Origin of the sequence: Streptomyces johnsoniae, assembly GCF_031845565.1 — a bacterium.
Taxonomy (GTDB): Bacteria; Actinomycetota; Actinomycetes; order Streptomycetales; family Streptomycetaceae; genus Streptomyces; species Streptomyces johnsoniae.
Map to the genome: position 1 here is coordinate 115344 of NZ_JAVREV010000001.1, position 55682 is coordinate 171025.

Annotated in this window: 59 protein-coding genes and 1 pseudogene (2 of these 60 cut by a window edge); 13 read left to right on the forward strand and 47 right to left on the reverse strand. The window is 72.6% G+C overall.

Going from position 1 to position 55682, the window contains the following annotated elements; all coding sequences use genetic code 11:
• Together tsf and rpsB are read right to left on the reverse strand one after the other, a co-directional pair.
• On the reverse strand, window positions 1–451 hold the 5' portion of the coding sequence (gene tsf / locus RM779_RS00470) for a translation elongation factor Ts (RefSeq protein WP_311614580.1). 386 nt of this gene lie to the left of the window's left edge; 451 of the gene's 837 nt are visible here — the first part of the coding sequence; the start codon lies at window positions 449–451; the stop codon falls past the left edge of the window.
• A 44-nt stretch (window positions 452–495) separates the two neighbouring features.
• Window positions 496–1401, reverse strand: coding sequence for a 30S ribosomal protein S2 (rpsB, locus tag RM779_RS00475; RefSeq protein WP_311614582.1), 906 nt, complete (start codon window positions 1399–1401; stop codon window positions 496–498).
• A gap of 354 nt (window positions 1402–1755) precedes the next feature.
• On the opposite strand from rpsB, the gene RM779_RS00480 reads away from it, so the two are divergent.
• From RM779_RS00480 to RM779_RS00500, 5 genes are all read left to right on the forward strand, one after another.
• A complete protein-coding gene (locus tag RM779_RS00480; RefSeq protein ID WP_311614584.1) occupies window positions 1756–2142 on the forward strand; it encodes a YraN family protein in 387 nt (128 codons plus the stop codon).
• Entirely contained in the window at window positions 2142–3752 is a 1611-nt protein-coding gene (locus tag RM779_RS00485) for a YifB family Mg chelatase-like AAA ATPase (RefSeq protein ID WP_311614586.1), read from the forward strand. The genes RM779_RS00480 and RM779_RS00485 overlap by 1 nt, the downstream gene beginning before the upstream one ends.
• Entirely contained in the window at window positions 3749–4915 is a 1167-nt protein-coding gene (gene dprA / locus RM779_RS00490) for a DNA-processing protein DprA (RefSeq protein ID WP_311614588.1), read from the forward strand. Before RM779_RS00485 ends, dprA begins: the two co-directional genes overlap by 4 nt.
• Before the next feature lie 154 nt (window positions 4916–5069).
• Window positions 5070–5912: an RNA polymerase sigma factor WhiG gene (gene whiG, locus RM779_RS00495; RefSeq protein WP_077058586.1), complete on the forward strand. Its 843-nt coding sequence runs from the start codon at window positions 5070–5072 to the stop codon at window positions 5910–5912.
• A gap of 70 nt (window positions 5913–5982) precedes the next feature.
• Window positions 5983–6621 (forward strand): TetR/AcrR family transcriptional regulator, encoded by a 639-nt coding sequence (locus tag RM779_RS00500; RefSeq protein ID WP_311615440.1) that lies wholly within the window; start codon window positions 5983–5985, stop codon window positions 6619–6621.
• 84 nt (window positions 6622–6705) lie between these two features.
• Here the strand turns inward: RM779_RS00500 and RM779_RS00505 are convergent.
• From RM779_RS00505 to nsdA, 18 genes and pseudogenes are all read right to left on the reverse strand, one after another.
• Window positions 6706–7095: pseudogene (locus RM779_RS00505) on the reverse strand (peptidoglycan DD-metalloendopeptidase family protein); the annotation flags it as partial.
• A gap of 108 nt (window positions 7096–7203) precedes the next feature.
• Window positions 7204–7542, reverse strand: a complete 339-nt coding sequence (locus RM779_RS00510; protein ID WP_077058588.1) for a DUF2469 domain-containing protein — start codon at window positions 7540–7542, stop codon at window positions 7204–7206.
• Window positions 7543–7571: 29 nt separating this feature from the next.
• Complete coding sequence (gene lepB / locus RM779_RS00515) at window positions 7572–8318, reverse strand: signal peptidase I (RefSeq protein ID WP_311614591.1); 747 nt, start codon at window positions 8316–8318, stop codon at window positions 7572–7574.
• Window positions 8319–8376: 58 nt separating this feature from the next.
• Entirely contained in the window at window positions 8377–9321 is a 945-nt protein-coding gene (gene lepB / locus RM779_RS00520) for a signal peptidase I (protein WP_311614593.1), read from the reverse strand.
• A complete protein-coding gene (gene lepB, locus RM779_RS00525) occupies window positions 9227–10447 on the reverse strand; it encodes a signal peptidase I (protein ID WP_311614595.1) in 1221 nt (406 codons plus the stop codon). The genes lepB (RM779_RS00520) and lepB (RM779_RS00525) overlap by 95 nt, the downstream gene beginning before the upstream one ends.
• Window positions 10440–11141, reverse strand: coding sequence for a signal peptidase I (gene lepB, locus RM779_RS00530; protein WP_311614596.1), 702 nt, complete (start codon window positions 11139–11141; stop codon window positions 10440–10442). The genes lepB (RM779_RS00525) and lepB (RM779_RS00530) overlap by 8 nt, the downstream gene beginning before the upstream one ends.
• A gap of 30 nt (window positions 11142–11171) precedes the next feature.
• The gene (rplS, locus tag RM779_RS00535) at window positions 11172–11519 is read right to left on the reverse strand and encodes a 50S ribosomal protein L19 (protein ID WP_077058591.1); all 348 of its coding nucleotides are present in this window, start codon (window positions 11517–11519) and stop codon (window positions 11172–11174) included.
• A gap of 140 nt (window positions 11520–11659) precedes the next feature.
• Complete coding sequence (trmD, locus tag RM779_RS00540; RefSeq protein WP_311614598.1) at window positions 11660–12481, reverse strand: tRNA (guanosine(37)-N1)-methyltransferase TrmD; 822 nt, start codon at window positions 12479–12481, stop codon at window positions 11660–11662.
• Window positions 12478–12999, reverse strand: a complete 522-nt coding sequence (rimM, locus tag RM779_RS00545; protein WP_311614600.1) for a ribosome maturation factor RimM — start codon at window positions 12997–12999, stop codon at window positions 12478–12480. The genes trmD and rimM overlap by 4 nt, the downstream gene beginning before the upstream one ends.
• A gap of 80 nt (window positions 13000–13079) precedes the next feature.
• A complete protein-coding gene (locus tag RM779_RS00550) occupies window positions 13080–13319 on the reverse strand; it encodes an RNA-binding protein (protein ID WP_077058594.1) in 240 nt (79 codons plus the stop codon).
• 1 nt (window position 13320) lies between these two features.
• Complete coding sequence (gene rpsP / locus RM779_RS00555; RefSeq protein WP_311614604.1) at window positions 13321–13761, reverse strand: 30S ribosomal protein S16; 441 nt, start codon at window positions 13759–13761, stop codon at window positions 13321–13323.
• A gap of 149 nt (window positions 13762–13910) precedes the next feature.
• Window positions 13911–14516, reverse strand: a complete 606-nt coding sequence (locus RM779_RS00560) for a hypothetical protein (protein WP_311614606.1) — start codon at window positions 14514–14516, stop codon at window positions 13911–13913.
• Window positions 14517–14640: 124 nt separating this feature from the next.
• Window positions 14641–16056: a proline--tRNA ligase gene (gene proS / locus RM779_RS00565; protein WP_311614608.1), complete on the reverse strand. Its 1416-nt coding sequence runs from the start codon at window positions 16054–16056 to the stop codon at window positions 14641–14643.
• A 43-nt stretch (window positions 16057–16099) separates the two neighbouring features.
• Window positions 16100–17623 (reverse strand): signal recognition particle protein, encoded by a 1524-nt coding sequence (gene ffh, locus RM779_RS00570; protein ID WP_311614610.1) that lies wholly within the window; start codon window positions 17621–17623, stop codon window positions 16100–16102.
• Between the two features lie 75 nt (window positions 17624–17698).
• Window positions 17699–20245: a [protein-PII] uridylyltransferase gene (locus tag RM779_RS00575; protein WP_311614611.1), complete on the reverse strand. Its 2547-nt coding sequence runs from the start codon at window positions 20243–20245 to the stop codon at window positions 17699–17701.
• A gap of 24 nt (window positions 20246–20269) precedes the next feature.
• Window positions 20270–20608 (reverse strand): P-II family nitrogen regulator, encoded by a 339-nt coding sequence (locus RM779_RS00580; RefSeq protein WP_077058600.1) that lies wholly within the window; start codon window positions 20606–20608, stop codon window positions 20270–20272.
• Complete coding sequence (locus RM779_RS00585; RefSeq protein WP_311614612.1) at window positions 20605–21873, reverse strand: ammonium transporter; 1269 nt, start codon at window positions 21871–21873, stop codon at window positions 20605–20607. The genes RM779_RS00580 and RM779_RS00585 overlap by 4 nt, the downstream gene beginning before the upstream one ends.
• A 325-nt stretch (window positions 21874–22198) precedes the next feature.
• On the reverse strand, window positions 22199–23728 hold the full coding sequence (gene nsdA, locus RM779_RS00590; protein WP_311615442.1) for a transcriptional repressor NsdA: 1530 nt from the start codon (window positions 23726–23728) through the stop codon (window positions 22199–22201).
• Between the two features lie 294 nt (window positions 23729–24022).
• Here nsdA and RM779_RS00595 point away from each other — a divergent pair, with 294 nt between their 5' ends.
• Window positions 24023–24745, forward strand: a complete 723-nt coding sequence (locus tag RM779_RS00595; protein ID WP_311614613.1) for a bifunctional DNA primase/polymerase — start codon at window positions 24023–24025, stop codon at window positions 24743–24745.
• 70 nt (window positions 24746–24815) lie between these two features.
• Here the strand turns inward: RM779_RS00595 and ftsY are convergent, their stop codons facing one another.
• The 5 genes from ftsY to RM779_RS00620 form a co-directional block, all read right to left on the reverse strand.
• Window positions 24816–26048, reverse strand: a complete 1233-nt coding sequence (gene ftsY / locus RM779_RS00600; protein ID WP_311614614.1) for a signal recognition particle-docking protein FtsY — start codon at window positions 26046–26048, stop codon at window positions 24816–24818.
• A gap of 69 nt (window positions 26049–26117) precedes the next feature.
• Complete coding sequence (locus RM779_RS00605; protein ID WP_311614615.1) at window positions 26118–27542, reverse strand: sugar porter family MFS transporter; 1425 nt, start codon at window positions 27540–27542, stop codon at window positions 26118–26120.
• Between the two features lie 214 nt (window positions 27543–27756).
• The gene (smc, locus tag RM779_RS00610) at window positions 27757–31341 is read right to left on the reverse strand and encodes a chromosome segregation protein SMC (protein WP_311614616.1); all 3585 of its coding nucleotides are present in this window, start codon (window positions 31339–31341) and stop codon (window positions 27757–27759) included.
• A gap of 186 nt (window positions 31342–31527) precedes the next feature.
• Entirely contained in the window at window positions 31528–31734 is a 207-nt protein-coding gene (locus RM779_RS00615; protein WP_077058606.1) for a hypothetical protein, read from the reverse strand.
• A 334-nt stretch (window positions 31735–32068) separates the two neighbouring features.
• Complete coding sequence (locus tag RM779_RS00620) at window positions 32069–32389, reverse strand: acylphosphatase (RefSeq protein WP_311614617.1); 321 nt, start codon at window positions 32387–32389, stop codon at window positions 32069–32071.
• A 131-nt stretch (window positions 32390–32520) separates the two neighbouring features.
• Here RM779_RS00620 and RM779_RS00625 point away from each other — a divergent pair, with 131 nt between their 5' ends.
• On the forward strand, window positions 32521–33315 hold the full coding sequence (locus tag RM779_RS00625) for a CAP domain-containing protein (RefSeq protein WP_311614618.1): 795 nt from the start codon (window positions 32521–32523) through the stop codon (window positions 33313–33315).
• A gap of 3 nt (window positions 33316–33318) precedes the next feature.
• Here RM779_RS00625 and mutM read toward each other — a convergent pair whose 3' ends face one another.
• The 11 genes from mutM to RM779_RS00680 form a co-directional block, all read right to left on the reverse strand.
• Entirely contained in the window at window positions 33319–34179 is an 861-nt protein-coding gene (mutM, locus tag RM779_RS00630) for a bifunctional DNA-formamidopyrimidine glycosylase/DNA-(apurinic or apyrimidinic site) lyase (protein ID WP_311614620.1), read from the reverse strand.
• Window positions 34172–34945, reverse strand: coding sequence for a ribonuclease III (gene rnc / locus RM779_RS00635; protein ID WP_077058610.1), 774 nt, complete (start codon window positions 34943–34945; stop codon window positions 34172–34174). Before rnc ends, mutM begins: the two co-directional genes overlap by 8 nt.
• 19 nt (window positions 34946–34964) lie before the next feature.
• Window positions 34965–35138, reverse strand: a complete 174-nt coding sequence (rpmF, locus tag RM779_RS00640; RefSeq protein WP_049568059.1) for a 50S ribosomal protein L32 — start codon at window positions 35136–35138, stop codon at window positions 34965–34967.
• 2 nt (window positions 35139–35140) lie between these two features.
• A complete protein-coding gene (locus tag RM779_RS00645) occupies window positions 35141–35755 on the reverse strand; it encodes a YceD family protein (protein WP_311614625.1) in 615 nt (204 codons plus the stop codon).
• A 189-nt stretch (window positions 35756–35944) separates the two neighbouring features.
• On the reverse strand, window positions 35945–37063 hold the full coding sequence (locus tag RM779_RS00650; RefSeq protein WP_311614627.1) for an ATP synthase F0 subunit B: 1119 nt from the start codon (window positions 37061–37063) through the stop codon (window positions 35945–35947).
• Window positions 37064–37145: 82 nt separating this feature from the next.
• A complete protein-coding gene (coaD, locus tag RM779_RS00655) occupies window positions 37146–37625 on the reverse strand; it encodes a pantetheine-phosphate adenylyltransferase (protein WP_311615444.1) in 480 nt (159 codons plus the stop codon).
• A 26-nt stretch (window positions 37626–37651) separates the two neighbouring features.
• Window positions 37652–38239 carry a 16S rRNA (guanine(966)-N(2))-methyltransferase RsmD gene (rsmD, locus tag RM779_RS00660; protein WP_311614629.1) on the reverse strand — a complete coding sequence of 196 codons (588 nt, stop codon included), beginning with the start codon at window positions 38237–38239 and terminating at the stop codon, window positions 37652–37654.
• A gap of 23 nt (window positions 38240–38262) precedes the next feature.
• Window positions 38263–38733: a DUF6227 family protein gene (locus tag RM779_RS00665; protein WP_311614631.1), complete on the reverse strand. Its 471-nt coding sequence runs from the start codon at window positions 38731–38733 to the stop codon at window positions 38263–38265.
• A gap of 75 nt (window positions 38734–38808) precedes the next feature.
• Window positions 38809–39327, reverse strand: a complete 519-nt coding sequence (locus tag RM779_RS00670; protein ID WP_311614633.1) for a hypothetical protein — start codon at window positions 39325–39327, stop codon at window positions 38809–38811.
• A 107-nt stretch (window positions 39328–39434) separates the two neighbouring features.
• Entirely contained in the window at window positions 39435–41726 is a 2292-nt protein-coding gene (gene recG / locus RM779_RS00675) for an ATP-dependent DNA helicase RecG (protein WP_311614635.1), read from the reverse strand.
• 112 nt (window positions 41727–41838) lie between these two features.
• Entirely contained in the window at window positions 41839–43461 is a 1623-nt protein-coding gene (locus RM779_RS00680) for a DAK2 domain-containing protein (protein WP_311614637.1), read from the reverse strand.
• A gap of 225 nt (window positions 43462–43686) precedes the next feature.
• On the opposite strand from RM779_RS00680, the gene rpmB reads away from it, so the two are divergent.
• The gene (rpmB, locus tag RM779_RS00685; protein ID WP_028435377.1) at window positions 43687–43872 is read left to right on the forward strand and encodes a 50S ribosomal protein L28; all 186 of its coding nucleotides are present in this window, start codon (window positions 43687–43689) and stop codon (window positions 43870–43872) included.
• Window positions 43873–43902: 30 nt separating this feature from the next.
• Here the strand turns inward: rpmB and thiD are convergent, their stop codons facing one another.
• Both thiD and RM779_RS00695 read right to left on the reverse strand, forming a co-directional pair.
• Window positions 43903–44718, reverse strand: coding sequence for a bifunctional hydroxymethylpyrimidine kinase/phosphomethylpyrimidine kinase (gene thiD, locus RM779_RS00690; RefSeq protein ID WP_311614642.1), 816 nt, complete (start codon window positions 44716–44718; stop codon window positions 43903–43905).
• Window positions 44719–44774: 56 nt separating this feature from the next.
• The gene (locus RM779_RS00695) at window positions 44775–45737 is read right to left on the reverse strand and encodes a thiamine-phosphate kinase (protein WP_311614644.1); all 963 of its coding nucleotides are present in this window, start codon (window positions 45735–45737) and stop codon (window positions 44775–44777) included.
• Window positions 45738–45872: 135 nt separating this feature from the next.
• Between RM779_RS00695 and RM779_RS00700 the strand changes: the two genes are divergently transcribed.
• Both RM779_RS00700 and RM779_RS00705 read left to right on the forward strand, forming a co-directional pair.
• On the forward strand, window positions 45873–46106 hold the full coding sequence (locus RM779_RS00700; protein ID WP_077058620.1) for an Lrp/AsnC family transcriptional regulator: 234 nt from the start codon (window positions 45873–45875) through the stop codon (window positions 46104–46106).
• Between the two features lie 19 nt (window positions 46107–46125).
• Window positions 46126–46629: a DUF3515 domain-containing protein gene (locus RM779_RS00705; protein WP_311614647.1), complete on the forward strand. Its 504-nt coding sequence runs from the start codon at window positions 46126–46128 to the stop codon at window positions 46627–46629.
• A 43-nt stretch (window positions 46630–46672) separates the two neighbouring features.
• Here RM779_RS00705 and RM779_RS00710 read toward each other — a convergent pair whose 3' ends face one another.
• From RM779_RS00710 to RM779_RS00720, 3 genes are read right to left on the reverse strand one after another with little or no spacing between them, the layout of a single operon-like run.
• Complete coding sequence (locus tag RM779_RS00710) at window positions 46673–47815, reverse strand: D-alanine--D-alanine ligase family protein (protein WP_311614649.1); 1143 nt, start codon at window positions 47813–47815, stop codon at window positions 46673–46675.
• A gap of 35 nt (window positions 47816–47850) precedes the next feature.
• Window positions 47851–48852, reverse strand: a complete 1002-nt coding sequence (locus tag RM779_RS00715) for an NAD(P)H-dependent glycerol-3-phosphate dehydrogenase (RefSeq protein ID WP_311614651.1) — start codon at window positions 48850–48852, stop codon at window positions 47851–47853.
• Window positions 48849–49610, reverse strand: a complete 762-nt coding sequence (locus RM779_RS00720) for a lysophospholipid acyltransferase family protein (protein WP_311614653.1) — start codon at window positions 49608–49610, stop codon at window positions 48849–48851. Before RM779_RS00720 ends, RM779_RS00715 begins: the two co-directional genes overlap by 4 nt.
• 226 nt (window positions 49611–49836) lie before the next feature.
• Here RM779_RS00720 and cofC point away from each other — a divergent pair, with 226 nt between their 5' ends.
• Window positions 49837–50493, forward strand: a complete 657-nt coding sequence (gene cofC / locus RM779_RS00725) for a 2-phospho-L-lactate guanylyltransferase (protein ID WP_311614655.1) — start codon at window positions 49837–49839, stop codon at window positions 50491–50493.
• Here cofC and RM779_RS00730 read toward each other — a convergent pair.
• The 5 genes from RM779_RS00730 to leuC form a co-directional block, all read right to left on the reverse strand.
• Window positions 50465–50668, reverse strand: a complete 204-nt coding sequence (locus RM779_RS00730; RefSeq protein WP_077058626.1) for a hypothetical protein — start codon at window positions 50666–50668, stop codon at window positions 50465–50467. The genes cofC and RM779_RS00730 overlap by 29 nt on opposite strands.
• Before the next feature lie 86 nt (window positions 50669–50754).
• Window positions 50755–51345 carry an HU family DNA-binding protein gene (locus RM779_RS00735; RefSeq protein WP_077058627.1) on the reverse strand — a complete coding sequence of 197 codons (591 nt, stop codon included), beginning with the start codon at window positions 51343–51345 and terminating at the stop codon, window positions 50755–50757.
• Window positions 51346–51470: 125 nt separating this feature from the next.
• Window positions 51471–51725, reverse strand: coding sequence for an SCO5555 family protein (locus RM779_RS00740; protein ID WP_311614658.1), 255 nt, complete (start codon window positions 51723–51725; stop codon window positions 51471–51473).
• A 124-nt stretch (window positions 51726–51849) separates the two neighbouring features.
• Window positions 51850–52446, reverse strand: coding sequence for a 3-isopropylmalate dehydratase small subunit (leuD, locus tag RM779_RS00745; protein ID WP_311614659.1), 597 nt, complete (start codon window positions 52444–52446; stop codon window positions 51850–51852).
• Between the two features lie 3 nt (window positions 52447–52449).
• Window positions 52450–53874, reverse strand: a complete 1425-nt coding sequence (gene leuC / locus RM779_RS00750) for a 3-isopropylmalate dehydratase large subunit (RefSeq protein WP_311614661.1) — start codon at window positions 53872–53874, stop codon at window positions 52450–52452.
• Between the two features lie 163 nt (window positions 53875–54037).
• On the opposite strand from leuC, the gene RM779_RS00755 reads away from it, so the two are divergent.
• Window positions 54038–54766: an IclR family transcriptional regulator gene (locus RM779_RS00755; protein ID WP_311614664.1), complete on the forward strand. Its 729-nt coding sequence runs from the start codon at window positions 54038–54040 to the stop codon at window positions 54764–54766.
• A 42-nt stretch (window positions 54767–54808) separates the two neighbouring features.
• Here RM779_RS00755 and RM779_RS00760 read toward each other — a convergent pair whose 3' ends face one another.
• A complete protein-coding gene (locus RM779_RS00760; RefSeq protein ID WP_311614666.1) occupies window positions 54809–55291 on the reverse strand; it encodes a DUF4188 domain-containing protein in 483 nt (160 codons plus the stop codon).
• A 123-nt stretch (window positions 55292–55414) separates the two neighbouring features.
• Here RM779_RS00760 and RM779_RS00765 point away from each other — a divergent pair, with 123 nt between their 5' ends.
• Window positions 55415–55682, forward strand: the start of a protein-coding gene (locus tag RM779_RS00765) for a MerR family transcriptional regulator (RefSeq protein ID WP_311614668.1). It continues 413 nt past the right edge of the window; 268 of the gene's 681 nt are visible here — the first part of the coding sequence; its start codon is at window positions 55415–55417; its stop codon lies beyond the right edge, outside the window.

Sequence of the window (55682 nt, forward strand, 5' to 3'; positions counted from 1 at the left end):
AGCCGCCGGCGAGGCGGGCGTAGCGGTCGAGAACGATCTTCTCGCCCAGGGTCGCGTTGGCCTCGTCGACGTAGTCCTTGACGGACTTGCCGGACTCGATCTCCGAGGCCAGCAGCGTCGCGAGGTCCTCGGGCGCGGTGGCGAAGACGTGCTCGGCGATGGCCTGGGCCACCGCCTGGAACTTGTCGCCCTTGGCGACGAAGTCCGTCTCACACTTCAACTCGACCAGCACGCCGGAGGTGCTGTCCTCGGCGAGAACGGCGACGACCGCGCCATTCTCCGCGGTGCGGCTCTCGCGCTTGGCCACACCCTTCTGACCCTTGACGCGCAGGATCTCGACGGCCTTGGCGACATCGCCCTCGGCCTCGTCCAGGGCCTTCTTGCAGTCCATCATGCCGGCGCCGGACAGCTCCCTGAGCTTCTTGACGTCGGCGGCGGTGAAGTTCGCCATGGTTACGTGATTCTCTTCCGGGGTGTCGTTCGGATCGCTTGGCGTCAGCTGGTCTGCTCGGCAGGCGTCTCCGTCGCCTCGGCGGCCGGTGCGGGCTGCTCCTCGGCGGGCTTGTCCTCGGCGGGCTTGTCCTCGGCCGGCTTGTCCTCCGCAGCCTTCTCCTCGGCCGCCTTCTCCTCGGCGCCCTGGAGCAGCTCGCGCTCCCACTCGGGCAGCGGCTCGCCAGCCGGCTTCTCGCCGCCCTTGGCCTCGGCGGCACCGGAGCGGGCGATGAGGCCCTCGGCGACGGCGTCGGCGATCACGCGGGTGAGGAGCGTGACCGAACGGATCGCGTCGTCGTTGCCCGGGATCTTGTAGTCGACCTCGTCCGGGTCGCAGTTGGTGTCGAGGATCGCGACGACCGGGATGTTGAGCTTGCGCGCCTCACCGACGGCAATGTGCTCCTTCTTGGTGTCGACGATCCAGACGGCGCTGGGCACCTTCTGCATGTCGCGGATGCCGCCCAGGGTCTTCTCCAGCTTCGCCTTCTCGCGGGAGAGGACCAGCAGCTCCTTCTTGGTGAGGCCGGAGGCCGCCACGTCGTCGAAGTCGATCTGCTCCAGCTCCTTCAGGCGCTGGAGCCGCTTGTGCACGGTCGAGAAGTTGGTGAGCATGCCGCCGAGCCAACGCTGGTTGACGTAGGGCATGCCGACCCGCGCGGCCTGCTCCGCGATGGCCTGCTGCGCCTGCTTCTTGGTGCCGACGAACATGACGGTGCCGCCGTGGGCGACGGTCTCCCTGACGAACTCGTAGGCGCGGTCGATGTACGACAGCGACTGGAGCAGGTCGATGATGTAGATGCCGTTGCGCTCGGTGAAGATGAACCGCTTCATCTTCGGGTTCCAGCGGCGGGTCTGGTGCCCGAAGTGGACGCCGCTCTCCAGCAGCTCCCGCATCGTGACGACGGCCATGGCCGTTCTCCTTGTGGACGCTCGGTTGTCAGTGCCGCCCGGCCGGGCGGCACTCCTGACGCCCCGACGCGCTGTGCCGTGGAGTGCCGCCCCTGACACGGGGCTGCTCCACGGACCGAGAAACGCGGCCACGGCGGCACCGCGGGAGAACCCTGGTGCCGAAGTGGCGGGGCATGCGAGGTCGATCCGGGACTCCGGATCGCCACGAGCAGTGTACGGGACCGGAACATGCCCGGGCGACCGGTCACCACCTCCCTCGAAGGGGTGAGGAAGTTATCCACAACGGCAGAGTTATCCACCAAGATCCACTTGTTGGGCGCGACTTCGTCACAGTCGGTGACGGAGGTGAGGCGGATGAATCAGCGAGGAGCACTCGGCCGCTTCGGAGAGGACGTGGCCGTACGGCGGCTGCGCGACGCGGGCATGACCGTCCTTGAGCGGAACTGGCGATGTCGCGCCGGGGAGATCGACATCGTGGCGCAGGACCGCACCGCCGGCGGCAGGGCCGTGGTCGTCTGCGAGGTGAAGACCAGGCGCGGCGGCCGGTTCCAGCACCCGATGGCGGCGCTCACGCCCGACAAGGCGGAGCGGCTGCGCCGCCTCGCGCAGTGGTGGCTGTGCGAGCGCTGGCTCACGGTGTTCGACCAGCCGCCGCCCGGCGGACTGCGCATCGACCTGATCGGGGTGCTGCTGCCCGCCCGCGGGGCGCCGCTGGTCGAGCACGCGCGGGGGGTGGCGTGATGGCGTTCGCCCGCACCTGCGCGGTCGCCCTGGTCGGCGTCGAGGGCGTGGTCGTCGAGGTCCAGGCCGATCTGGAGCCCGGGGTCGCCGCGTTCTCCCTGGTCGGCCTCGCCGACAAGTCGCTGAGCGAGAGCAGGGACCGGGTCAGGGCCGCGGTGATCAATTCGGGTGCGCCCTGGCCGCAGAAGAAGTTGACGGTGGGCCTCAGCCCGGCGGCGGTGCCCAAGTGCGGCAGCGGGTTCGACCTCGCGGTCGCGTGCAGCGTGCTGGCCGCCGCCGAGCGGATCGATCCGCGGGTGATCGCGGACGTCATGATGATCGGCGAGCTGGCGCTCGACGGCCGGGTCCGACCGGTGCGCGGGGTGCTGCCCGCCGTGCTCACCGCGGCGGACGCCGGGTACCGGCAGGTGGTGGTGCCCGAGCAGGCGGCGGGCGAGGCCGCCCTCGTGCCGGACGTCGCGGTCCTCGGGGTGCGCAGTCTCCGCCAGTTGATCGCGGTGCTCGCCGACGAGCCGGTGCCGGAGGAGCCCGCGCCCGAGGAGCTGGGCCCGCACGCCACGGCGCCGGGCGCCGGCTGGGGGCACCCGCCGTCCGGCCACCTCTCTGGGCCGCCGGCCGGCGAGGCACCGCCGGACATGGCGGAGGTCTCCGGCCAGCGCGTGGCCCGCCGCGCCCTGGAGGTGGCGGCCGCCGGCCGGCACCACCTCCTGCTCAAGGGGGCGCCTGGCGCGGGGAAGACGATGCTCGCGGAGCGGCTGCCCGGGCTCCTGCCGCCCCTGACCCGGCAGGAGTCCCTGGAAGTCACCGCCGTGCACTCGGTGGGCGGCTCGCTGCCGCCGGGCCGCCCGCTGGTGGACCGCCCGCCGTACTGCGCGCCGCACCACTCGGCGTCGATGGCGGCCCTCGTCGGCGGCGGCAGCGGCCTGCCCCGCCCGGGCGCGATGTCCCTCGCCCACCACGGGGTCCTCTTCCTCGACGAGGCGGCCGAGATGAGCGGACAGGTCCTCGACGCCCTGCGGCAGCCCCTTGAGTCGGGGCAGGTGGTGGTGGCCAGGGCGGCCGGTACGGTCCGGATGCCCGCGCGGGTCCTCCTCGTCCTCGCCACCAATCCGTGCCCCTGCGGCAGACACGGTTCGCCCGGCGGGGACTGCGAGTGCCTGCCGAGCGTCGTCAGGCGCTACCGGGCGCGGCTCTCGGGGCCGTTGCTCGACCGCGTCGACCTGCGGGTCCCGGTGGACCCGGTGAGCCGGGCCGAGTTGGTCGCGGCCGGGGGCGGCGAGTCGACCGCGGTGGTGGCCGAGCGCGTGCACGCGGCCCGCGAGCGGGCCCGGGTCCGGTACGCCGACGCGGGCTGGCGCACCAACGGCGAGGTGCCGGGGCACGAGTTGCGCACCCGCTGGGTGCCGCAGCCGGGCGCGCTGGCCAGGGCGGAGCAGGATCTGGACCGCGGTTTGCTCACCGCCAGGGGTCTTGACCGGGTGCTGCGCGTGGCGTGGACGGTGGCCGATCTCGCGGGACGCGGGCGGCCGACCGCTCAGGATGTCGACGCCGCGCTGGAGCTGCGGACCGGCGTGCGCCGCGGCGCGGGTGTCGCCGGCAGCCTGCCGTGAGCGGGCCCGACGCGGAGACCAGGCTGGCCAGGGCGGCGCTCGCGCGGGTCGCCGAGCCGGGCGACGAGCTGGTGGGGCGGTGGCTGGCCGAGCTGGGGCCGGTGGGGACGTGGCGAGCCCTGCGGGACGGCGGGCCCCGGCCGGTGCGGGCGCCGGCCGACCGGTGGGACGGGCTCCGGCTGCGCGCCCGGCACGCCCGCCCCGAGGCGGATCTGGCCCGGATCACGGATCTCGGCGGGCGCTTCCTGTGTCCCGGTGACCGGGAGTGGCCCAGTCAGCTGGACGATCTGGGCGCCGCGCGGCCGGTGGGCCTGTGGGTGCGGGGTCCGTGCTCGCTGCGGTTCGTCGCACTGCGCTCCGTCGCGCTGGTGGGCGCGCGGGCCTGCACGGACTACGGGGCGCACGTGGCGGCCGAGTTGGCCACCGCGCTGGCGGAGCGGGGCTGGACGGTGGTCTCCGGCGCGGCATACGGCGTGGACGGGGCGGCGCACCGGGGCGCGCTCGCGGTCGGCGGCTCGACGGTGGCGGTGCTGGCGTGCGGGGTCGACGTCAGCTACCCGGCCACGCACCGCGAGCTGCTCGGCCGTATCGCGGAGCGCGGGCTGCTGGTGGCCGAGCTGGCCCCCGGCGACCATCCGACCCGCGGGCGCTTCATCCAGCGGAACCGGGTGATCGCCGCGCTGACCAGGGGCACGGTGGTGGTGGAGGCGGCCCGGCGCAGCGGCTCGCTGATCACCGCGCGACACGCGCGGCGGCTCGGCAGGCATCTGATGGCCGTGCCGGGCCCGGTGACCTCCGGTCTCTCCGCCGGGGCCCATCGGCTGATCCGGTCGGAGGCGACGCTCGTCCGCGATGCGGCCGACATCGTCGAGCTGGCGGGGGACATGGGCGAGCTGGCCGCCGAGGAGGCCGGTCCCGCCGTGCCGCGGGATCTTCTGGCGCCACGGACCGGGCAGGTGCTCGACGCGCTGCCCGCCTCCGGGCCCGCCACGGCGGAGGAGGTGGCCCGGGGCGCCTGCACCAGCCCGCAGGCGGCGGAGGCGAGGCTGCGGGAGTTGAGCTGCCTCGGCTTCGTCGAACGCGTGGCCGATCGCTGGCAGTTGTGCCGGGGCGATCCCCGACACGCGGACGAGGGCGACGCCCGCGCAGGCGTCGGCGCATAACACCACGGTGCGCCCAGCGGAACGTATCTGCGCATGCCGACGGCGCCGCCGCGTGCACAAAGCAACCCTTCAGTCACGCTACGCTCACAGGGTTTTCGCCGCCCTCGACCAGCACCCCCCGCACGCACACCCGAAGAACGGCTCAAGACGACGCATGCCACAGCACTCCCTGGGGCCCAAGCACGCGGCTCCGGCAGCGCCGGCCGCGGCGGACCGCGCCACAACCGCCGCCGCCCCCACCGCGCTCGCCGAGCTGTGGCGCTCCTACAAGGCCACCGGCGACGAACGGCTGCGGGAGCAGCTGATCCTGCACTACAGCCCGCTGGTCAAGTACGTGGCCGGCCGGGTCAGCGTGGGGCTGCCGCCCAATGTGGAGCAGGCCGACTTCGTCTCCTCGGGAGTGTTCGGACTCATCGACGCCATCGAAAAGTTCGACCCGGAGCGCTCCATCAAGTTCGAGACGTACGCCATCACCCGCATTCGCGGCGCCATGATCGACGAGCTGCGGGCGCTCGACTGGATTCCGCGGTCGGTGCGGCAGAAGGCCCGCGCGATCGAGCGTGCCTACGCCACCCTGGAGGCGTCCTTGCGACGCACCCCCTCCGAGCCCGAGGTGGCCGCGGAGATGGGCGTCACCCTTGATGAACTGCACACGGTCTTCGGACAGTTGTCCCTGGCAAACGTGGTGGCCCTGGAGGAGCTGCTGCACGCCGGCTCCGAGGGCGGCGACCGGCTGAGCCTGATGGACACGCTGGAGGACACCGCCGCGGACAATCCGGTGGAGGTGGCGGAGGACCGCGAGCTGCGGCGGCTGCTGGCCCGCGCCGTCAACACGCTGCCCGAGCGCGAGAAGACCGTGGTGACCCTCTACTACTACGAGGGACTCACGCTCGCGGAGATCGGCGAGGTGCTCGGCGTCACGGAGAGCCGGGTGAGCCAGATCCACACCAAGTCCGTGCTCCAGCTGCGCGCCAAGCTCGCGGACGTCAACGGCTGACGACGAGGGGGCCGATCCCGGGGCGGCCACGCTCTAGAGTGAAAAGGTGCCCAGAATCCGAGCGGCCACGGTGGCCGAGCACCGCAAGATGCAGCGCGCCGCCCTGCTGGACGCGGCCAGGTCACTGCTGTCGGAGGGCGGCGTGGAGGCACTGACCTTCCCCGCCCTGGCCCGGCGCACCGGCCTGGCCCGGTCCTCGGTCTATGAGTACTTCCCCTCCAGGGCGGCCCTGGTCGAGGAGCTGTGCACGGCCGATCTGCCGCTCTGGGCCGCGGAGATCGAGGCCGCGATGGAAGCGGCCGACGGCCCGCGCGCCAAGGTGGCGGCGTATGTCACCCACCAACTGGCCCTGGCCTCCGACGGGCGCCACCGGGCCGTCATGGCGATCGCCGCGGCCGACCGGGATGCCACGGCGCGGGCCGGCATCCCGCCGGACGCCGCCTGGGCAAGGATCAGGGCCGCGCACGGCGGCCTGCTCGACATGGTCGTCGGGGTCATGGCCGAGCTGGGACATCCCGAGCCGCGGGTGGCGGCGGCGCTCCTCCAGGGCGTCGTGGACGCGGCCGTCCGCTGCGCGGCGTCCCCCGCCGCCCCGCCTGCGGACCACGTCGCCGCGAGCGCGCTGCGCATCGCCCTCGACGGAGTCGCCGGCGGCCTCCTCCGGGAGCGGGACGCCGTCGACGGGCAGCAGCCGGGAGGGGCCCCGTAGCAGCTCCCGCGGCAGCAGGGAGAGCGGATCGAGATAGGTCTCGTCCCGCAGCAGCCCCCAGTGCAGGCAGGGCGCCGCGCAGTGGAACGGGCCCGCGGCCAGCGTGCCGACGGGCGAGCCTGGCGCGACCGAAGCCCCCACCGCGACCGAGGCCCGCACCGGCTCGTACGTGGTCCGCAGCCCGGAGGGCGCGCCCGACCGGTCCGTCAGCTCGATGGTGAGCACCCCGCGCCCGGCGACCTGCCCGGCGAACACCACCGTCCCCGCGGCTGCCGCCCGCACCATCGCCCCGGGCACGGTGATCAGGTCGACCCCGCGGTGCCCGGCCGACCACGGCTTCGGCGGGGGCTCCCAGAACCGGCCGACGAGCGGGCGCGCGGCCCCGCCGGTGCCGGGCACCGGCCAGACCCCCGAGGGCTGGGTCGCCGGAACAGTGAGCAGGATCACGGAGAGCAAAGCGGTCACTACCGTCATACCGCCAGCCTGCCGTGCCGCGGGCCCCCGCGGGGACCGGAGATGAAATCTGTGGACAAGTCAGGCTCTGGGGATAACTTCGCCCCCCAATCGGGTGAGGGCGCTCGCTCAGGCGTTCCGCTCGCCGCCACCGAAGCCGGAGTCCTCCGGCAGGTCGAGTTCGCTGCGGTTCAGCTCCTCGATGTTCACGTCCTTGAACGTCAGCACCCGCACCTGCTTGACGAAACGAGCCGGTCTGTACATGTCCCAGACCCAGGCGTCAGCCATGGAGACCTCGAAGAACACCTCGCCCTGCACGGAGTGGACCTGCATCTCGTAGTCGTTCGTGAGGTAGAAGCGGCGCTCCGTCTCGATCACATACGTGAATAGCCCGACCACGTCCCGGTACTCCCGGTAGAGCTTGAGCTCCATCTCGGTCTCGTACTTTTCGAGGTCTTCGGCACTCATGGCGTGATCCCCTTCAGCCGTGCGTCCCCTCATTGTGCGTCACCCGGGACATCCGCACGCCGTGGCGGTCGGTTCCTTCCCGCCCGGCGGGCCAGTGGCGCGTACGCGGCACCCGCGAGGATCAGCACCGCACCGGCGCTGATGGCATAGAACAGCGGCCGCAGCGGCCCGGCACCGGAGATCCCGCCCTCAAGCCCCTCGAAGCCGCCCGGCCTCGGCAGCAGGCCGAAACGATCCAGCGGCCACACCGTCGCCTCGACGCGAGCCGAGACGGCGTCGAGAGGAACCGTTCCGGCACTGGTCTCGGACAGCAGGCTGCGGGAGTCGAGCGAATCCGCCCGGTCGTCGCCGAGCAGGAACAGCTCCCCCTCCGGCACCTCGGCCTCGAAACCGCTCGGCGCGGCGCCGTACTCCTCGTCCAGGTACCGCTCGTCGACCGGCTCGCCGTCCACCGTGAGGCGTCCGCGCTCGTCACAGCAGGCGACCGTGTCGCCACCGATCCCGACCACGCGCTTGATCATCAAGGACTCGCCGAACGAGGTGTCGCGGAACACCACGACGTCGCCCCGCCGCACGTCACCGCCGTCGATCCGCTGCGCCAGCACCCGGTCCCCCGAGGTCACCGACGGCGCCATGGAGCTGGTCGGCACCGTGTAGGGCTGGTACAGCACGGCGGCCAGGACGAACCCGCCGAGCAACAGCACACACCCGACGGCCACGGCGGCCCCGGAAAGCGCTCGCCCCAGCCGCCCCCGGCGACGCACCACTCCGCCCATGTGGGTCCCCTCCCGATCGGCTTCAGGAGGCGACCCTATCCAGCGGCAGGGTGGCAGGTCAGCCCTTTGCCCCGGTGCCCTCGTCCCGGTCGGCCGCGGGAGCGGCCGTGGCGACCGCGGCATCGGCCTCGGCCACCGCCCTGTCGAGCAGCCTGCGCCGGCGCCACAGCACCAGCGGCAGCGCCCCGGCCACGCCGAGCGCCGCCGGCGACACAGCCGCCGCGGCACCGGCCACCGAGTCGTAGCCGTCGGGCACGGGCAGCGTGCTCCAGCGGGTCACGGGCCAGGCGATGACGATGGCCCGGCCGACCACGTCGTCCACGGGCACGGTGCCACCCGACAGATTCTGGTGGAAGCGCGAGTCGAGCGAATCCTGTCGGTGGTCGCCCATCACCCACAGCTCACCGTCGGGAATCGTGATCGGCCCGAAGGGCCGGTCCCCGCACGGGGTGTTCCCCGGGTAGAGGTAGTCGCTCTCGTCCAGCGCCTCGCCGTTGACGGTGACCTGGCCGTTCTCCTCGCAGGCCACCTCGTCGCCGCCCACCGCGATCACACGCTTGATCAGGTCCTGGTCCTCCGCGGAGGGCATCAGCCCGATGAAGCTCAGCGCTTCCTGCACGGCGGAGCCGACGCCGCCGCCCGAGGACGGGCTCTCGCCCAGCCAGCCGCCCGGATCGTGGAACACCACGACCTCGCCGCGCTCCGGCTCCGCGCCGAACCAGGGGGTGAGCTTGTCCACCAGCACGCGGTCGCCCTGCTGGAGCGTGTTCTGCATGGAGTTGGACGGGATGGAGAACGCCTGCACCAGGAACGTCTTGATCAGCAGCGCCAGAACGATGGCGATGCCGATGAGGATCGGCAGCTCCTTCCAGAAGGAACGCTGCTTCGCCGCGCGCCTGCGGCGCTGCCTAGGGCTCTCCGCGGTCTCGTTCGCGGCCGCTCCGGCGCCCGCGGAGCCGTCCGCGGAGCCGTCCGCGGAGGCGTTCGCGGAGCCGTCCGGCACACCGGGGGGATCGTCGCCGGACGCCGCGCCATCCGGATGCTGCGGGCGGTTCTCCGGGTCGTCGTCCGAGCCGGATCGCGCATCCACCGCTACATCCCCCACATTCGCTCCTCACGCTCCGCTCCGGCCCGCCCGGCTTCCGCAGCAGGCCCACTACTCCCATAACGAGCGGGAGTTCCGCAGGGATCGGGAGCCGCGCTATTTGATTGTCGGTACGGACAGCATTGTCGCCGCCCGTGACACGCGCGTCGACCGCGCCCGCGCCGGGGGCGGGCACGTCCGCGAACGCCTCCGTGCCGCCGAGACGCTGCCAGTGCCCGAAGGGCCATGCGATCACGACGGCCCGGCCCACGACCAAGTCCACCGGTACGGTACCTTGTCCCTCCTCGTCCAGGTGATACCGGGAGTCGGCCGAATTCGACCGGTGATCGCCCATCACGAACACCCGACCGTCGGGAACGGTCACCTCGAACTCGATCTGCGAAGGCGGGTTCCCGGGGTACAGGTACGGTTCGTCCAGCGGAGTCCCGTTCACCGTGATCCGGCCGTCCGCGTCGCAGCACACCACCGTGTCGCCGCCGACGCCGATGACCCGCTTGATCAGGTCCTGGTCGTCGTCGCTCGGCAGCAGGCCGATCCAGGTCAGCGCCGCCTGGACGTGCCGGATGCCGAACGGGCCCTCGTCCTCGTCGGTGTCGCCGGCCTGCTCGGTCTCCAGCCAGCCGCCCGGGTCGGTGAAGACGACCACGTCGCCCCGGGACGGCTCCCAGCCGAACCACGGCGTGAGCTTGTCCACCAGGACCCGGTCGTCCACGCGAATCGTTTCCTCCATCGACCCGGAGGGAATCACGAACGCCTGGACCAGGAAGGTCTTGAGCACCAGCGCGATCAGCAGCGCGGTGCCGATGAGTATGGGAATCTCCCGGGTGGCCCGCAGCCGTCTGCGGCGCCTGATGCGCCTGGCGGCCCGCCGCCGGTCCGCGCGCCCCTCGCCGGGGCCGCGCAGCGTGGGTCTCGGCTCCTCGCCCGCTGGCTGCTCCGCACCCGCGGGGTATGCGCCGTCCCCGGCGCCCTCGGGCCCGCCGTTCCGACGGCGACCGTCCCGAGGCTTTCCGCGCTCACCCATGATCCGACCGCAACCAGCCCCAGCGGTCCACCGGCCAGCCGATCAGCACCACCCGGCCGATCACCTTGTCGACGGGGACGGTGCCGCCCCCCGGGGAGCCGAGGTACTCCCTGGAGTCCGCCGAATCAGAACGGTGGTCGCCCATTACCCACAACCGTCCCTCGGGCACTTGGATATCAAACCTGACATGCGAAGGCTTGTCCCCCGGATACAGATAGGGCTCGTTCAGCGGCTCGCCGTTGACCTCGATCCGCCCCTGGCTGTCGCAGCACCGCACGCGGTCCCCACCGATCCCGATGACGCGCTTCACGTAGTCGGTCTCCGAGCCTCGGGACAGCCCGATCGCCGCGCCGGCGCCGCGCAGCAGACCGCCGAGCAGACCCGGGTCCGACTCCTCCGCGACGAAGGAGCCCGTGCCGTCGAACACGATGACGTCCCCGCGCTGCACCTCCCCGCCGAAGCGGTAGGCCAGCTTGTTGACCATGACGCGGTCGCCGACCTGGAGCGTGCCCTCCATCGAGCCGCTGGGGATCAGGAACGGCTGCATCACGAAGGAGCTGGTGAGCACCGTCAGCACCACCGTGCTCAGCGCCACCACCACCCACAGACGCACCGAACGCGACCACCGCCGCCATACCCAGACGGGTCTGGCAGGGCGGTCGCGCTCCGGGGGGCGTGCGTCGGAATCGGTCACGCCGCGATGGTAACCGGCGGCGCGGGCCGGTCAGTTCTCCCGCTTCTCCTTGATCTTCGCGGCCTTGCCACGCAGGTTGCGCAGGTAGTAGAGCTTGGCGCGGCGCACCGCGCCGCGGGTCACGAGCTCGATCTTCTCCACGACGGGAGTGTGCACGGGGAACGTGCGCTCCACGCCGACGCCGAAGCTGACCTTGCGCACCGTGAAGGTCTCCCGGACCCCGGAGCCCTGGCGGCGGATGACCACGCCCTTGAACTGCTGCACACGGGACCGGTTGCCCTCGATGACGCGCACGTGGACGTTCACGGTGTCACCGGGGCGGAAGGCCGGGACGTCGTCCCGCAGGGAAGCGGAGTCGACACTGTCCAGGAGGTTCATGGCTTGCTGCTCTCCTCGCCGATGCCACAGGTCATCAGCGGAAATGATCGTGATGGTGGAAAGGGAACGGCCCGGCCGCGTCGGCGGCGTCGGTCCCCCTGTGGCAGGGTCGCGCGCCGGATACGGAAAGGGCCAGCGGCCTATTGTTCCACGTCCGCCGACGCGCGCCCAAATCGGCCGTCCGCACCCGGTCGCCAGCCGAGCTCGGCCAGCGTGGCGCGGTCGTGCTTGTCGAACGCGGCCGGGTCGCCGCCCTCGATCAGGTCGGGGCGGGTGCCGCTGGTGCGGCGCAGCGCCTCGTCGCGGCGCCAGCGCGCGATCCTTCCGTGGTGCCCGCTGACCAGCACCTCGGGCACGCTCCGGCCGCGCCACTCGGGGGGCTTGGTGTAGACCGGCCCCTCCAGCAGCCCGGCCATCGGGCCGGGCGCGAAGGAGTCGTCGCGGTGCGATTCGGCGTTGCCGAGCACGCCCGGCAGCAGCCGTGCGATCGCCTCGACCATCACGAGCACCGGGGCCTCGCCGCCGGCGAGCACGTAGTCCCCGATGGACAGCTCGCGCACGTCGAATCGCTCGCCGTAGTCGTCCACGACCCGCCGGTCGATGCCCTCGTAGCGGGCCGGGGTGAAGATCAGCCAGGGCTTGGCCGCCAGCTCGTGGGCCACCTCCTGCGTGAACGCCCGGCCGCTGGGCGTGGGCACGACGAGCACCGGCGGCTCCTGCGCGCCGGACGGTCCCGAGCCGAGCACGGAGTCCAGCGCCTCGCCCCACGGCTCCGGCTTCATCACCATGCCGGGACCGCCGCCGTAGGGGGTGTCGTCGACGGTGTGGTGCCGGTCGCGGGTCCACCCGCGCAGGTCGTGCACCCGCACGTCCAGCAGCCCGGCGGCGCGCGCCTTGCCGACGAGCGAGACGCCCAGCGGCTCCAGGTACTCGGGGAAGATGGTGACGACGTCCAGCCTCACGTCTCGTCACCCCCGTCGAGCAGCCCCGGCGGCGGATTCACCACCGCGCGCCCGGCGTCGAGGTCGATATCGGGAACGATCTCCGAGACGAACGGGATCAGCGCCTCCCCGCCCCCGGTGCGCGCCACGATCAGCAGGTCCTGGCCCGGCAGGTGGGCGACTTCCGCGATGCTGCCGAGCGCCGTGCCGTCCGCGGTGACCACGTCGAGGCCGACCAGCTGGTGGTCGTAGAACTCCTCCGGGTCGTCGGGCAGCTCCGCCGGGTCCACCTCGGCGATCAGCAGCGTGTTCCGCAGGGCCTCGGCGGCCGTGCGGTCGTGCACGCCCGCGAAGCGCAGCAGCAGCCGACCGCTGTGCACGCGGCCGGACTCGATGGTCAGGGGGCCGGTCCCGGCGGGGTCGGTCGCCAGCTCGGCACCGGGGGCGAGCCGCAGCTCCGGCTCGTCGGTGCGGACCTCGACGGTGACTTCGCCCTTGATGCCGTGGGCGCGGCCGATGCGCGCGACGACGACTTGCACTGTATGTCCGTTCTCAGGAGGCACCGAGGGCCGGAGCGGCAACCGCCGCTCCGGCCCTGGGTGCGATGCCGATGGCGCCGTCAGCGGACCTCGTCCGCGTCGACGAGGTCGACGCGGACGCCCTTGCCGCCGAGTGCGCCCACGACCGTGCGCAACGAGCGCGCGGTACGGCCATTGCGGCCGATCACCTTGCCGAGGTCGTCGGGGTGAACCCGGACCTCGAGGACTCGCCCGCGGCGCAGGGTACGCGAGGCGACCTGGACCTCATCGGGATTGTCGACGATGCCCTTCACCAGGTGCTCCAGGGCCTCTTCGAGCATTTCAGCCCTCGGTCGACTCTGCCGGGGCCGCGGCGGCCTCGGCGTCGGCCTTCTTCTCGCCCTTCTTCGCCTTCGGAGTGATGGCCTCACCCCGGGGCTCACCGCCGGACTCCTTGGCCGCGGCCTCGAAAAGGACGCGCTTGTCCGGCTTCGGCTCGGCGACCTTCATCGGCGGCGGGGCGGGCAGACCCTTGAACTTCTGCCAGTCACCGGTGACCTTCAGGATGGCCATGACCGGCTCGGTCGGCTGCGCGCCGACGCCCAGCCAGTACTGGACGCGGTCGGAGTCGACCTCGATGCGGGAGGGGTTCTGCACCGGGTGGTACAGGCCCAGCTCCTCGATGGCACGGCCGTCCCTGCGGGTACGCGAGTCGGCGACGACGATGCGGTAGTGCGGCGAACGGATCTTGCCCAGTCGCTTCAGCTTGATCTTGACTGCCACGGGTGTGGTGTCTCCTGCGTGTTGACGTGGTGGACCGCCGGGGCGGCCGCGTGGGGTTGCGGCGCCGGGGGTCCGATGGACGCGTCAGCCGGAGGAGAGAGGGGTCCTGTACGACTGCCGAGTTCAACGGCCCATTCTGCCATAGCCCGTCAGGCGGAAGCCGCCACGGTCAGGGCCTCGGCGATCTGGAAGGGCTTCTTGCACGCACCGCATACGATCGGGGCCTGCGCCAGGACGGACGGTACGACGCGGACATTCCGCCCGCACTCGCACACCGCCTTGACGCGCACCCCGCCACCGGAGGAACCGTGCCGGGCCGCGGGCCCGCGGAAGCTCCGCTTCGTGTCCGTGGCGTTGGCCACCACGTGCGCCTTCAGCGCCCGTTGCAGCCGCTCGGCCGTGGGCCGGTAGCGCCGTCTGGTCTCGGCGTTCATCGTGACCAGCGAGAAGCCGCTGCTCGGATGCGGGTCGTCGGTGTGGTCGAGGCCGAGCTCCTCCGCGATCGCGAGGAAGCGGCGGTTGTGGTAGCGGCCGGCGCGGGAGGTGTCCCTGACCCCCCGGGCAGCGGCGATACCGTGCACGGCCTCGTGCAGCAGCCGTTCGAAGGAGAGCTCGGAGCCGCAGGCGGACGAGGACTCTCCGATCAGTGATTCGGGCGTCGCCAGGTCAGGCAGCTCCGGATGGTGCCGTTGAATGTCGGCCCACGCGTGCGCCAGCTCGGCGGCGAGAACTGGAACTGGTTGTGTCGTGCTCACGTCGTAGCTAACGAGCGAGCACCCCGAGGTGTTCCGATTCCGGGGCAAGTCCACGAATTTGCACCTACTGGTCAGTTCGCCGTCAATGCGGCCCCGCGAAACGGGGCGAAGAGCCCGCGAAAGCTCAGTAGGCGCGGCCTACGACGGCGATCGTGCCCGGGGCGTCATCCGACTCGGGCACGGAGCCGTCCTCGGCCACGAGGCAGCGCACGGACACCGCGTCCTGCGCGAGCCTGGCCTCCCCCTCGGCGCCCAGATCGGCCCACGGAATGCGCGCCCAGCCCCCGGCCGCGGCCACCTCCACCGCCTCCCGCACCGTGCGCACCTCCGCGGTACGCGCCTCGCGGCGCTCCCGCGACTGCCGCAGCAGCAGCGCCTGGTCCTCCTCCAGCAGGCCGGGCAGCAGCCCGGGCAGCGCGTCGATCGCGACGGGCGCCTTCCCGCCAGGGACGCGGCGCGCCAGCATCGCGGTGCCCGCGGCCAGGTCCCGCGGCCCGACCTCGACCCGGACCGGCACGCCCTTCAGCTCCCAGTCCACGGCGCGGCGGCCGAACGGGGTGTCGGTCCGGTCGTCGACCTCGGTCCTGACGCCTGCCGCGGTGAGCGCGGCGCCGATCTCGCGGACCTTGGCGAGCACGGCCTCGTCGTCCTTGATCGCCAGGACGACGGCCTGCACCGGGGCGAGTCGGGGCGGAACGCGCAGCCCGTTGTCGTCGCCGTGGGACATGATCAGGCCGCCGACCATGCGCGTCGAGGAGCCCCAGGAGGTCTGCCAGACCAGCTCACGGCCGCCGTCCGCGGCGAGGTAGCGGGTGTCGAAGGCGCGGGCGAAATTCTGGCCCAGCTCGTGGCTGGTGCCCATCTGGAGCGCCTTGCCGTCACTCATCATCGCTTCGAGCGTGAGGGTGTTGATGGCTCCGGCGAAGCGCTCGGCAGGCGACTTGCGGCCGAGGACCACGTCGATGGCCAGGGTGTTGACCATGAAGTCGCCGTAGACGTCCCGGTGAATGCGGGCGGCGTAGTCGCGGGCGTCCTCGGCGGTCGCGTGCGCGGTGTGCCCCTCCTGCCACAGGAACTCCGTGGTGCGCAGGAACACGCGGGGCCGCATCTCCCACCGGACCACGTTGGCCCACTGGTTGATCAGCAGCGGCAGGTCGCGGTAGCTCTGCACCCACTTGGCGAAGTACTCGTTGATGATCGTTTCCGAGGTGGGGCGGACGACCACGGGCTCGTCGAGCTGCTTGCCGCCGCCGTGCGTGACGACGGCCAGCTCGGGTGCGAAGCCCTCGACGTGCTCGGCCTCCCTGGCCAGGTAGGACTGCGGGATGAACAGCGGGAAGTAGGCGTTGCGGGCGCCGGCCGCCTTGATCCGCGCGTCCATCTCCAGCTGCATCCGCTCCCAGATCCCGTACCCGTAGGGCCGGATGACCATCGTGCCGCGGACCGGACCGTTGTCGGCGAGCTCCGCCTTGGCGATGACGTCCTGGTACCAGCGCGGGAAGTCGTCCGCCTGGGGAGTGAGCACGGGAGCCTTGGTCATGGCGGGAATGGTACGGCTCCCGGCTCCTCAAACGTGAATTGGGTTACTTCGGCGGCAGCATGTCCCTGAACTCCTGGGGCAGTTCGAAGTCGGCCGGGTCCGCGCCCGCACCCTCGCCGCGCTGCGCGGCGGCCTGCTCGTCGGCCTGGCGCTTCATCGGGTTGCCCGAACGCCGCGCGCCCTTGCCCTTCTTCTGCGGCTTGGACTTGCGCTTGCCGCCGCCACCCATGCCGGGCATGCCCGGCATCCCCGGCATGCCGCCGCCCTGCGCCATCTTCGACATCATCTTCCTGGCCTCGAAGAAGCGCTCGACGAGCCCCTTGACCGCGCTGACGTCGACTCCGGAGCCGCGGGCGATGCGGACCCGCCGCGAACCGTTGATGATCTTGGGGTCGGCGCGCTCGCCGGGCGTCATCGACTTGATGATGGCGGCGGTGCGGTCGACCTCGCGCTCGTCGAGATTATTGATCTGCTCGCGCATCTGCCCCATGCCCGGCATCATCCCGAGCAGCTTGGAGATGGAGCCCATCTTGCGGACCTGCTCCATCTGCGCCAGGAAGTCCTCAAGCGTGAACTCCTTGGGGCCCTTGGCCAGCTTGCTGGCCAGCTTCTCGGCCTCCTGCTGGCTGAACGTGCGCTCGGCCTGCTCGATCAGCGTGAGCACGTCGCCCATACCGAGGATGCGGGACGCCATGCGGTCCGGGTGGAACGCGTCGAAGTCGTCCAGCTTCTCGCCGTTGGAGGCGAACATGATCTGGCGGCCGGTGACCTGCGCGATGGACAGGGCCGCACCGCCGCGGGCGTCGCCGTCGAGCTTGGAGAGCACCACGCCGTCGAAGCCGACGCCGTCGCGGAACGCCTCCGCCGTGCTGACCGCGTCCTGGCCGATCATCGCGTCCACGACGAACAGCACCTCGTCGGGGCTGACCGCGTCCCTGATGTCGGCGGCCTGCCGCATCATCTCCTCGTCGATGCCGAGCCGTCCGGCGGTGTCGACGACGACGACGTCGTACTGCTTGTCCCTGGCGTAGGACAGGGAGTCCTCCGCCACCTTGACCGGGTCGCCCACCCCGTTGCCCGGCTCGGGCGCGAAGACCGCCACCCCGGCCTGCTCCGCGACGACGGCGAGCTGATTCACCGCGTTCGGCCGCTGAAGGTCACAGGCGACCAGCAGCGGGGTGTGGCCCTCCGCCTTCAGCCAGCGGCCGAGCTTGCCGGCCAGCGTCGTCTTGCCCGCGCCCTGGAGACCCGCGAGCATCACCACGGTCGGCGGGGTCTTGGCGAACCGCAGCCGCCTCGTCTCGCCGCCGAGGATGGCGACGAGCTCCTCGTTGACGATCTTGACGATCTGCTGCGACGGGTTGAGCGCCCGGGACACCTCGGCGCCCTGGGCCCGCTCCTTGATCTGCTTGATGAACGCGCGCACCACGGGCAGCGCGACGTCCGCCTCCAGCAGGGCGATGCGGATCTCCCGCGTCGTGGCATCGATGTCCGCCTCGCTCAGACGGCCTTTGCCCCTGAGGTTCTTGAACGTTGCCGCAAGGCGGTCGGAGAGAGTGTCGAACACGGCGCTGGCGGTTCCTTACACATCGGCGGACGGGTCGGCGGTGCCCTCCAGCGTATCCGCCCGCCGACGATGCGGTCAGCCCGCGGGCGCACGGGTCTGGTCGGCCAGCGCGTCCTGAAGGGTGCGCGCGAGGCCGGCGGCCTCCTCCGGGGGCAGCGGCTCGCCGGCCGGCCGCGTCACGTAGAACGCGTCGACCGCGTTCGCCCCCAGCGTGCTGACGTGCGCGCTGCGCACGACGACCCCGGCGGCGTCCAGGGCGTGGCCGATGCGGTACAGCAGCCCGGGGGCGTCCTGGGCCCGCACCTCGATGACCGTGGCGACCCGGGAGCCGAGGGGCGCGACGGTGACCCGCGCCGGCGGGGCCAGGGGCATCCTGCGCCGCGGCCTGCGGTAGGCGGCCTCCCGTTCCGCGAGCCGGGCGGCGATGTCGAGGGACCCGTCCAGGGCGCGGATCAGGTCGGCGCGCAGCCGTTCCGCCTGCGGCAGCGAGCCGTACTCCGCGGCCACGCGCCAGTCGAGCAGCAGCACCGGGCCCTGCCCCGCGGGGTCGACGATGCTCAGCTCGGCGGAACGCACGGTCAGCCGGTGCAGCGCGAGCACCCCGGCGACCGCGGGCAGCACGCCCGGCCGTTCCGGAACGGCGACGACCAGTTCGACGCCGACGGGCTCCGGCTCCGGGGTCTCGCCGGTCTCCCCGGTCTCCCCGGTCTCCGAGGTGACCTTGTCCGCGCCGTCCCGCCCGTCCCGCGCGGGACGTACCTCGGCGCGCGGGTGCAGGGCGAGGACAGGGCCGCCGGTCCGGAACGCCTCGACGGCCAGCCGTTCGCCTGCCACCGTCGCTCCCGACGGCGCGGCCGGGGCGGGCGCGCCGCCGTCCTGGAGGCGGGCGGCGACACGTTTGACCAGGTCGGCGAGCAGCGAGGCGCGCCAGCTCGACCAGGCGGCCGGGCCGGTGGCCAGGGCGTCCGCCTCGGTGAGGGCGTGCAGCAGCTCCAGGGTCGACTGGCTGCCGACGGCCTCGGCGACGAGTTCGACGGTGGCGGGGTCGTCCAGGTCGCGGCGGGTGGCCGTCTCGATGAGCAGCAGATGGTTCCTGACGAGCGCGGCGAGCACGTCGGCGTCGGCGGGGCCGAAGCCGATCCTGGCCGCCATGTCCCGGGCGATGGTCTCGCCCGCGACGCTGTGGTCCCCTGGCCAGCCCTTGCCGATGTCGTGCAGCAGCGCGGCGACCAGAAGCAGGTCGGGCCGGCCGACCCGGCGGGTGAGGGCGGCGGCGCGGACGGCGGTCTCGACCAGGTGGCGGTCCACGGTCCAGCGGTGCACCGGGTTGCGCTGGGGGCGGCAGCGGACCCGTTCCCAGTCGGGCAGCAGCCGCGTGATCAGCCCGGCCGCCTCCAGCGCCTCCCAGACGGGAACGGTGTCGGGCCCGGCGCCGAGCAGGGTGATGAACTGCTCGCGCGCCTCGGCGGGCCAGGGCACCGGCAGCGCGGCCTCGGCGGCGGCGAGCGCGTGGGCCGCGGGCATGGCGAGCGGCAGACCCGCCTGGGCCGCCGCGGCGGCGGCGCGCAGCGGCAGCACCGGGTCGCGGCCGGCGCGCGCGGTGCGGGCGAGCACGACCTCACCGTCCTGCTCCACGACACCGTCGGCCAGCGGGGTGCGTTCCTCCGCCGCGGGTCCGCGTCTGGCGGTGCGGGAGGCGAGCAGGCCGCGCAGGCGGCGGCGTGCGGAACGGGAGCGCAGCACGCGGCCGACCTCGCGCCAGGTGACGTCGGAGGCGTAGGAGATGGTGCGGGCCGCCTCGTAGACCTGCCGCAGGAGGGTGTCGGCGTCCAGGACGCCGAGGGCGCGGGCGACCTGGTCCTGATCCTCGAGGGCGAGCCGGTCGGTGGCCCGGCCGGTGGTGAGGTGGAGGGCGTCGCGCACGTCGAGCAGGGTGTTGCGGGCGGCTTCGAGACCCTGGCGCGGGGCGTCGGCGACCCACGAGGCGGCGACGGCGCGCAGCGCGGTGGCGTCGCGGAGGCCGCCTCTCGCCTCCTTGAGGTCGGGTTCGAGGAGGAAGGGCAGTTCGCCGTGGCGGCGGGCCCGTTCGCGGCCCAGTTCGTGCAGTTCGGGAAGGCGGGCGGGGGCCTGGCTGCGCCACCGGGCGAGCAGGGCGGTGCGCAGCTCGGCGGTGAGGGCGGCGTCGCCCGCGACGTGGCGGGCGTCGAGCAGGCCGAGGTGGACCTTCAGGTCGGCGGCTGCGGTCTCGTGGGTCTCGGCGAGGGTGCGCACGGAGTGGTCGAGGGCGATGCCGAGGTCCCAGACCGGGTACCACAGCCGGTCGGCGAGGGCGGCGATCGCGGCGCGGGGCGCGGTCCCGTCGTGCAGCAGCAGCAGGTCGAGGTCGCTGCGGGGGGACAGCTCGCCGCGGCCGTAGCCGCCGACGGCGAGCAGGGCGACGCGGCCGGGGCGGGGGCCCGCGCCCAGCAGGTCGGCGAGCCACTGGTCGGTGAGCCTGGCGAGCCCGGCGCGGCGCGGCGGCCCGGGCTGCGCCTCCTGGGTCAGGAGGTGCAGCCGGGCCGCCGCGTAGCCACCGCTGGGGCCCGCCTGGTCGCCGGTGGCGGATGTCGTGTCCGACGTCATGCGGTCCCCAACTCCTGGTGCGGTCTAAAGGGCATCGGGGCCGCGTTCGCCGGTACGGACCCGCACGGCCGTGTCGACGGGCAGGCTCCACACCTTGCCGTCACCGATCTTGCCCGTGCGCGCGGCCTTGACCACGACGTCGACGAGCTGTTCCGCGTCGGAGTCCTCGACCAGGATCTCGATGCGGATCTTGGGCACGAGGTCGACGGTGTACTCGGCGCCGCGGTAGACCTCGGTGTGGCCGCGCTGGCGGCCGTAGCCGCTGGCCTCGGTGACCGTCAGGCCCTGCACCCCGAACGCCTGAAGGGCGTCCTTGACCTCGTCGAGCCGGTGCGGCTTGATCACCGCGGTGATGAGCTTCATGCGTCCACCTTCTTCTCACCGGCCGCCACGTCGGCGGTCTCGGGAACGCTGCTGACGGGCACCGAACCGGTCCCGGACTGACTGAAGTCGTACCCGGTCTCCGCGTGGTACGCCAGGTCGAGACCGGCGACCTCTTCCTCCTCGGAGGAACGGAATCCGACGGTGCGCTGGATCAGCTGGGCCAGGATGTAGGTGACGACGAACGAGTAGGCCAGCACGGAGAAGGCGCCCAGGGCCTGCTTGCCGAACTGCTCGACGCCGCCGAGGCCGTCGGTGGCGAGGAAGCCGACCAGCAGGGTGCCGACGAGGCCGCCGACGAGGTGGACGCCGACGACGTCGAGGGAGTCGTCGTAGCCGAGCTTGAACTTGAAGCTGACGGCCCAGGCGCAGACCGCGCCGGAGACGACGCCGATGAGGATGGCGCCCATCGGGTTGACGTGCGCTCCGGAGGGCGTGATGGCGACGAGGCCGGCGATGGCGCCGGAGGCGGCGCCCAGCGTGGTGAACGCGCCGTGGCGGACGCGCTCGTAGATCAGCCAGCCGAGGATCGCGGCGGCGGTGGCGACCTGGGTGTTCAGCGCCATCAGGGCGGCGGTGCCGTTGGGCGAGAGCGCGGAGCCGGCGTTGAAGCCGAACCAGCCGAACCACAGCAGGGCGGCGCCGAGCAGGACCATCGGCAGGTTGTGCGGGCGCATCGGCTCCTTCTTGAAGCCGACCCGTTTGCCGATCACCAGGACGGCCGCGAGTGCACCGGCTCCCGCGTTGATGTGGACGGCCGTTCCGCCGGCGAAGTCGATGACCTCCTGCTCGAAGAGCCAGCCGTCGGCGGCCCAGACCCAGTGGGCGACCGGGAAGTAGACCACGGTGATCCACAGCGCGATGAACAGGGCCCAGCTGCTGAACTTCACCCGGTCGGCCAGCGCACCGCTCATCAGGGCTGGGGTGATCACGGCGAACATCAGCTGGAACACGGCGAAGGCCAGCATGTCGCTGTTCTCCGCGGTGATGTCCTGGAAGCCGAGGAAGTCGAGGTTGCCGATGAGGCCGCCGTCATCGGCGTCCGAATAGTTGCTGCCGAAGGCGAGGGTGAATCCGTAGAGCACCCACAGCACGCTGGAGATGCCGAGCGCGATGAACGACATCATCAGCATGTTGAGGGCGCTCTTGACCCGGACCATGCCGCCGTAGAAGAAGGCCAGCCCGGGGGTCATCAGCATGACCAAGGCGGCACAGATCACTACAAAAGCGATATCCGCTGCTTCCAACGTGAACGTCTCCTCGGAGTTGCGACCCGTGCGGGCGGGATCGGGTCAGGATGCGCCACAGGCTCTCCGAGAGCCGTTTCGGTCGATGGACCCCCTTGTTTCGCCGATGTGACGATGGCGCATGACGTGTTACGCCGCAATGAAATCGGTCAGTCACTCAGCGCCGTCGGGTTAATGTGTGCGGCACCGCGCCACGAGGCCGCGGCCGGGGGCCGTGGCCCGGAAGCCGGCCGCGGCGGCCACCCGGGGTGACTTGGCATGGGGGAGCCGAGTCGGGCTGTCCGGGGCGGCCGGCGCGGCCGGCGCTCAGGGGCGGGCGATCCGCTCAGACCGCCCTGCTGGCCTCGCTCTCCGGGAGTTCGGCGGTGAGTCGCTCCGTCATCTCGGTCACCTCGGGCACCTGCCCGAAGACCCGCCCGGCGGTGGCCCAGGTCTTCCGCAGCCGGTTGTTCACCCGCTCCGAGCGCAGCCGCCGCGCCAGCCCCATGGCGTGGTTCGCGCGGTCGGCACAGGGCTCGGCCTCGCGGCCGAGCAGGTGCACGGTGGCCATTCCGATGAGGTTGAGTGCATACGAACGCTGGTGCCCGCCGGAGGGGTCCGCGGCGCACTCCCGGGCGAACAGTTCCACCGCCTGCTCCATCAGCGGCCTGGCGCGCGAGAGGTAGGTGGGGCTGCGGCCCGCGACGTACGCCAGGTCGCGGTAGGAGTGGGCGTTCTCCGCGAACAGCTCGGCCTCGGAGAAGAAGCCGATCCAGTCCGGGTCCTGGTCGCCGCGGCCGGCCTCGGCGAACGCGTCCTCCGCCATCCGGACCGCGCGGTGGCACTTGGGCGGCTGGCCCAGGGTGGCGTACGCCCTGGCCTCCAGCGCGTACAGCATCGCCTGGGTGCGGGGCGTGGCCCGCTCCCTGCTCCCGTACTGGGCCAGGTGGATCAGCTCAAGCGCGTCCTCGCCGCGCCCGAGGTGGATCATCTGCCGGCTCATCTTCGACAGGACGTAGGCCCCGAGCGGCCGGTCCTCCGCCTCCTTGGCGGCGTGCAGCGCGAGCACGAAGTACTTCTGCGCGGTGGGCTGGAGCCCGATGTCGTAACTCATCCAGCCCGCCAGCTCGGACAGTTCGGCCGTGATGCGGAACAGCCTGCGGCGGACCGTTTCGCCTTGGGCCTCCTGGAGCAGGTCGGTGACCTCGTGCAGCTGGCCGACGACCGCCTTGCGCCGCAGCCCGCCGCCGGCCTGCGCGTCCCACCGCCGGAACTGGGAGGTCGACGCCTCCAGTTGGGACAGCTCGGGCTCGGAGAGCCCGGCCACCCGCCGCCCGGCGGCGCGCTCCTGCGGCCGCAGTGACGTCAGCCGCGCCCCCGCGGTGTCCGGGGCGCCCGGGGTCGGCACCAGCCAGCGCTGCATGGGCTCTATCAGGGCGGGCCCCGCCGACATCGTCAGCGAGGTGCCGAGGAAGCCGCGGCGGCCGAGCATCAGATCGCTGCGGGAGAACTCGTTGATCAGCGCGACCGTCTGGGGCCCGGCCCAGGGCAGGTCGATCCCCGAGACCGCGGCCGACGTCGGCGCCGAGCGCAGCCCGAGGTCCTCGATGCCGACGACGCAGCCGAACCGTTCGGAGAACAGCTCCGAGAGGATGCGCGGGATCGGCTCGCGCGGCTGCTCGCCGTCCAGCCAGCGGCGCACCCGGGAGGTGTCCGTGCTGATGTGATGCGCGCCGAGCTGGCGGGCGCGCCGATTGACCTGGCGGGCCAGCTCGCCCTTCGACCAGCCGCTTCGCCGGAACCACGACTCCAGCCGCTCGTTCGGCCGCCTGACAGAGGTACCGCTGCCGTTGCCGTCCACAGTTACGCCCCCAATCCCGGGAGTTGGCCTGGCATACGAAGTAACGGACGTCTGCTGACACCGCGTCTACGAATGCACCGAAAGTAATCCTACGATCACCGGCATGGCGAGGGGGTCACCCGCAATCGCCACCATTCGCCACCCCTTCGCGTGAACACTTCTGCCCGCCGCGCACGCTTCACTAGTGCGCGCGATGTTCGAAACCGGATGAGCTGAAGCACGCCGGGGGCGCACGCAGACGCGCGCACCCCCCTTCACGCTCGGTACCAGGTTCGTAACCATCGGCGGAGCCGACCAGTTGGAGAGTGTATGGGTTTCACGATCGTCGGCATGCGGGAGATCCGGGAGCTGCGGCTGGCCGCCAGGCGGCCCGGGCGGCCCGACCGGGCGCCCGCCGCCACGGCCGTGGCGGAGTACACCGGTCTGTGGGGCTGGGACGTGGTCCCCGGGGCGCGCGCCAGGCGCGGCCCCGGACCGCACGGACGCGTCACCTGTTCCTGCGGCGACCGCGACTGCGCCGCCCCCGGCGCACACCCCCTCGCGCCGGAGCGCACCGTTCCCGCGGGCGCCACCCTGGACCAGGCCGCACGGGCCTGGGCGCGCACGCCCGGCGCGGCCGTGCTGCTGCCGGCGGGCGGCAGCTTCGACGTGCTGGAGATCCCCGAGACCGCCGCCCGGTGCGCGCTCCCCCGGCTGGAGCGCATGAACATCCCTGTCGGCCCCGTCGCCCTGGCGCCGCACGGGCGGGCATGGTTCCTCGTCGCGCCGGACGCCGCGGCCGGCCTGCCGCAGCTGCTGTACCGCCTCGGCTGGGACGGCGCCCGGTTGAATCTGCGCGCCCTGGGCGCGGGCCACCACATCACCGCGCCCCCCTCGGACCACGCGGGCCTCGGCCCGGTGCGCTGGCTGCGCGCGCCCGGTCTGGAGACGGCCGTGTCACCGCCCCCGGCCAGGCTGCTGCTCGGCACCCTGGCCTACGCCTGCCACCGGACCGGCCCCCCGGCGGCCGGGGCCGGCCGCGGCTCGGGCTGACGCGCGGCCGGGCCCCCGCGCCACGGCCGGCCCAGGCCGGGCCCAGGCCCAGCCAGGCGCGGGCCCCGGCTCAGGCGATGAGCGCGTCCACGAACGCCTCGGGCTCGAACGGCGCCAGGTCGTCCGCCCCCTCGCCGAGCCCGACCAGCTTGACGGGCACGCCCAGCTCACGCTGCACGGCGACCACGATGCCGCCCTTGGCGGTGCCGTCGAGCTTTGTCAGGGCGATGCCGGTGACGTCGACGACCTGCGCGAAGACCTTCGCCTGCGTCAGGCCGTTCTGCCCCGTGGTGGCATCGAGGACGAGCAGTACCTCGTTCACCGGGCCGTGCTTCTCCACGACGCGCTTCACCTTGCCCAGCTCGTCCATCAGCCCGGCCTTCGTGTGCAGTCGGCCCGCGGTGTCCACGAGCACCACGTCGGCCCCCTGGGTGATGCCCTCCTTGACGGCGTCGAACGCGACCGAGGCCGGGTCGCCACCCTCGGGCCCGCGCACGGTAAGCGCGCCGACCCTCGTCCCCCAGGTCTGGAGCTGGTCGGCGGCCGCCGCCCTGAAGGTGTCGGCCGCGCCGAGCACCACCGAGTGGCCCTCGGCGACCAGAACGCGGGCCAGCTTGCCCGTGGTGGTGGTCTTGCCGGTGCCGTTGACGCCGACGACCAGGACGACCGCCGGGCGCTCCTCGCCCTCCGGGGACACCCCGCCCTCGGTGTGCACGGTGCGGTCCAGGTCGGTGCCGATCTGGGCCAGCAGCTCCTCGCGCAGCAGATCCCGCAGCTCGTCGGGGCTGCGGGTGCCGAGCACCAGAACCCGTTCGCGCAGCCGCTCGACCAGCTCGACGGTGGGGGCCGGACCCACGTCCGCCGAGATCAGCGTGGCCTCGATCTCCTCCCAGGTGTCCTCGTCCAGCCGCTCCCGCGACAGCAGGGTGAGCAGACCGCGTCCCAGCGAGGTCTGCGACCTGGCGAGCCGGGCGCGCAGCCGGACCATCCGGCCCGCGGCCGGCTCCGGCACCTCGATCTCCGGGGCCGGCGGCGCGGGCGGTGCCTCGGGGCCGGGGAGGGTGACCTCCTCGACGGTGCGGCGCTCCTCCTCGGTCACGGGGGGCGCGGCGTCGTCGCCGACCTGCGGTTCGCCCGGGGGCGCCGGCCTGGCCGCCGCCCGGTCGTCCGGCGGGGGCGCCGGCCTGGCCGCCGCCCGGTCGTCCGGCGGGGGCGCCTGCTTCCTGCGGCTGGTGACGACGAGCCCGCTGATCACGGCAACCGCGACCACGGCGATGATGACGACAAGGATCAGAATGTCCATCGGTTCCCTTGGTGGACCTGGCGGAGGGGCAACGGCTCCTAACGTACCGCCGTCCCGTTCCGGCCCCTGCTATCCCATCTCCTCCAGCCTCTTGCCCTTCGTCTCCGGAACGAAGGCCAGCAGGAACGGGATCGAGAGGAGGGCGAAGCAGGTGTAGATCACGTAGGCGCCCGAGAGGTTCCACTCCGAGAGGGTCGGGAAGCTCTGGGTGATGGCCCAGTTGGCGATCCACTGCGCGGACGCGGCGACGCCGAGCGCGGCGGCCCTGATGCGGCCGGGGAACATCTCGCCGAGCAGCACCCACACCACCACGCCCCACGAGAGCGCGAAGAAGAGCACGAAGCCGTGGGCGCCGATCAGCGCGACCACGCCCTGCGCGTCGGGCAGCCTGATGTCCTCGCCCGTGCCCTCCTTGAAGGAGAACGCCCAGGCCGTCAGGCCGAGCGAGACGGCCATGCCGATGGAGCCGATGAGGGCGAGGGCCTTGCGGCCGATCCGGTCCACGAAGAGCATCGCGATCACGGTGCCGACGATGTTGATGATGGACGTGGTGAAGGAGTAGAAGAACGAGTCGCCCGGGTCGATACCGACGGACTGCCAGAGCGAGTTCGAGTAGTAGAAGATCACGTTGATGCCGACGAGCTGCTGGAAGACCGAGAGGCCGATCCCGATCCAGACGATGGGCAGCAGCCCGGCCCGGCCGCCGATCAGGTCGCGCCAGTTCGTCTTGCGCTCGCTGTGGATCTTCTCGTCGATCTCGGCCACCCGGGCATCCAGGTCGGTGCCCTCGGCCTCGACATCGGCGAGCACGCGCTTGGCCTCCTCGATCTGCCCGCTTGCGACCAGGTGGCGCGGCGACTCCGGGATGCCGAAGGTCATCAGCCCGTAGAGCAACGCCGGCAGCGCTTCCACGCCGAGCATGATCTGCCACGCCTCAAGACCGAGCAGCGCACCGCGCTGGTCCCCGTCGGCGAGGGTGACCAGACCCCAGTTGACCAGCTGGGACACGGCGATCCCCAGCACGATCGCGGCCTGCTGGAACGAGGCGAGCCGGCCGCGGTACTCGGGCGGCGAGACCTCGGCGATGTAGGCGGGGGCGATGACGGAGGCCATGCCGATGGCGACTCCGCCGAGGGTGCGCCAGAAGGCCAGGTCCCACACGGAGAACGGCAGCATCGATCCGATGCCGCTGACCAGGAACAGCACGGCGGCGATCTGCATGACGCGGATGCGTCCGAGGCGGTCGGCGAGCCGGCCGGCGACGACCGCGCCGAGCGCCGCGCCGAGCAGGGCGATGGCCACCACGGTGCCGAGACGCCCGGAGGAGACGTCGAACTTTCCGCGGATGCCCTCGACCGCTCCGTTGATGACGGCGCTGTCGTAGCCGAAGAGGAAGCCACCGAGCGCCGCGGTGGCGGCAATGTAGATCACGTAGCTGAGGTGGGGCGGGCGCTTGTCCCGCTGGCCCGTACCCGCATGCGCGGAACTGGTCACGTTGTTCTCCCGGGTGTCCGGCGGCAGTGCCGGACTACGAGTGCTCGCACGGCCGGTCGGTACACCTGCCGCGCCCGTGCCACCGGTGAACCCCAGAAGTGGCCCTGTCGAGGGTAGGGCGCCACTCCTTCAAGTCAAATCAGGAGAGAAGGGACGCGGCACCGAGAAACGCGCACGGGACCGTTCGAGGAGTGAAGGCACCCGGGCGGCGGTGTCAGGCGGAGAGGCGCTGGCTGATGACCTTCGAGACACCGTCGCCCTGCATGGAGACGCCGTACAGCGCGTCGGCGACCTCCATCGTCCGCTTCTGGTGGGTGATCACGATGAGCTGGGAGCTGTCCTTCAGCTCCTCCATGATCCGGATGAGCCGCTGGAGGTTCGTGTCGTCCAGCGCGGCCTCCACCTCGTCCATGACGTAGAACGGGCTCGGCCTGGCCTTGAAGATCGAGACCAGCAGGGCCACCGCCGTCAGCGAGCGCTCGCCGCCGGAGAGCAGCGAGAGCCGCTTCACCTTCTTGCCCGGCGGCCTCGCCTCCACCTCCACGCCGGTGGTCAGCATGTCCGACGGGTCGGTGAGCAGCAGCCGTCCCTCACCCCCGGGGAAGAGGCGGGAGAAGACGCCCTCGAATTCGCGCGCCGTGTCGTGGTAGGCGGCCGTGAACACCTGCTCCACCCGCTCGTCCACCTCCTTCACCACCTGGAGCAGGTCGGCGCGCGTCTTCTTCAGGTCTTCGAGCTGCTCACTGAGGAACTGGTGGCGCTCCTCCAGGGCCGCGAACTCCTCCAGGGCCAGCGGGTTGACCTTGCCCAGCTGCTTGTAGGCCCGTTCGGCCGCGCGCAGCCGCTTCTCCTGCTCGGCCCTGACGAACGGGCGGGACGCCTCGCCCTCCGCGCCCGCCCCGTCCGCGCCCGCCCCCTCCGCGGGCTCCTCGCCCTCGGCGGGCGGCGACGGCGGCACCGGCTGGTCGGGCCCGTACTCACGGACCAGCACCTCGGGCTCGACGCCGAGCTCCTCCAGAGCCCGCCCCTCCAACTGCTCGATGCGCAGGCGCTTCTCCGCGCCCAGCACCTCGCCGCGGTGCACGAAGTCGGTCAGCTTGTCCAGTTCCTCCTTCAGCTCCCGCCCCGCGTTCCGCTCGGCGGCCAGCGCCTGTTCCCGTTCCGCCTTGGCCCGTTCGGCCGACTCCCGCTCCGCGACCGCACGTTCCAGTGAGACCTCGACGTGGGCAAGCAGCTGCCTGGCGCCCGAGGCCACCGCGGCGGCCACCTCGCCCTCGTGCCGCATCCGGGCGCGCCGCCGCTCGGCGCGCGCCCGCGTCTCGCGCTCGGCGCGTGCGGCGCGGTCCAGAGAGTCGGCCCGGCCGGAGAGCCCCTTGACCCGCTCCTCGTGCGTGCGGACCTGAAGTCTGGCCTCCATCTCCGTCTGCCTGGCGTTCGCGCCGTCCGCGGCCAGCCGGTCCCTGACCGTGGTGTCCGGCTCCTCCTCCCCGTCGGCCGCCTCCTCGGCGACCGCGAGCCGCTCGGCCAGCTCCTCCGCCTGTTCCGTGGCGCGCGCCAGCTCCTCCCTGGCCCGCTCCACCGCGGCCTCGGCGCGTTCCGCCTCGCCCGCCGCTCCCCTGGCCTGGCCGGACAGGCGGCCCAGGTCCTGAGCGACCTTCGACTTGGCCCGTTCGGCCGCGCTGCGCCGCTGCGCCAGCTCCTCCACCGCGGCGGCGCACGCCGTGCGCCGCCGCGCCGCCTCCTGCTGGGCGGCGCCGAGCGCCTCGGCCCGCTCCGCCAGGCGGCGCAGCTCCGCCGCCGCCTCGTCGACGGACGCCTGCACCTCGAGCAGGCTCGGCGCGCCGGCCGAACCGCCCTGGGCGAGGTGCGCGGACAGCAGGTCACCGTCCGCGGTGACGGCGGTCAGCCGCGGGTGCGCGGCCACCAGTTCCCTCGCGTCGTCAAGCGTGCCGACCACGACAACGTTCCGCAGCAGGCGGCGCACGGCGGGCAGCAGGGTCTCAGGACCGTGCACCAACTCGGCGGCCGGGGCCCGGCCCTCGCCCGCGGCGAACCGCGGGGGCTCCCCCGGTTCCTCGGGGGCGCCGCCGAGCAGGAGGGCGGCCCGGCCCGCGTCGTCCTTGCGCAGCATGCGCAGGGCATCGGCCGCGGCGGCGGGCCCCTCGACGGCGACCGCGTCGGCGGCCGCGCCGAGCGCGGCGGCGACGGGGACCTCGTGGCCGGGAACGACGGTCAGCAGTTCCGCGGCGGGCCCGAGCAGCCCGGTGAGCCGGTCCGCGGCGGCGAGCAGAGCCCCGGAACCGTCCTTGCGGCGCAGCCCCGGCGCGAGCGCGTCGTGTCGCGCGGAGACCGCTGCCCGTTCCCGCTCGGTCGCGGTGGCGGCCTCGCGGGCCTCGGCGAGCGCGGCCTCCGCGGCGGCCAGCTCGCCCTTGGCCGCTTCGTGCTCCCCGGCCAGCTCGGAGTCGTCGGCATCCAGCCCTTCCACCTCGGCCCGGAGCGCCTCGTACTCCCCCTGGGCCCCGGTGGCACGGGCCAGGGCCTCGTCCCTGGCCGCGGCGAGGCGGTCGATCTGTGTCTGGGCGGAAGCGGCCCTGCTGCGGGCGGCGTTCGCCTGGCCGTGCAGGCGGGCCAGGCCCTCGCGGCGATCGGCGAGGGCACGGGCCACGTCCTTCAGGCGCCTTTCCTCCCCGGCCAGCCGGCGTTCGAGCTCGGCACGGTGGTCGACGGTGTCCTCCAGGGCGCGCCCCGCCGCTTCGAGCGCCGCGGTCAGCTCGGCCTCCTGTTCGCGGATGCGCGCGGCCTCGCGTTCCATGTCCTCCGGCTCGCGGCCGCGGCGTTCCTCCGGGACCTGGGCGCGGGAGGAGGCAACCCTCGCGTCGGCAAGGCTGACGGTGCCGCGGACGCGCTCGGCCAGTTGTGACAGCTCGTACCAGGTCGCCTGGGAGCGCTGGAGGCGCGGGGCGAGTGTCCGTACCTCCTGCTCAAGCTCCGACTCCCGGCGCATGGCCTCCTTCAGGCGCCCTTCGGCCGCCTCTTTGCGCTCCTTGAGGGCCGCCTCGTCGGCGACCTCGGCGCGGAGCGCGGCACGCTGAGTGACCAGGTCGTCGGCGAGCAGCCGCAGCCGCGCGTCCCGCAGGTCGGCCTGGATGACGGCGGCCCTCCTGGCGACCGCGGCCTGCCGTCCGAGTGGTTTGAGCTGCCGTCTCAACTCGTCGGTGAGATCCTGGACGCGGGCCAGATTGGCCTGCATGGCGTCCAGTTTGCGCAGCGCCTTCTCCTTGCGCTTGCGGTGTTTCAGAACGCCGGCGGCCTCTTCGATGAACGCCCGGCGGCCGGTGGGGTCGGCGTGCAGCACCGAATCGAGCTGGCCCTGTCCCACGATGACGTGCATCTCGCGTCCGATACCGGAGTCGGAGAGCAGATCCTGCACATCCAGCAGGCGGCAGGTGTCGCCGTTGATCTGGTATTCGCTGCCGCCGTTGCGGAACATCGTCCGCGTAATGGTGACCTCGGCGTAGTCGATGGGAAGTGCACCATCGGCGTTGTCAATGGTCAGGGAGACCTCGGCCCTGCCGAGCGGCGGGCGGCCGGTCGTCCCGGCGAAAATGACGTCCTCCATCTTGCCGCCGCGCAGCGACTTGGCACCCTGCTCCCCCATGACCCACGAAAGCGCGTCCACCACATTGGATTTACCCGACCCGTTCGGGCCGACCACGCAGGTGATGCCGGGTTCGAAGCGCAGCGTCGTGGCGGAGGCGAAGGACTTGAACCCGCGCAGGGTCAGGCTCTTGAGGTGCACGCCGTGCGACTTTACCCGGCGCTCCTCGGCAATTCGCCGTTTCGACGCGGGGGATGCAGGGCACATCAGTCAGTAAGCCACGCAGGGGTGGTAGGGACCCCCGCACATGACGAAGGGACGCCGAAGCGTCCCTCGCATTAACTCCGCAGGCGGGAGCCCTCTTGGGGTCTGCCCTCTTCATTGAGGTCAGGTAAGGGCGGGCTCCCCCTTGGACACGTCGATGCCGTCGAGCAACGAGTCGCCGTGACGAGCGGCGGCGGCGAGCGCGTCGTTCTCCGCCTGGACCCGGATGAGCTGGGTCTCCAGGTCCTGTACGCGCTGCTGAAGCCGTCGCATCTCGGCGAGGACTCGGGGGTCGGAGCCGCCGACGTGACCGAGAAGCGCCTTTGCCATGATGGATGGTCCTCCACACTGAGTGACCGACCGAAGCCGTTGGTAGGTCGTGAGGGATTGAACCCGCGGCGTCCGCTCTGACCTGTTTTCCAGGGCGTCAATGCGGAGAAGCGCGGGACTTTCAGCGTCTCACCAAAAAGTTGGCCGGTCAACACGATCACACCGCGTATCCCCCGGGCGCCACGGCACTCGGCATCCGGTGGGCGGAGGTGGCGGCGGCGGCTCGGGGAGATCCGGCGGCATCGCCTGGCGCGGTTAGTTGCCGCAGCCTTGCACGTCGGAGCGGGGATGGCAAGCGGTCATGGCGACTTTCCCGCCGCCGGACGACGCGCCCTCAGCGAATCTCGAATCCCTCGTAGCCGCCCCGCGGTGTGTCCCAAATCTCGGTGACTCCGTCCACGCGGCCGGGCGTGTCACCCTCCCGTAGCCACCCGAGCAGCCGCAGGCACCGCTCCGCGGGGCCCTCGGCGACCACTTGGACCCGGCCGTCCGCCGTATTGAGAGCAAAACCGGACAGATCTCCGATGGCGAGGGCGCGGGCCCTGGTGTGCCAGCGGAAGCCGACCCCCTGGACCATTCCCCGCACCCAGGCGGTCATCCGGACGGGCTCCCGGCTGTCGGCGGCCGGCGGAACAGGGGGTGACGGCGGGCACATGTGACGCACGCTATCCCCTCATTCCCGTTCCGGACACTGGCGCTCACGTCCTCATGCCGTACAGTCACGCGATGAAACTCACCTGTTTGGGTGAACTTATGATCTTCGAGTGAACGAGGACGGTGCTGCCGATGGGACGCCATCGCCGCCGCCGGGGGCACGCGCGTACCGGTCTGATCGGTGCCTCCGCGGCACTGGCTGTGGGCGCGGTGGCCGTCGGCACGGGCCTGCTGCCCGGCGTCGGGGACAGCCTCTCGCTGACCGACAACGACGACGTGCGGGCCCAGGACCAGCGCTCCAGGACCGAGCCCCCCGCCTCCCCCACGCCGGACCCGGAGCGGACACCGCGGGAGAAGCCCGCGGAGGAGACGCCGGAGCCCACCGAGGACCCGTCCCCCACGGAGGCGGCCGAGCCCACGGAGGAGCCCGCCCGGGAGCCGGAGCCGGAGCCCACCGACCCGCCCGCGCAGGAGACCGCGCCGCCGGAGCCGGAGCCCACCGTGCCCTCGCCCCTGCCGTCCGAGGAGCCGGACCCGAGCCCCGAGCCGGGCTCGGCCGAGGCCGAGGCGGTCCTGTCGCTCGTCAACGACGAGCGCTCCCGCGCCGGCTGCGCGCCCCTCACCCTCGACCCCGCCCTCAACGCCCTGGCCGCCGGCCACAGCGAAGACATGGCGGAACGCGGCTACTTCGACCACACCGACCCGGACGGCAGGACCCCCTGGGACCGCGCGGCCGAAGCCGGCGTGGACAACCTCGGCGGCGAGAACATAGCCCGCGGGCAGCAGGACGCCCAGGCCGTCATGGACTCGTGGATGTCCAGCGAAGGGCACCGGGCCAACATCCTCAACTGCGACTTCACCACCCTGGGCCTCGGCGTGCACTTCGCCGGGGGCGGGCCCTGGTGGACGCAGAACTTCGGCTTCTAGCGCCTACCGGACCGGCAGGCGGGGCACGCGCTGGCAGCGCGGGCAGAAGTAGCTCGACCGGTTCATCCAGGGACGCCTGCGAACGGCCGTTCCGCAGCGGCGGCACGGCTCGCCCTCCCGGCCGTACACGTCGAGCGCGCGGGAGAAGTACCCGGACTCGCCGTTGACGTTGACGTACAGGCTGTCGAAGCTGGTACCGCCGACCGCCAGGGCCGCGGTCATCACCTCGCGCACGTGCGTCACCAGCTCGGCGGTCCCGCGGCGGCTCAGGCCGGCGGTCGGGCGCTCGTAGTGCAGACGGGCGCGCCACAGCGCCTCGTCCGCGTAGATGTTGCCGACCCCGCTGATGAGCGACTGGTCGAGCAGGGCCCGCTTGACGGTGGTCCTGCGGCGGCGCAGCGCGACGTGGAACGCGTCCTCGTCGAAGTCCTCGTCCAGCGGGTCGCGCGCGATGTGGCTGATGACGTCGGGCAGGCCGGCCGGATCGAGCGGGTGCAGCGAAAGCCCGCCGAAGGTGCGCTGGTCGACGAAGCGCAGCTCGCCCCGCGCCAGATCGGTGAACGTGATGCGGATGCGCAGGTGCTTCTCGTCCGGGGTCCGCTCCGGCTGCACGAGCAGTTGCCCGCTCATGCCCAGGTGCGCGAGCAGCGCGAACTCGTCACCGAGCGGCAGCCACAGGTACTTGCCCCGGCGGCGCACGTCCGTCACGGCGGTGCCGCGCAGCCGGTCCGCGAAATCGCCCGCGCCCGCCACGTGCCGCCGGATCGCCCGCGGATGCAGCACCTCGGCACCCGCCACGGTCCGGCCGCCGATCCAGCGGGCGAGGCCGCGCCGGACGACCTCGACCTCGGGCAGCTCAGGCAACCGGCGCTCCGTCCGCGGCCGCCTTGCCGTTCTCGCCGTCGATCGCCGCCCGGATCGAACGCCAGGCGGTCTCCGCCGCCTGCTGCTCGGCCTCCTTCTTGCTGCGGCCAGTGCCGGTGCCGTAGGTCTCGCCACCGACACGGGCCGCAGCGGTGAAGGTCTTCTCATGATCGGGACCGGTCTCGGTGATCACGTACTCGGGCACCCCGAGACCCTCCGCCGCGCTCAGCTCCTGAAGACTGGTCTTCCAGTCGAGCCCCGCGCCCAGATTGGACGAACGCTCGATGACCGGGTCGAACAGCCGGTGCACCAGCGCGTCCGCGGCCGCGAGTCCCTGGTCCAGGTAGACCGCGCCGATCACGGCCTCCAACGTGTCGGCGAGGATCGACGCCTTGTTCCGTCCGCCGGTGCCCTCCTCGCCCCGCCCGAGCCGGACGAAGGCGCCGAGGTCGAGACCGCGGGCCACCTCCGCCAGGGCCCTGGCCTGGACGACCGCGGCCCGCAGCTTGGCGAGTTGGCCCTCGGCCAGGTCCGGGTGCTTGCGGTACAGCGTGTCGGTGACCACGAGGCCGAGGACTGAGTCCCCCAGGAACTCGAGCCGCTCGTTGGTGGGCAGCCCACCGTTCTCGTACGCATAGCTGCGGTGGGTCAGCGCACGCACCAGAAGGGCGGGCTCGAGCCGGTAGCCGAGCCGCCCTTCCAGAATCGCAAGGGACGAGGCCGTGTCCACCGACGCCTGGGGTTGCGACCTCCTGGCGTGTGACATGAAGCCTGTCACCCGCCGATCAGACCTCGAGGACCTGACGGCGGTTGTACGTGCCGCAGTTGCCGCACGCGGTGTGCTGCAACCTCGGCTCCTGGCAGCGCTCGCAGCGCACCAGGGTGGGGACCGCAGCCTTCCACTGCGACCGGCGGTGGCGCGTGTTGCTGCGCGACATCTTCCGCTTCGGAACAGCCACGGCTACTTCTCCTGTGGATCGTCCCCGCTGCCGCGAGGTGGCTTGTCTTGCTTGTCTTGCCCGGCGGGCCCGTCGGGACGCATACTCCCGGCGAACTCCTGAAGGGCCGCCCAACGGATGTCGACGGCCTCGCCGTGCTGGTGGTCCGGATTCTGCGCGAGCGGCACCCCGCAGTCGGGGCACAGACCCGGGCAGTCCTCCTCGCACACCGGTTGCAGTGGCAGTGACAGCACCACCGCGTCCCGCAGCACGGGCTCAAGGTCGAACAGGTCGCCTTGAAGGAACAGCCTCTCCTCGTCCCCCTCCTCGTCGCCCGTCTCCGCCGGACGGCGGGCCGGGCCATCGGTATCGGGGTAGGAGAACATCTCCTGGAAGTCCGCGAAGCCCTCAAGGGTCAGCGGCTCCAGACACCTTACGCACTCGCCCGAGAGCGGTGCACGGACGGTGCCGGTCACCAGCACACCCTCCATGACCGACTCCATGCGAAGCTCCACCTCAAGCTCCGCGCCCTTCCGCACCCCGATGACCTCGGTGCCGAGATCGTCAGGGGCCGGGACCGTGCGGGAAAGCCGCTTCAGCGCACCGGGACGCCGCCCCAGCTCACGTGTGTCGAACACGAGGGGGGCTCGGCGATCCAGCGGGGCGTTCAGGGCTTTCTGCTTTCTCACGAGGGCGGGGCCGACAGCGGTCAAGCCGCGCACGTCGGCTCCTCGACGAGGGGTCGGGCGGGCAGCCGCGACCACGGAGGGTGGGGCGACCGAAGGGCCAGCATACTTCACGGGCCGCCACGCACCCAATCGGAGCGATCAGGGCTGCCCCTGCTGGTAACGGCGCAGTTGCTCGGCGTCGATCATGCCGGTGTCGAACAGGCTCGTCTCGTCCAGCGCCCCGGACGGCTGATACCCATAGCCCTGCGGTGCCTGCTGCTGCCCGCCGTACGGGTCCTGGGAGTAACCGCCCACGGCGTAGGGGTCGTCGCCGTAGCCCTGGCGCTGCTCGCCGCCGTACGCGTCCTGCCCGTACATCTGCTGTCCGTAGCCATCCTGCGCGCCGTAGCCTGCCGCCGCGGGAACGGGCTGCCCGAGCCCGTACGGGTCCTGGGCGTCGTAACGCTCGACGGCGGGCTCCGGCGGGGCCGGCGGCTGCGGCGGAACCGGGGGCAGGTCCGGCTGCATCTGCTGCACCGGTTGCACCTGCTGCACCTGCTGGACCGGCGGCTGGGGCTGGGGCTGGGGCACGCCGAGGTAGTCGTAGGTGTCCTGCTCGGCGTGCGAGTCGAAGTAGGAGTCGCCCGGCACCCCGCCGTCCGTCTCCTGGGCGGCCACGTGCTCGGCCAGCTCGTCGATCGGCCGGTGGCCCGTCAGCTTCTGCCGGCCGCGACCGACCGCCTCCAGCGTCTTCTTCAGGACCGCCTCGATGGCCCCGAACTGCGCCTCGACGTAGGAGTCCGCCTGGGCCAGCAGCTCCTGCGGGTCGCCGCGGTCCGGACCGAGGAGCTTGGTCCTGCCGCGGTCGACCGAGCCGATGGTCTTGCCGAGGACCACCTCGAAATTGGCCAGCTTGCTGTCCACGTAGTCGTCGGCCTCGGCCCTGACCGCCTCCGCCTCCCTGCGGGCCTCCGCCAGGAGGCGGGACGCCTCGTCCTGCGCACGCTGAACGATCTCGGTGCCCTCGACGAGGGAGCCGCGCTCGGCGTGCGCGGCCTCCACGATCCGGCGCGCCTCCTGCTGGGCGTCGGCCACGACCTGCTCGCGCCCGCCCAGCACTTCCCGGGCCTCGGCCAGCGAACCGGGCAGCGCCTGCCGCACCTCCTCAAGGCCACCGAGCAGATCTGACCTGTTGATGATGCAGGACGCCGACATGGGCATGCCCTTGGCGCTCCGGACCGCCGCGACGATCTCGTCAAGTTTCTGCTGTACGTCCACGAGGCGACTGTACGGCCAACGGGCGCTCCGCGGGCACCGGTTCGCCCGGCCCGGTGACGGGCGTGGCGGCCCAGGTCCTGGCCTAGCCGCGGTCCAGCTTCGCGACCAGCGAGGACAGGACGGGCTCGGGCACGAGGTGAGAGACGTCACCGCCCCAGGCGGCAACCTCCTTGACCAGGCTGGAGGACAGGAAGCTGTAGACCGGGTTGGTCGGGATGAACATGGTCTCCACGCCGGAGAGCCCGTTGTTCATCTGCGCCATCTGGAGCTCGTAGTCGAAATCACTGACCGCCCGTAGTCCCTTGACGATCGCGGGGATGTCGCGCTGTTTGCAGTAGTCCACCAGCAGGCCGTGGAACGCTTCCACCACCACGTTCCCGTAACTCTCGGTGCACTCCCGGATCAGCGCGATGCGCTCCTCGACGGTGAACAGCCCCTGCTTCGATTTGTTGATCATGACGGCGACGTGGACGGTGTCATAGAGCTTCGAGGCTCTGGCCACGATATCGAGATGCCCATTGGTGACGGGGTCGAAGGACCCCGGACAGACGGCGCGACGCAACGGTCTTTCCTCGCTCTCCCGGTCGCTCATGACCGGTCGCTTACGTGGTGGACGGCGAACCGGCCGTACCAGAGCGTTCCCTCGCCGTAGCGACGCGAACGCAGCTCCTGGAATCCGGCCGGCCAGGGAAAGGCACCCCCGCGGGTGCTCCGCTCCACCGTGACGACGCTGTCATCGGTGAGCCAGCCATTCGATCCGAGTGTGAGCAGGATCTCTCGAAGATCGCTATGGCCGACCGCATAGGGCGGATCGAGGAAAACCAGGTCGTAGGGCGCACCCGCGGGCGGCGAGGCGGCCAGCTGCTCGGCGCGCACGGTGCGCAACTCGGCGCCGGGCAGCCCCAGGGCCGTGATGTTGTCCCGGATGGTCCTGGCCGCCCTGCCGTCGGACTCGGCGAGCAGGGCGTGCGCGGCCCCGCGGGACAGCGCCTCCAGGCCGACCGCGCCGGAACCGCCGTACAGGTCGAGCACCCTGGCGCCGTCGAGCGGACCCCACAGGGCGGTCCAGGACGAGAACAGGCCCTCGCGCGCCCGGTCCGAGGTCGGGCGGGTGCCGCCGCCGGGCGGCACGGCCAGCCGCCTGCCGCCTGCGGTCCCGGCGATCACGCGGGTCATGGGGTCCTCACAGCGCTACTCGGTCAGCCGTCGCGCTCCACGCTATACGGGCCGCCGCGCCGCCACGTGCCGAGGTCGGGCGGCACCGGCCGCCCGGCCGGTCCTGGCCGGCCGAGCCGCCGCGCGGCCAGGGCCGCGGCGGCCTCGTCGGCGTGCACCTCGCTGACCAGACCGCCGTCGGGAGCGTGGTCGTGCTCCAGCTCGTACAGGCACAGCTCCGTGTCGTCCGCCAGCAGGAACGCATGCTCGTACAGCGCGATCCAGCCCCGGCCGCCGCCCTGCCCCCTGGGGTCGGGCAGGCGCTCGATCGCGTAGCCGCCGGCGGCGGCGAGGCGCTGGAGCGTCCCCTCCCCCGGCCGGTCGGCATTGACGGCGCGGCGCAGCAGCCGCCCGGCGTGCGCGGCGGGGTCGTCCCCGGGGTAGGTCCGCGCACCGCGGACCCGGGTCCCGGGGACGACAAGCGGGTCCCGTCCGGCTTCCCGGCGGTTGGTCATGCCAGCTCCTCCTCGCGGACACGCAGCCGCTTCTAGGACGTATCGGACGGGAATCCCGCTCCCCCGGCGGGCGCGTCAGCTCTCCGCGGGCTCCCCGACCGCGCCGACGAGCGTCGGTGAGGCGTACCTCGACCAGGAGAGGCAGCCGTCCGGCGGGCAGTGCTCCGGGCGCCGCGGGTCGTGGCCCAGCTCGCGCAGCTTGGTGCGCACCGAGTCGGGGGTGCGGCCGAAGCGGGCGGCTATGCGGGCGATGGTCTCGCCGGAGTGGAACCGGCGGGTCAGATCCTCCTCGTGCTGCGGTATCCAGGGCGCTCCGTGGCCGGGGAACAGCTCGCGCAGGATGTCCCGGTCCGGGATGGGCTCGGCGACGTCCGCCGCGAGGGCCAGCGCGCGCAGCCCGCGGTTGAGCGCGATGCGCAGCGTGGGCACGTCGGCCAGCGGCATGGTCAGCACGCCGGACGCCAGCGGGACGTCCGGCTGGGCCTCGCGCCAGCCGGTGAGGGTCAGGGTGAGGGTGAGGTCGTCGTCGCTCGCCAGCTCGACGCGGAAGATCTTGTCGCCGAGCGGCAGTTCGTTGGTGTGCCGGAATGCCATCGAGCAACCCCCAATGGTCCAACTGCGATCAATCCCGTATGGATTGCCGCGGACTAGGGTCCATTCTCCCAGGTGACACTGACAATTGACGGGTCGTCCGGGGCCCGTCAGCCCTTGTCGAGAAACTCCTCGCGCTCCGCGTCGAGGAGGGCGTCGAGGGCGGTGCGCAGGTCCGGCGAGCCCGCCAGATCCGGGTCCCCGGCGACCAGCGCGGTGGCCTCTGCCCTGGCCTCGGCGATCAGCTCCTCGTCGTCGATGACGGCCAGCATCCGCAGGCTGCTGCGGCCCCCGGACTGTGCCTGCCCCAGAACGTCGCCCTCGCGGCGCTGCTCCAGGTCGATCCGGGACAGCTCGAAGCCGTCCGTCGTCCCGGCCACGGCGTCGAGGCGGGCGCGGGCCGTCCCGCCCTCGGCCGCGTCGGTCACCAGCAGGCACAGGCCAGGCGCGGAGCCGCGGCCGACCCGGCCGCGCAGCTGGTGGAGCTGGGAGACGCCGAACCGGTCCGCGTCCATGATCACCATGGCGGTGGCGTTCGGCACGTTGACCCCGACCTCGATCACGGTCGTCGCGACCAGCACGTCCACCTCGCCCGCGGCGAAGCGGCGCATCACGTCGTCCTTGGCGTCCGGTGCCATCCGGCCGTGCAGCACCTCGGTGCGCACCTCCCGCAGCGGTCCCTCGGCCAGCCGGGCCGCCACGTCGAGCACGGCGAGCGGCGGGCGCTGCGCCCCGCCCTCGTCGGCCGCCCCGCCGTCGGCCCCGTCCCCGTCCCCGTCGTCGCCCGCGCCCGCGCCCGCGTCCATGTCCACGTCGTCCGCCGCTTCCGCAGGCGCCGCCCCGGGGGCCGCCGGCCCGCCCTCGTCGCCGATCCGCGGGCAGACGACGTACGCCTGGTGGCCGTCCGCGACCTCCTCGCGCACCCGCTGCCAGGCGCGCGTGAGGAAGTGCGGCTTGTCCCGCACCGGGACGACGTGACTCGCGATGGGCGAGCGGCCCTGCGGCAGCTCGTCGAGCACCGAGGTCTCCAGGTCACCGAAGACCGTCATGGCGACCGTGCGCGGAATCGGCGTCGCGGTCATCACGAGCAGGTGCGGCGGCCGTTCGCCCTTGGCGCGCAGCGCGTCGCGCTGCTCCACGCCGAACCGGTGCTGCTCGTCGACCACCACCAGGCCGAGGTCGTGGAACTGCACGACGTCCTCGATCAGCGCGTGCGTGCCGATCACGACTCCGGCCTCGCCGGTCGCGGCGTCCAGCAGCGCCGCGCGCCTGGCCCGCGCGCCCATCGAGCCGGTGAGCAGCGTGACCTTGGTACCGCGCTCGGCGCCGCCCAGCATGCCGCCCTCGGCGAGGTCGCCCATCATCTCGGTGATCGAACGGTGGTGCTGCTGTGCCAGGACCTCGGTGGGCGCGAGCAGCGCGGACTGCCCGCCGGTGTCGGCCACGGCGAGCATGGCGCGCAGCGCCACCAGCGTCTTGCCGCTGCCGACCTCGCCCTGGAGCAGCCGGTGCATCGGGTGGTCGGCCGCCAGGTCCGCGAAGATCTCGTCGCTGACCCGCCGCTGGCCGGCGGTGAGCGTGAACGGCAGCCGCGCGTCGAACGCGTGCAGCAGCCCGTCCGCGGCCGGCCGCCTCGGCACCGCGGGCAGCTGGGCGGCGGCGGCGCGCCGCCGGGCGAGCGCGACCTGGAGCACGAAGCCTTCGTCCCACTTCAGCCGGGCCCTGGCATCGTCGATGTCCCGCCTGGTGCGCGGCCTGTGCACCTTCTCGAACGCCTCGGGCAGCGGCAGCAGACCGCGCCGGGCGCGCAGCGGCTCGGGCAGCGGGTCGACCAGGCCCTCCCAGCCGACCGCGGCCAGCGAGTCGAGCACGACGCCGACCGACTTGGCGATCCGCCAGGACTCCAGCTGCTTGCAGGCCGGGTACAGGGGCAGCGGGCGGCCGGCGAAGTCCGCCACGGCGGCGGAGCCGCTGTCCTCGTCGAGCAGCTCGTAGGCGGGGTGCGACAGCTGGAGCTTGCGGTTGAACAGGGAGACCTTGCCCGCGAACATCCCGCGCCGGCCGGGCAGCAGCACCTTTTCGTGGTGGTGGACGGCGCGCCTGCCGAAGAAGACGAGCTGGAGCCGCCCGCTGCCGTCGGTGAGCGTCACCTCAAGGCGCACGCCCCGGCCGCGGTTGAACGTGTGGGAACGGGTGTCGGCGACCTCCGCGACGACGGTGACGTGCTCGTCGAGCGGCAGCTCGGACAGGCGGGTCAGCTCGCCGCGCTCGGCGTACCTGCGCGGGTAGTGGTGCAGGAGGTCGCCGACCGTGTGCAGGCCGAGGTGGGCGGCCATCACCTTGGCGGTGGTGCCGCCGACGGCCTTGGCGAGGGGCTCCTTCAGCGCGGTCACGCTGCCCATTGCACACCATGGCACCGACAGCCGCGCGGACGGGCGCGGCGGTGCGGCCGGATCAGGGGCGGCCGGATCAGGTGCGGCCGGATCAGGGGCGGCCGGATCAGGGGCGGCCGGATCACTCGACGCCGATCAGCAGCGGCGCGTCCTGCCGTCCCTCGTACACGAGGGTGTCGACTCCGTAGTGCCCGCCGCGGACCTGCGCCTGAAGGCGGGCGGCGAGGCCGGGCGGCGCCGCGGCGCCGAGGACCAGGGTGACGAGTTCACCGCCCGCGGACAGCATCCGTTCCAGCACGTCCCCCGCGACGTCCGCGAGGTCGCCGCCGATCACGGCCACGTCGCCGTCGATCAGGCCGAGGGCGTCGCCGGCCTGGCAGATGCCGGCCGTGGTCCAGGACTGCCGTTCCGCGACGGCCAGTTCCCCGAAGCGAGTCGCGCCGGCGGCGGCGGTCATGGCGACGACGTCCTCGTCGAACCTGCGCTCGGCGGCGTGCACGGCCAGCGCCGCGATGCCCTGGACCGGGGAACGGGTCGGCACGACGGCCACCCGCACGCCTTCGGCGCGCGCCTGCTCCGCTGCGGCGGCCGCGGCGTGCCACAGGCCGTCGTCGTTGGGCAGCAGGACGACCTCGCGGGCGCGGGTGCCGAGGATGGCCGCGGCCAGTTCGCCGCCGCCCGGCGCCTCGTCGGCGTGCGCGGTCAGGGCGGTCGCGCCCGCCTCCTCGCACAGGCCGGCGAGCCCTTCGCCCGGCAGCACGGACACGACGGCGCGGGCCGCGTGCGGTGGCCTGCGCGGCGGGCCGGCGGGCAGGCCGGTGATCCGCAGGCGGTGCGGGCGCCCGGCCTCGATGCCGGCCTCGACGGCCGCGCCTGGCTCGGCGGTGTGCACGTGGACGTGCCACAGTCCGTCGCCGCCGACGACCACGAGGGAGTCACCGAGCGCGTCGAGGCGGGTCCGCAGCGCGGGCACCGCGGCGTCCCCCGCGTCGAGCAGGTAGATCACCTCGTAGAGCTGGTCGCCCGGCGCCCCGTCCGCCGCCGCGCAATCGGGCTCCGGCGCGCCGGTCCGTGCGCCGTGCGCTCCGGGCGGTCGGCCGAGGCGGTCGCGTATGGAGGCGTCGGGGGCGCGGCCGGACAGCGCCGCGTCCAGGGCGTCGAGGACGGCGACGAGGCCGCTGCCACCGGCGTCGACGACACCCGCCTCCGCCAGAACGGCGAGCTGCGCGGGGGTTTCGTCGAGCGCGCGGCGTGCGCCCGCGCATGCCTGGGCCATCACCTCGGCCGTGGTGCCGTCGGCCCGTTCCGCGGCGTCGGCGGCCGCCACGGCGACGGTGAGCATCGTGCCCTCGACGGGGTGGGCCACCGCCTCGTACGCCGACCCCGCGGCCCGGCGCAGCGCGCGGCGCAGGGTGCCGGGGCCGGCCGGCTCCGCCTCGGCCGCGATCACCTCCGCCATGCCGCGGAGCAGTTGGGCGAGGATGGTGCCCGAATTGCCCCTGGCGCCGATGAGGGCGCCGTGCGCCATGGCGCGGACGGCCTGGGCCAGGGTCGGCGCCGCGGTGTCGGCGGCGGCGACGGCCTGGGCCGCGGACTCCACAGTGAGGTAGAGATTGGTACCGGTGTCGCCGTCGGGCACGGGGTAGACGTTGATCGCGTCGATGTCCTCGCGGGCCCGGCCCACGGCGTCCAGGGCGTTGCGGCACCAGCGCCGTACCGCTGCGGCGTCGAGCGGCTGCGGCACGGGAGTACCTCCGATACGGGCGGTGGGCGGCGGGTGCAGCTTAAGGCTTCGGCCGGTGGGGGGGACGCGATTTCGCCCGCCGGGAACGCCCGGGGTATGCTGCCCCGGTTGCCCGGTGTTGTCGTGACGTACCGGGTGCCTCCCACGAGGCCCAGCGACCTCGTGGGTCCCACGTACGTTTCCGTCTCCCCGTTCCGGCGGGGTGACCTGTCTTTGGAGTGACCCGTGGCTGCCAACTGCGATGTCTGCGGCAAGGGGCCGGGCTTCGGCAACAGTATCTCCCACTCGCACCGCCGTACCCCCCGCCGTTGGAACCCCAACATCCAGCGGGTGCGTGCCGTGGTCAACGGGACGCCGAAGCGCCTGAACGCCTGCACCTCGTGCATCAAGGCGGGCAAGGTCTCGCGCTAGGCCCTCGGCCGCTTCCAGCCGGTCCACCGGTCACGGTGGGCCGGCTTCTTGCGTGCCCCGGGCCATGCGGTGACCGTGGTCGACGGGCCCGATGCCCGCGCCGAGCGGGAAGCCCGCGGCGATGGCGCCGGTGACGTAGTCCTTGGCCGCCCCGACCGCCTCAGGCACGGAGTCGCCGTGCGCGAGCCTGGCCGCGATCGCCGAGGCGAGGGTGCAGCCGGTGCCGTGCGTGTGGCGGTTGTCCTGCCGCGGGGCGCGCAGCCAGTGCTCCGACGTGCCGTCGGTGAGCAGGTCCACGGCGTCGCCCGCCAGGTGGCCGCCCTTGATCAGGGCCCACCGCGGGCCCAGGGCGAGCACCGCGGCGGCCGCGCGGCGCAGGTCCGCCTCCCCCGTCACGCGCACGCCGGTCAGCTGCGCGGCCTCCGCCAGATTGGGCGTGGCGACGGTGGCGGCCGGAAGGAGTTTGGTGCGCACGGCGTCCAGTGCGTCGGTGGCGAGCAGGGTGTCGCCGTGCTTGGAGACGCCGACCGGGTCGACGACCACCGGTGCGCCCGTGGCGGCCAGCAGACCCGCGACGGTCTCCACCAGCTCCGCCGAGGCGAGCATGCCGGTCTTCACGGCCTGGACGCCGATGTCGTCGACAACGCTTCGGTACTGCGCGGTCACGGCCGCCGCGGGCAGCTGCCAGGCGCCCTGCACGCCCAGCGAATTCTGCGCGGTGACGGCCGTGATGACGCTCATCCCGTGCGTGCCGAGCGCGAGCATCGTCTTCAGGTCGGCCTGGATGCCCGCGCCACCGCCGGAGTCGGAGCCGGCGACCGTGAGCACGCGTGGAGGAGCCTGCATGGATACGACAGTACCCACCCCGGTCGGCGGCTGCCGGGCGGGGAACGGCGGTGCGCTCAGGAGCCGAAGTGGTCCCAGCCGCCGGCCTTGTCCCAGGCGGCGCCGTCGACGGTGACCGGCGGGGCCGTTCTGCCGCGGGCGGGCAGCACCTCGCCGATCGTCCGCCAGCGGGCGGGGAGTTTGGTCTCGGGCGGGAACACGGCGACCAGCGCGTGGTCCTCGCCGCCGGTGAGGACCCAGTGCAGGGGATCGACGCCGACGGCCTGCCCGATGTCGGACATCTGCGCGGGGACGTCGAGGGAGGCGGAGGAGAGGTCGATGCGGACCTTGCTGCCCTGGGCGATGTGCCCGAGGTCGGCGACGAGGCCGTCGCTCACGTCGGTCATCGCGGTCGCGCCGAGCGCCGCGGCGGCCGGGCCCGCCTCGTACGGCGGTTCCGGCCTGCGGTGCGCCTCGACGAACGCGCGGGGCGAGCGGAACCCGCGGGAGAGCACCGCGTGTCCGGCGGCGGACCAGCCGAGCCAGCCGGTGACGGCCACCACGTCGCCCGGCCTGGCCCCCGTCCTGGTGACGGGTTCGCGGCCGGCGAGGTCGCCCAGGGCCGTGACCGCGATGGTGACGGCGTCGCCGCGGACCACGTCACCGCCCGCGACGCCCGAGCCGGCGACGCGGCACTCGTCGCTGATGCCGTCCATCAGCTCCAGGGGCCAGGTGGCGGGCAGTTCGGCCGGGACGACGAGCCCGACCAGGACGGCGGTGGGCACGGCGCCCATGGCGGCGACATCGGCCAGATTCTGCGCGGCCGCCTTGCGGCCGACGTCGTAGGCCGTGGACCAGTCGCGGCGGAAGTGCCGCCCTTCCACCAGGAGATCGGTGCTCGCGACGACCCGCCGGTCCGGGGCGGCGACCACCGCCGCGTCGTCGCCCGGGCCGAGCCGCACCGCGGGGGCACCGCTGATCCGGGACGTCAGCTCCCGGATCAGCCCGAACTCCCCCAGCTCCCCCACACTGCCCTTCACTCAGCTCTCCTCATGCTCGTCTCGCCGCCCGTCCGCCGGTCCGCCGTGGCCTCAAGGCGACCCCGGCATCTCCCGGTGCTGGTCATGACGCGCTACGGTAGCGCCCCCACTCCTCGAAGCCGCTGTGGAGGACCCGTGGTACAGGCGTACATCCTGATCCAGACCGAGGTGGGCAAGGCGTCCACCGTGGCCGACGTCATCTCCAAGCTTCCCGGGGTACTTCAGGCCGAGGACGTCACGGGCCCCTACGACGTCATCGTGCGCGCGGAGGCGAGCACCGTTGACGAACTGGGCCGTCTCGTGGTCGCGGAGGTGCAGCGCGTGGCCGGAATCACACGCACTCTGACCTGCCCGGTCGTTCATCTGTGACACCCCGTATGCTCGCCGGGTGAGTCCAACCGTACGCCGTGTTCCGCCGGTCGTCTGCGCCGTGCTGATCGCCACCGCGTGCACCTCCGCCGACCAGGGGCCGCGGATCGAGCCGCCCGCCCCGGTCGGCGAGGCCGCGGACGCGTGCCGCGCGCTCACCGCGGATCTGCCGGAGCGGGTGGACGGGGCGGAGCGCGGCGAGCCGGACCGGGAGAGCCCGTTCACGGCCGTGTGGGGCGATCCGGAGATCGTGCTGCGCTGCGGCGTCGACGAGCCGCAGGTGCTGACGCCCGGCAGCGAGACCTACGACCCGGTGGGCGCCGAGTTCGTGGGCGTGAACGAGGTGTCCTGGCTGCTGGAGGAGGAGTCGGACGGCGCGCGGTTCACCACGGTCGAACGCGAGGTGTTCGTCGAGATGACCGTTCCCGACTCCTACGCACCCGAGGTCAACCCGCTGCTGGACGTGGCCACGGCGATCGACGGGCACATACCGCTCGAAGCGCTGTACGCCGACCCGGAGTAGCGCGCGGTACGCCGCCCCGGGCCGGCCGCGGGCCGAGGCGGCCTCAGCGCAGGCCCGTGGGGCGGCACAGCGCCGCCTGGATGAGCCGGTCGACCAGCTCGGGGTAGTCGACGCCGGTGGCCTGCCACATCCGCGGGAACATCGAGATCGGGGTGAAGCCCGGCATGGTGTTGATCTCGTTGATGACAAACTCGCCGTTTTCCTGGAGGAAGAAGTCCGCGCGGACCAGGCCCTCGCAGGACACGGCGTCGAACGCGGCCACCGCCAGCTCCCTGACCCGCGCGGTCTGCTCCTCGGTGAGCGGCGCGGGAACGATCCCCTCGGCCGAGTCGATGTACTTGGCCTCGAAGTCGTAGAAGTCGTGGCTGGAGACCGCCGGGATCTCGGCGGGCACACTGGCGCGCGGGCCGTCCTCGAACTCCAGCACGCCGCACTCGATCTCCCGGCCCGTCAGCAGGGATTCCACGATGACCTTCGGATCGTGACGCCTGGCCTCCTCGACGGCCGCGTCCAGCCCGTCGAGCCCCGTGACCCGGGAGATGCCCATGGAGGAGCCGGCGCGGGCCGGCTTCACGAACAGCGGCCAGCCGTGCTCGGCGGCGAAGTCCACGATCTGCGCGCGGGCGGCGGCCGGATCACGTTCCCATGCGCGGGGCCTGATGACGGTGTACGGGCCGACGGGCAGGCCGTAGGAGTCGAAGACCCGCTTCATGTACTCCTTGTCCATACCGACGGCGGAGGCGAGCACGCCGGCGCCGACGTACGGCACACCGGACAGCTCCAGCAGGCCCTGGAGGGTGCCGTCCTCGCCGTAGGGGCCGTGCAGCAGCGGCAGGACGACATCGACCTCGCCGAGGTCCTTGGGCACCGAACCGGCCTCGGCGTACACGACCTCGCTGCTGCCCGCGTTCACCGGCAGCAGCACCCCGCCGGTGCCCGGCTCGGCGATGTGCTCGACGCTGGGCAGCCTGCGGTCCGCGATCGCCATGCGGTCGGGATCGTCGGCGGTGAGGGCCCAACGGCCGTCCGTGGTGATGCCGATGGGCAGCACGTCGTAACGGGTGCGATCGATGGCCCGCAGCACGGCACCTGCGGTGACGACGGAGATGGCGTGCTCGGAGCTGCGCCCGCCGAACACGACGGCGACGCGGGGCTTGGGGTGCTGAGGAGTGGACTCGCTGCTCATAACCCCCTGAGGCTACTCCGAGGCGGGGGCCGGAGTCAGCGATGCTCGGCCTTGGCGGTTCGCGCCATCAGCTCCTTCACGGCGGTCTGCGGGGAAGTGCCCTCGTGAACGATGCCCACCACCGTTTCCGTCAGCGGCATGTCGACCCGGTGGCGGCGCGCCAGGTCCAGCACGGAACGGCAGGACTTGACGCCTTCCGCGGTCTGCTTGGTGACGGCGATGGTCTCCTGGAGGGTCATGCCACGGCCGAGGTTGGTGCCGAAGGTGTGGTTGCGGGAGAGCGGCGAAGAGCAGGTGGCGACGAGGTCGCCCATGCCGGCGAGGCCTGCGAACGTCAGCGCGTCGGCGCCCATCGCCAGGCCGAGGCGGGTGGTCTCGGCCAGCCCGCGGGTCATCAGGGACGCCTTGGTGTTGTCCCCGAGACCCATGCCGTCGGCGATGCCGACCGCGAGGGCGATGACATTCTTGACGGCGCCGCCGAGTTCGCAGCCGACGACATCGGTGTTGGTGTAGGGGCGGAAGTACGCGGTGTGGCAGGCCGTCTGGAGTCGCCGGGCGACGGACTCGTCGCGGCAGGCGACCACGGAGGCCGCGGGCTGGCGTTCGGCGATCTCGCGGGCGAGGTTGGGGCCCGACAGGACCGCGACGCGGCCGGGGGCGACACCGGCGACCTCCTCGATGACCTCGCTCATGCGCTTGGCGGTGCCCAGCTCGATCCCCTTCATCAAGGAGACGAGCACGGTGTCCGCGGGCAGCAGTCCTGCCCAGCGGGCAAGGTTGCCGCGCAGAGTCTGGGACGGCACGGCGAGCACGGCGAAGTCCGCGCCGCTCGCGGCCTGTGCCGGATCGGTGGTGGCCCGCACGCCCGAGGGGAGGCGGACCCCCGGCAGATAGTCCGGGTTCTCCCGGGCGGCGTTGATGGCCTCGACGGGCTCGGGGCGGCGGCCCCAGAGCGTCACGTCGCAGCCGGCGTCCGCGAGGACCATGGCGAACGCGGTCCCCCAGGAGCCGGTTCCGTAGACGGCGGCACGTGTCACTCCGCTTTCTCCTCCTCGGATGCGCTGGAATCGCCGCCCAGCTCGGGCGTGGTGCTGCGGTGCACGAATCGCTCGTCGGGTACGGGCTCGTTCCGCACGTCGGCGAGCAGCGCGGTGATGGCATCCATGATCGTGTCCGTGACGTCGCGCAGCACCTCGGTGGTCGGCTCTATGCCGTAGAACTTGCCGAGGTCCACCGGCGGTCCCGCGACCACGACGAGCGTCTTGCGCGGGAAGAGGCGCAGGCGCCTGCTCCCGGCGTAGGGGGGCATCACCTCGTGGGCGCCCCACTGGGCGACCGGGATGACGGGCGCGCGGGTCAGCAGGGCGACGCGGGCAGCGCCCGTTTTGCCCTCCATGGGCCACAGCCCGGGGTCGCGGGTGAGCGTGCCCTCGGGGTAGAACGCGACGCACTCGCCGCGGTGCACCGCCTCCACGGCGGCCCGGAAGGCGTCGGCGGCGTCGGAGGAGTTGCGGTAGACGGGGATCTGTCCGGTGCCGCGCATGAACCTGCCGACCACGCCCGTGTGGAACAGGGCCACCTTGGCGAGGAATCTGGGGACGCGGCCGGTGTTGTACTGGAAGTGTGCGTAGGAGAGCGGGTCGAGATACGAGTTGTGATTCACCGCGGTGATGAATCCCCCCTCGGCGGGAATATGCTCCATTCCCCGCCAGTCTCGGTTGAACAGCGCCAGCAGCGGCGGTTTAACGAGAAAAGCGGCCAATCGGTACCAGAAGCCGATTCTGCGGCGAGACACTCGGACACCATCTCCTCTTGCACTGCTGCGGCGCGGTCCGCTGCGGACAGCCGCACAAGTGTCGCCCCGGGGTCTGGGGCTGTCCAGCGGACGGCCTGCCCGCCAGGACGATCCCTTTGCACCCTAATGCGCAGCCTTCCGGCGCGACCCGGAGGGCACCGGAAGGCGTGGGCCGCGGGCCCGGGGCGCCCGCCGCGTCCGGGGCTCACGGGAGGAGAATGGCGGGATGCGTGACACCAGGTGGTCGCTGATCGTTCCCCTCAAGCCGCTGCGGCTGGCCAAGAGCAGGCTGGCGGCGGTTGCCGGGAACGCGCTGCGGCCTTCGCTCGCGCTGGCCTTCGCCGAGGACACGGTCGGTGCCGCGCTGGCGTGCGCGGCGGTGCGGGACGTGACCGTCGTGACGGACGACCCGCTCGCCGCGCGGCGGCTTGCCCCCGCGGGGGCGCGGATCGTGCCCGACGTGCCGGGCCGCGGCCTGAACGCGGCGCTGGCGCACGGCGCGGAGGCCGTCAGGGCGGCGGCGCCCTCCGTGGCGGTGGCCGCGCTGAACGCCGATCTGCCCGCGCTGCGCGCCGCGGAGCTGGCGCGGGTGCTGGCCGCCGCGGGCGGACACCGGCGAAGCTTCCTCGCGGACGCGGCGGGCGTGGGGACGACGCTGCTCGCCGCGGCGCCGGGGGCGGCGCTCCAGCCGGAGTTCGGCGGGGCCTCCCGGGCCGCACACCGGGCGTCGGGCGCGGTGGAGCTGACGCTCGAGGGCGTGGACAGCGTGCGGCAGGACGTGGACACGGGGGCGGATCTGCGGGCCGCGCTCGCGCTGGGGGTCGGGCGGCACACCGCGGCGGGTGCGCGCCGCCTCACAGCGTCTGCAGTGTCACCAAGGTGATGTGGCGGGACTCGCCCTCGCCCGCCACCTCGATCCGCACGCGCTGTCCCGGCCGCAGCAGGAGCAGGCCGCCGGCGTCGAAGGCATCGGCGGCGAAGTCGACGGGCGTGCCGTCGTCCAGCAGGACACTGCCGGAGCGGGTCGCGGGGTCGAAGGTGTACGCGGTGGCCTGCATGCGGCGAGCCTAGCGGGCGTGCCGCGGGCCGGGAACGGCCGCGGGCCGGGCTCCCGGTGAGGAGTCCGGCCCGCTGGGCCCCCTGGTCACTTCCGACGCGAGGTGGCCTTCTTGGCGGTGGTCGTACGGGACGATGCCCGCTTGGCCGGCGCCTTCTTGGCCGTGGTCTTCTTCGCCGGCGCCTTCTTGGCGGTCGACTTCTTGGCAGTGCTCTTCTTCGCCGGCGACGCCTTCTTCGCCGTCGCCTTCTTTGCCGCGGAGGTCTTCTTCGCGGTGGTCTTCTTCGCCGCCGACGCCTTCTTGGCGGTGGCCTTCTTCGTCGTCGCCTTCTTGGTGGTCGTGCCACCGGAAAGGCTGCCCTTGGGGGCCTTCTTCACCGCGACGTCGTTCTTCGGCAGCTTCTTGGTCCCGGCGACCAGATCCTTGAACCCCTGACCGGCGCGGAAGCGGGGCACCGAGGTCTTCTTGACCCGGACCCGCTCGCCGGTCTGAGGGTTCCGCGCGTACCGGGCGGGCCGGTCGACCTTCTCGAACGAGCCGAAGCCCGTCACGGAGACCCGCTCACCGGCGACCACCGCGCGGATGATCGCGTCGAGCACGATATCGACCGCGTCGGCCGCCTGCTGGCGGCCACCGAGCTTGTCGGCAATCGCTTCTACGAGTTGCGCCTTGTTCACGTCTTCCCCTTCGCAGGCCTTGCTGGAACGAATGTGTTCAAGCTTTTTCGCACGTTAGGCAGATATATTCCGCAAATCAAACGCGAAACGGGCGAATCACCCTTGTGTCGCAACGAACTCGACCATCACGGACTTCCGTCACGCTCGCCGGCCGGCCGGCCCGCCGGAAGCCGCCCCGCGTCAACGTCCTCCATCAGCCGGTCCAGACGGCGGGCGGCTCCAGGCAGGTCGTGCTTGGTGGCCGCGGTGATGATCAGCAGCTTCCGGGTGAGGGCCTGCCGTACATCCTCAGGCACTTGCAGGGCCCGCACCGCGCGGTGCGCGTCCCTCAGTCGAGCGGCGACGCGGTCGTAGAGTTCGAGTTGACCGTCGCGTTCCATGCGGCCGATTGTGCCACCTTGGGCCTGTTATCGCCCCCTAAGCCCTCAACGCCCGTGTCGTGACGGGCTGTCAGCGAAGATGCCCCCGCCGGCGGGGCCGGCGGGGGCATCTGGTGACGGTCACTCAGACTGCTTGTTTCGTAAGGGGTTTGTGGCCGGGGCGGCGGGATTCGTAGGCGGCGATCGCGTCCTCGTCCTGCAGCGTGATGCTGATGTCGTCAAGCCCTTCGAGCAGGCGCCAGCGCGCATTCTCGTCGAGGTCGAATCCGGCGTCGACGCCCTCGGCGCGCACCTTGCGGTCGACCAGGTCCACGGTGACCTCGGCGGTCGGGTCGCTCTCGACCAGCCGCCACAGCTCCTCGACGGTCTCCTGCGGCAGCATGACGGTCAGCAGGCCGTTCTTCAGCGAGTTGCCGCGGAAGATATCGGCGAAGCGGGCGGAGACGACCGCCTTGAAGCCGTAATTCTGCAGGGCCCACACGGCGTGCTCGCGGGAGGAGCCGGTGCCGAAGTCGGGTCCGGCGATCAGCACCGAGGCGCCCCGGTGCTCCGGCCGGTTGAGCACGAACTCCGGGTCCTTGCGCCACGCCTCGAAGAGGCCGTCCTCGAAGCCGTCCCTGGTGACCCTCTTCAGCCAGTGGGCGGGAATGATCTGGTCGGTGTCGACATTGGAGCGGCGCAGGGGAACGGCCCGCCCGGTGTGGGTGGTGAACGCTTCCATGACTCAGACCTCCACGGCGGTCGGGACGTCGGCCAGGTCGGCCGGGGACGCGAGGTGGCCGGCGACCGCGGTGGCGGCGGCGACCTGCGGCGAGACGAGGTGTGTGCGCCCGCCCTTGCCCTGCCGGCCCTCGAAGTTGCGGTTGGAGGTGGAGGCGCAGCGCTCCCCGGGCGAGAGCTGGTCGGGGTTCATCCCCAGACACATCGAGCAGCCCGCGTGCCGCCATTCGGCGCCGGCCGCGGTGAACACCTTGTCGAGCCCTTCCTCGACGGCCTGGAGGGCGACCCGGACGGAGCCGGGAACCACCAGCATCCGCAGCCCGTCGGCCACCCGGCGGCCGTCCAGGACGGCGGCGGCCGAGCGCAGATCCTCGATGCGGCCATTGGTGCAGGACCCGACGAAGACGGTGTCCACGGCAATGTCCCGCAGCCGCCGCCCGGGCTCAAGGCCCATGTACTCCAGCGCCTTCTCCGCGGCCAGCCGCTCGCTCGGGTCCTCGAAGGCCGCCGGGTCGGGCACGGACCCGGACAGCGGCAGGCCCTGGCCGGGGTTGGTGCCCCAGGTGACGAACGGGGCCAGCTCACGGGCGTCGATGACGACCTCGTGGTCGAAGACGGCGTCGTCGTCGGTGCGCAGCGTCCGCCAGTAGTCCAGCGCGGCATCCCAGTCGGCGCCCCCGGGCGCGTGGTCCCGCCCCTTCAGGTAGGCGAAGGTTGTCTCGTCCGGGGCGATCATCCCTGCCCTGGCCCCCGCCTCGATCGACATGTTGCACATGGTCATCCGGGCTTCCATCGACAGCTTCTCGATGGCCTCGCCGCGGTATTCGATGACGTGGCCCTGGCCGCCGCCGGTACCGATCCTGGCGATCACGGCCAGGATCAGGTCCTTGGCGGTGACGCCCTCGGGCAGCTCGCCGAGCACCGTGACCGCCATGGTGCGGAACGGGGCCATGGGCAGCGTCTGGGTGGCCAGCACGTGCTCCACCTGACTCGTGCCGATCCCGAACGCCAGCGCGCCGAAGGCACCGTGCGTGGAGGTGTGGCTGTCCCCGCACACCACCGTGGTGCCCGGCTGGGTCAGCCCGAGCTGCGGGCCGACCACGTGCACGACGCCCTGCTCGACGTCGCCCAGCGGATGCAGGCGTACGTCGAACTCCGCGCAGTTTTTCCGCAAGGTCTCCAACTGCGTGCGGGACACCGGGTCGGCGATGGGCTTGTCGATGTCGAGGGTCGGGGTGTTGTGGTCCTCGGTGGCGATGGTGAGGTCCGTGCGCCGCACCCGCCGCCCGCTCTTGCGCAGCCCGTCGAACGCCTGCGGGCTGGTCACCTCGTGCAGCAGGTGGAGATCGATGTAGAGGAGATCGGGCTCTCCCGCCACGCGCCGGACGACATGGTCGTCCCAGACTTTCTCCGCCAGTGTCCGTCCCATCGCTTTTCCTTCCGGGCTCGCAGCCGGTCTGATGGCCGCCGTCCGTTCCCCTCGCACCGGACGGTGAGCGGCCCGGCCGTGACGCGGGTCGCGGGCACCAGACTGACTCGTCCCCACGAAAATTGAGCTTGCGTTTCACACTGTGAGACGCGAATATCGTTGCATGGACAACTCTAGCGGCGACTCCAGCGGCGTGGGCGTACTCGACAAGGCGGCCCTGGTACTGGGAGCCCTGGAGTCCGGACCAGCCACGCTGGCCGGGCTGGTCGGGGCCACCGGGCTGGCCAGGCCCACCGCGCACCGCATGGCCGTGGCTCTCGAGTATCACCGGCTGCTGGCCCGGGACATGCAGGGCCGCTTCGTGCTCGGCCCGCGCCTGGCCGAGCTGGCCGCCGCGGCCGGCGAGGACCGGCTGCTCGCCGCGGCCGGGCCCGTGCTGACGCAACTGCGCGACGTGACCGGGGAGAGCGCCCAGCTGTACCGGCGGCAGGGCGACATGCGGATCTGCGTGGCCGCGGCCGAGCGGCTCTCCGGGCTGCGGGACACCGTGCCCGTGGGCTCCACCCTGCCGATGAAGGCCGGCTCCGCCGCCCAGATCCTGCTGGCCTGGGAAGAGCCGGAGCGGCTGCACCACGGCCTCCAGGGAGCCCGCTTCACCGCCACCGCGCTCTCCGGCGTGCGGCGCCGCGGCTGGGCGCAGTCGATCGGCGAACGGGAGCCGGGCGTCGCCTCCGTCTCCGCCCCGGTGCGCGGCCCGTCCAACCGCGTGGTCGCCGCCGTCTCCGTGTCCGGGCCGCTCGAGCGGCTGACCCGCCACCCGGGCCGCATGCACGCCCAGGCGCTGCTGGACGCGGCGGGCCGCCTCACCGACGCGCTGAAGCGCAACGGCTGACCCGGCCCGCCTCCGGGCACCCGCCTCGGACGCCGAAGCGCCTCAGCGGGCCAGCCGCTCGGCCGCCCGGTTGCCCCGGCGCCCCACCGGTATGACGCCGGTGGCCGCCCCCAGGCCGAACGACGGCATGTTCACATAGACCGACTCGTAGGCCCCGGCCGGGACCAGATAGGTCTCGTGCCAGAAACCGACCTTGCCGCGCCCGGCCCGCAGCCTGCGATTGAAGGCGCTCCAGGCCGGCTGATGCACCTTGTCCGGCGCGGACGCGTACGCCAGCAGCTTCTCGCGGGACGACCAGTACTGCACGATCGTGACATCCCGCAGGCCCCCGCACAGCATACGGAAGCCGAGCAGTCCGCTCTCCTCGTCCCGGGACAGCTCCCTGAGCATGGGCGGCATCGCCATGAAGACCGGCCACCAGCTCCGCAGCGCCCGGAAATTGTTGATCCGCATGCCGATCAGAAAGACCGTGACGTCCCCCTCGGCAGCCGCCGTCATGCGCCCTTCGGCAATCTTGCCCGTCATCCCGCACCTCACTCCGCTCTCGCTCGGCCCTCACCGACCGTCACCGACACTCATTGGATAGCTTCACTATCCATGATTGGATAGTGCCACTCTCCCACCCAAAGCGCAAGGGGCATTCGGAACGTGCGACTGGCCGAGCTGAGCGAACGCAGCGGCGTCTCGACCGCGACGATCAAGTACTACCTGCGGGAAGGGCTGCTGCCGCCCGGCCGGCGGGTCACCGCGACCCAGGCCGAGTACGACGAGGAGCACCTGCGCAGGCTGCGCCTGGTCAGGGCGCTCGTCCAGGTCGGCCGGGTACCGGTGGCCACCGCGCGGGAGGTGCTCACCGCGGTGGAGGACGAAACGGCCGGCCAGGTCGACCGGCTGGGCGCGGCCGTCGGCTCCCTCC

What these genes read in the sequence shown, in the direction of transcription:
- RM779_RS00595 (WP_311614613.1), top strand. Translation starts at nt 24,023, where the DNA reads ATGGGTTTCACGATCGTCGGCATGCGGGAGATCCGGGAGCTGCGGCTG.
- whiG (WP_077058586.1), top strand. Translation starts at nt 5,070, where the DNA reads ATGCCACAGCACTCCCTGGGGCCCAAGCACGCGGCTCCGGCAGCGCCG.
- RM779_RS00760 (WP_311614666.1), bottom strand. Translation starts at nt 55,291, where the DNA reads ATGACGGGCAAGATTGCCGAAGGGCGCATGACGGCGGCTGCCGAGGGG.
- RM779_RS00625 (WP_311614618.1), top strand. Translation starts at nt 32,521, where the DNA reads ATGGGACGCCATCGCCGCCGCCGGGGGCACGCGCGTACCGGTCTGATC.
- thiD (WP_311614642.1), bottom strand. Translation starts at nt 44,718, where the DNA reads ATGCAGGCTCCTCCACGCGTGCTCACGGTCGCCGGCTCCGACTCCGGC.
- rplS (WP_077058591.1), bottom strand. Translation starts at nt 11,519, where the DNA reads ATGAACCTCCTGGACAGTGTCGACTCCGCTTCCCTGCGGGACGACGTC.
- cofC (WP_311614655.1), top strand. Translation starts at nt 49,837, where the DNA reads ATGCGTGACACCAGGTGGTCGCTGATCGTTCCCCTCAAGCCGCTGCGG.
- RM779_RS00615 (WP_077058606.1), bottom strand. Translation starts at nt 31,734, where the DNA reads ATGGCAAAGGCGCTTCTCGGTCACGTCGGCGGCTCCGACCCCCGAGTC.
- RM779_RS00485 (WP_311614586.1), top strand. Translation starts at nt 2,142, where the DNA reads ATGGCGTTCGCCCGCACCTGCGCGGTCGCCCTGGTCGGCGTCGAGGGC.
- rnc (WP_077058610.1), bottom strand. Translation starts at nt 34,945, where the DNA reads ATGTCACACGCCAGGAGGTCGCAACCCCAGGCGTCGGTGGACACGGCC.
- RM779_RS00755 (WP_311614664.1), top strand. Translation starts at nt 54,038, where the DNA reads ATGGACAACTCTAGCGGCGACTCCAGCGGCGTGGGCGTACTCGACAAG.
- RM779_RS00730 (WP_077058626.1), bottom strand. Translation starts at nt 50,668, where the DNA reads ATGCAGGCCACCGCGTACACCTTCGACCCCGCGACCCGCTCCGGCAGT.
- RM779_RS00575 (WP_311614611.1), bottom strand. Translation starts at nt 20,245, where the DNA reads ATGACGTCGGACACGACATCCGCCACCGGCGACCAGGCGGGCCCCAGC.
- lepB (WP_311614595.1), bottom strand. Translation starts at nt 10,447, where the DNA reads ATGGGTGAGCGCGGAAAGCCTCGGGACGGTCGCCGTCGGAACGGCGGG.
- RM779_RS00670 (WP_311614633.1), bottom strand. Translation starts at nt 39,327, where the DNA reads ATGGCATTCCGGCACACCAACGAACTGCCGCTCGGCGACAAGATCTTC.
- lepB (WP_311614591.1), bottom strand. Translation starts at nt 8,318, where the DNA reads ATGGGCGGAGTGGTGCGTCGCCGGGGGCGGCTGGGGCGAGCGCTTTCC.
- RM779_RS00550 (WP_077058594.1), bottom strand. Translation starts at nt 13,319, where the DNA reads ATGCTCGAAGAGGCCCTGGAGCACCTGGTGAAGGGCATCGTCGACAAT.
- RM779_RS00510 (WP_077058588.1), bottom strand. Translation starts at nt 7,542, where the DNA reads ATGAGTGCCGAAGACCTCGAAAAGTACGAGACCGAGATGGAGCTCAAG.
- RM779_RS00480 (WP_311614584.1), top strand. Translation starts at nt 1,756, where the DNA reads ATGAATCAGCGAGGAGCACTCGGCCGCTTCGGAGAGGACGTGGCCGTA.
- RM779_RS00710 (WP_311614649.1), bottom strand. Translation starts at nt 47,815, where the DNA reads ATGAGCAGCGAGTCCACTCCTCAGCACCCCAAGCCCCGCGTCGCCGTC.
- leuD (WP_311614659.1), bottom strand. Translation starts at nt 52,446, where the DNA reads ATGGAAGCGTTCACCACCCACACCGGGCGGGCCGTTCCCCTGCGCCGC.
- RM779_RS00580 (WP_077058600.1), bottom strand. Translation starts at nt 20,608, where the DNA reads ATGAAGCTCATCACCGCGGTGATCAAGCCGCACCGGCTCGACGAGGTC.
- proS (WP_311614608.1), bottom strand. Translation starts at nt 16,056, where the DNA reads ATGACCAAGGCTCCCGTGCTCACTCCCCAGGCGGACGACTTCCCGCGC.
- rpsB (WP_311614582.1), bottom strand. Translation starts at nt 1,401, where the DNA reads ATGGCCGTCGTCACGATGCGGGAGCTGCTGGAGAGCGGCGTCCACTTC.
- RM779_RS00620 (WP_311614617.1), bottom strand. Translation starts at nt 32,389, where the DNA reads ATGTGCCCGCCGTCACCCCCTGTTCCGCCGGCCGCCGACAGCCGGGAG.
- leuC (WP_311614661.1), bottom strand. Translation starts at nt 53,874, where the DNA reads ATGGGACGGACACTGGCGGAGAAAGTCTGGGACGACCATGTCGTCCGG.
- rsmD (WP_311614629.1), bottom strand. Translation starts at nt 38,239, where the DNA reads ATGACCCGCGTGATCGCCGGGACCGCAGGCGGCAGGCGGCTGGCCGTG.
- recG (WP_311614635.1), bottom strand. Translation starts at nt 41,726, where the DNA reads ATGGGCAGCGTGACCGCGCTGAAGGAGCCCCTCGCCAAGGCCGTCGGC.
- RM779_RS00665 (WP_311614631.1), bottom strand. Translation starts at nt 38,733, where the DNA reads ATGACCAACCGCCGGGAAGCCGGACGGGACCCGCTTGTCGTCCCCGGG.
- RM779_RS00740 (WP_311614658.1), bottom strand. Translation starts at nt 51,725, where the DNA reads ATGGAACGCGACGGTCAACTCGAACTCTACGACCGCGTCGCCGCTCGA.
- ftsY (WP_311614614.1), bottom strand. Translation starts at nt 26,048, where the DNA reads ATGGACATTCTGATCCTTGTCGTCATCATCGCCGTGGTCGCGGTTGCC.